Source organism: Streptomyces sp. TRM49041, from assembly GCF_008271805.1.
Lineage (GTDB): Bacteria > Actinomycetota > Actinomycetes > Streptomycetales > Streptomycetaceae > Streptomyces.
The window spans coordinates 115,343-172,016 of sequence record NZ_VSRY01000152.1; the positions used below are offsets into that span (position 1 = coordinate 115,343).

Genomic DNA, 56,674 nt, shown 5'->3' on the forward strand with positions numbered 1-56,674 from the left:
CTCGACAGCGCCCCCGTGCGCGGTACCGAGACCTGGGCGCGCGGGATGGGCTCCAGCCCCGGGGGCGTGGCCAACATGGCGATCGCGCTCGCCCGCCTCGGGCTGCGGACCTCGCTCGCCGCCGCCTTCGGCGACGACCACTACGGCGAGTACTGCTGGGACGCGCTCGAACAGGGCGAGGGCATCGACCTGTCCAGGTCGCGCACCGTGCCCGGCTGGCACTCGCCGGTGACCGTCTCCATGGCGTACGACAACGAGCGGGCGATGGTGTCGCACGGCCACGAGGCCCCGCCCCCGGAGGGCTCTCTCCCCGCCTGTCCGCCCCGCACGCGTGCCGCCGTCGCCTCCCTCGTACCCGGGCGTACGGAGGATTGGGTGGCCGAGGCGGCCCGGCAGTCCACGCGGATCTTCGCCGATGTCGGGTGGGACGAGACCGGCCGCTGGGACCTCGGCGCCCTGGCCGACCTGGAGCACTGCGAGGCGTTCCTCCCGAACGCGGAGGAGGCCATGCGCTACACCCGCACCAGCTGCCCCCGCGCCGCGGCCCGCGCCCTCGCCGACCGGGTGCCGCTCGCGGTCGTCACGCTCGGCGCGGACGGCGCGTACGCCGTGGACGGCGCGACCGGCGAGACCGCCGAGGTACCCGCCATCGCCGTCGCCGCGCTGGACCCCACGGGCGCCGGGGATGTGTTCGTGGCCGGGTTCCTGACCGGCACGCTCGCCGGGTGGCCGCTCGCCGACCGCCTGGCCTTCGCCGGACTGACCGCCGCGCTCTCGGTGCAGGAGTTCGGCGGGTCGCTCTCCGCACCCGGCTGGGTCGAGGTCGCCGCATGGTGGCAGTACGTGCAGAGCTGCTCCGACCAGGACCCGGCAGCCCTGCGCCGGTACGGATTCCTGGACGCCCTGCTGCCCGCCCCGACCCGGCCGTGGCCGCTCCGGCGTGCCGTGCCGACCATCGGGTTCCGCCGGTCCGCCTGAGGGGCGGTGGAAAAGCCTTCTGGGTTGTCATCCGTACGTCGTAGGCTGGACAGTCCAGAGGTTGTCGAGCGGCGAGAACCCTGCAACAGGAGGTATGCGCAGGCCACAGAGCCGGCCCATGACTCAGACACCCACAGACCAGGTACGAGCCCACTTCACCGTACCCGCGAAGCATCCGATGGTGACCGTGCTCGGCTCGGGTGACGCCCTGCTCCGCGTGATCGAGCGGGCTTTCCCCGGAGCCGACATCCACGTCCGGGGCAACGAGATCAGCGCGGTGGGCGAGGCGGCGGAAGTCGCCCTCATCCAGCGTCTCTTCGACGAGATGATGCTGGTGCTGCGCACCGGGCAGCCCATGACGGAGGACGCGGTGGAACGCTCGATCGCCATGCTCAAGGAGGAGACCGGGGGAGCGGCCGTCGAGACGCCGTCCGAGGTCCTCACCCAGAACATCCTCTCCAGCCGCGGGCGCACGATCCGTCCCAAGACCCTCAACCAGAAGCGGTACGTCGACGCGATCGACAAGCACACGATCGTCTTCGGCATCGGCCCCGCCGGTACCGGCAAGACGTATCTGGCCATGGCCAAGGCGGTCCAGGCCCTGCAGTCCAAGCAGGTCAACCGGATCATCCTGACCCGGCCGGCCGTCGAGGCGGGGGAGCGGCTCGGCTTCCTGCCGGGCACGCTCTACGAGAAGATCGACCCGTATCTGCGGCCGCTGTACGACGCGCTGCACGACATGCTCGACCCCGACTCGATCCCCCGCCTGATGGCGGCGGGCACGATCGAGGTCGCACCGCTGGCGTACATGCGAGGCCGGACGCTCAACGACGCGTTCATCATCCTTGACGAGGCGCAGAACACGAACCCCGAGCAGATGAAGATGTTCCTGACCCGGCTCGGCTTCGACTCGAAGATCGTCATCACCGGTGACGTGACGCAGGTCGACCTGCCGAACGGCACCAGGAGCGGTCTGCGCCAGGTGCAGGACATCCTGGACGGCGTCCCGGACGTCCACTTCTCGCGGCTCACGTCGCACGACGTCGTACGGCACAAGCTCGTCGGCCGTATTGTCGACGCGTACGAGAAGTACGACACCCAGAACGGGAAGTAGACAGAACAGCACCATGTCGATCGACGTCAACAACGAGTCCGGTACCGAGGTCGACGAGCAGGCGATCCTCGACGTCGCCCGCTACGCGCTCACGCGGATGCGCATCCACCCCCTCTCCGAGCTCTCGGTCATCGTGGTGGACGCCGAGGCGATGGAGCAGCTGCACATCCAGTGGATGGACCTGCCGGGCCCGACGGATGTCATGTCCTTCCCGATGGACGAGCTGCGCCCGCCGTCGAAGGACGACGAGGAGCCCCCGCAGGGGCTCCTCGGGGACATCGTGCTCTGTCCCGAGGTCGCCGAGAGGCAGGGCCGCGAGGCCCCGACGGAGCACTCCATGGACGAGGAGCTCCAGCTCCTCACCGTCCACGGAGTGCTGCACCTCCTCGGGTACGACCATGAGGAGCCCGACGAGAAGGCCGAGATGTTCGGACTCCAGGCGGCGATCGTCGACGGCTGGCGGGCGGAGAAGGGCCTCACCGGCCCGTCCCCCGCGCCGACCGTCTCATGACCGGCCAACTCGTCCTGGGCGCGGTCGCGCTGGTCGTCGTCGCGTGGCTCGCGGCGTGTGCGGAGGCGGGCATCGCCCGGGTCTCCAGCTTCCGCGCCGCCGAGGCGCTACGGTCCGGGCGGCGCGGCGCCGTCAGACTCGTCCAGGTCGCCTCCGACCCCACCCGGTACCTGAACGTGGCGCTGCTGGTGCGGGTCGCCTGCGAGATGGCCGCCGGGGTGCTCGTCACCTACGTCTGCCTGGAGGAGTTCGAGGAGACGTGGAGCGCCCTGGTCGTCGCGATCGGCGTGATGGTGCTCGTCTCGTACGTCGCCGTCGGCGTCTCGCCCCGCACCATCGGCCGCCAGCACCCGCTGAACACCGCCACGGCCGCCGCCTACGCACTGCTGCCGCTGGCCCGCGTCATGGGCCCCGTCCCCCAGCTGCTCATCCTCATCGGTAACGCGCTCACGCCCGGCAAGGGCTTCCGCAAGGGCCCGTTCGCCTCCGAGGCCGAGCTGCGCGCCATGGTCGACCTGGCCGAGCAGGAGTCCCTCATCGAGGACGAGGAGCGCCGTATGGTGCACTCCGTCTTCGAGCTGGGCGACACCCTGGTCCGCGAGGTGATGGTGCCGCGTACGGACCTGGTGTCGATCGAGCGGTTCAAGACCGTCCGGCAGGCGCTGACGCTGGCCCTCCGCTCCGGTTTCTCGCGCATCCCCGTGACCGGGGAGAACGAGGACGACGTCGTCGGCATCGTCTATCTGAAGGACCTGGTCCGCAAGACGCACATCAACCGGGAGGCGGAGGCCGACCTGGTCTCCACCGCCATGCGGGCCGCGACGTTCGTCCCGGACACCAAGAACGCCGGCGACCTGCTGCGTGAGATGCAGCAGGAGCGCAACCACTGCGCGGTCGTGATCGACGAGTACGGAGGCACGGCCGGCATCGTCACCATCGAGGACATCCTGGAGGAGATCGTCGGCGAGATCACCGACGAGTACGACCGGGAGCTGCCGCCCGTGGAGGAGCTCGGCGACGGCCGCTACCGGGTGACCGCCCGCCTCGACATCGGCGACCTGGGCGAACTCTTCGGGCTCGACGCGTACGACGACGAGGACGTCGAGACGGTCGGCGGACTCCTCGCCAAGGCGCTCGGCCGCGTGCCGATCGCGGGGGCGACGGCGGTGGTCGACCTGCCGGACGGGCGGGCACTGCGGCTGACGGCCGAGTCCCCGGCCGGCCGCCGCAACAAGATCGTCACGGTGCTCGCGGAGCCGGTACCCGTGAAGCCCGAGGACGAGGCGGCGTGAAGGCGATGAACCCCGAGCGGCTGAGGGCGTTCTGCCTGGAGTTCAACGCGGCGGTGGAGGACTTCCCGTTCGGCCCGGAGACCTCTGTCTTCAAGGTCGCCGGGAAGATGTTCGCCCTCAGCGCGCTCGACGGGCGCCCCCTGACGGTCAACCTCAAATGCGAGCCGGAGATCGCCGTCCGGCTGCGCGCCGAACACCCGGGACTGATCGTTCCCGGCTACCACATGAACAAGCGGCACTGGAACACCGTCACGGTCACCGGCCTCCCCGAGGCGCTGGTCCGCGAACTCGTCGAGGACTCCTACGACCTGGTGGTCGCCGGACTGCCCAAGGCGGAGCGGCTACGGCTGGACCGGCCGTAGAAAGCGCTGTCGACGTCACCGGGTATCCTCGGCGCGACCACTCAGGTCGGGGAGGGGGGAACTGAACTCCCCACGTTTCCTTTCTTCATGGGGAGTCGTACGTTCATGAGAATTCGTATGCGTCGTGGCGCGGCCGTCGCGCTCACCGTGTCCGCGCTGGTCTTCACCGCCGCCTGCGGTGGCTCGGCCGAGGACAAGTCCGCGGGCGCCAAGCAGAAGACCGGTGAGAGCGGCAGCGCCGAGCAGAAGCCCGAGGAGAAGCCGGCCGCGGGCCCGCTGACCGCGGCACAGATGAAGGCCGGCATCCTGGAGGTCTCCGACCTGCCGTCCGGCTGGAAGGTGAAGAGGGTCCCCGACTCCAACGACGTGGCGAAGGCGGACAAGGCCAAGTGCCAGCCGCTCGCCACGCTGCTGTCCGACAAGGTCGAGGGCGCGACGGAAGGCGCAGACGTCGAGTTCAGCAAGGGGGTGGGCTCCGGGGAGTCCGCCATGCTCGCCCAGCAGATCTTCACGTACGACGACACGGCCTCCGCCACGGACTTCCTGAAGAGCATCGCGACCGCCGTCGACGCATGCCCGACCTTCACGTTCACGCAGGACGGCGACAAGGTCGAGATGAAGGCGGAGAAGCTGACCGTCGCGCAGGTGGGCGAGGAGTCCGTCGGTCTGCGGCTGACCCTCGACATCCCGGAACTCAACGCGAAGGTGGAGTCCGACCTGCTGATCGCACGCCAGGCCACGGGTGTGATGCGGCTCGCCTACGTCCCGATGGCCGAGAAGCCGGACCACGCCCCCTTCGACGACCTGGCCAAGCGGGGCGGCGACAAGTTCGTCAAGGGCGCGCAGAGCTGACCCTCTGAACGCCCGGGGCGGCCGGGGGAGACCCCGGCCGCCGACCTATGCTCGGGTCATGACGCAGAGCACCGACCTCGCCCCCGAGGACCGCAAGATCATCACGCTGGCGCGCAGCGCCCGGGCCCGCAACGGCGTGCCGGAGGGCGCGGCGGTACGGGACGAGACCGGCCGTACATACGTCGCCGGGACCGTCGCCCTGGAGTCGCTGAAGCTCAGCGCCCTGCAGACCGCCGTGGCGATGGCCGTGGCCAGCGGCGCGAAGTCGCTGGAGGCGGCGGCGGTCGTCTCGGAGGCGGAGGCCGTCGGCGACGCGGACCGCGCCGCCGTCCGCGACCTGGGCGGAGCCGGCACACCGGTCCTGCTGGCGGGGCCTGACGCGGTGCTGCGCGCCACGGTACCTGCGGGCAGCTGACGGCCTCTTGAGGCCGCCTCGCCCCTGTGCGGTTCGTGGGGGTCCGTGGATCAGGGAGAATGGCCCCCATGAGCGTTCGTACACCTGAAACCGAAGCGACCCACCGGTCGGGCTTCGCCTGCTTCGTCGGCCGGCCCAACGCGGGCAAGTCCACCCTCACGAACGCTCTGGTCGGACAGAAGGTGGCCATCACCTCCAACCGTCCCCAGACCACCCGGCACACCGTGCGGGGCATCGTGCACCGGCCGGACGCGCAGCTCGTGCTGGTCGACACGCCGGGGCTGCACAAGCCGCGCACGCTGCTCGGCGAGCGGCTGAACGACGTCGTACGGACGACGTGGGCAGAGGTCGACGTGATCGGCTTCTGTCTGCCCGCCGACCAGAAGGTGGGGCCGGGTGACCGGTTCATCGCCAAGGAGCTGGCGGGGATCAAGAAGACCCCGAAGGTCGCGATCGTCACCAAGACGGACCTCGTCGACTCCAAGACGCTCGCCGAGCAGCTCATCGCGATCGACCAGCTCGGCAAGGAGCTGGGCCTGGAGTGGGCCGAGATCGTCCCGGTGTCGGCCGTGGGCGACAAGCAGGTGCAGCTGGTAGCCGACCTGCTGGTCCCGCTGCTTCCGGAGGGCCCGCCGCTCTATCCCGAGGGCGATCTGACGGACGAGCCCGAGCAGGTCATGGTGGCCGAGCTGATCCGCGAGGCCGCGCTCGAAGGCGTACGGGACGAGCTGCCGCACTCCATCGCGGTGGTCGTCGAGGAGATGCTGCCGCGCGAGGACCGCCCGGCGGACCGGCCGCTGCTGGACATCCACGCCAACGTCTACATCGAGCGCCCCAGCCAGAAGGGCATCATCATCGGCCCCAAGGGCAAGCGCCTGAAGGAGGTCGGCATCAAGTCCCGCAAGCACATCGAGGCCCTGCTGGGCACGCCGGTCTTCCTGGATCTCCATGTGAAGGTCGCCAAGGACTGGCAGCGCGACCCGAAGCAGCTGCGCAAGCTCGGGTTCTGAGGGCGGCGCGCCGAAGCCCCCTCACGCGCGCGCCGAAGCCCCCTCACGCGCGCGCCGAAGCCCCCTCACGCGCGCGCCGAAGCCCCCTCACGCGCCCTCCCGCAGCACCCGGGAGATCAGCTCCCGCTGCGCCGCAGTCAGGTGCGGTTCCGCGCAGTACGCCGTCCGGCCGTCGATCGTGATCTCGTAACTGAAGCCGTCCGGCACCCCCACCGGGGGTGCCACCCCGGCCTCGGCCAGGGCCGTCTCCGCCAGGCTGTGCCATGTGCCGGCGTCGGGCCGGGCGGAGGTGTCCACCTCCGCCCGGCGCTCGATGCCCGCGAAGCCGCCTGTGCGCCGCACCTCGATCCGCATGGACACCGTCTACCCCCTGGTCGGCACCCCCACCGTCGACCACGCCTTGAGCACCGCCTCGTCCTCCGCGCCGCCCTCGCCGTACCGCTCGCGCGCCGCCGCGACCGTCAGCCGGGCGAACGCGGCGAAGTCGGCTGTCTCCTTGAGTCTGCCGCCCGTCAGCACGTCGTACCAGATCTGTCCGGCGCGCTCCCAGGCGTGCCCGCCCAGCGCCGTGGCCAGCAGGTAGAAGGCGTGGTTGGGGATGCCCGAGTTGATGTGCACCCCGCCGTTGTCTCGGGCCGTCTCGACGTAGTCGTCCATCGTCGCCGGCTGCGGGTCCTTGCCGAGGACGTCGTCGTCGTACGCCGTCCCGGGCGCCTTCATGGAACGCAGCGCCGTGCCCTCCACCTGGTCCGACAGCAGTCCCGCGCCGATCAGCCAGTCGGCCTGCCCGGCGGTCTGGCGCAGGGCGTACTGCTTGACGAGCGACCCGAAGACGTCGGACATGGACTCGTTCAGCGCGCCTGGCTGGCTGAAGTACGCCAGGTTCGCCGCGTACTGCGTGACGCCGTGGGCCAGCTCGTGGCCGATCACGTCCACCGGGATCGTGAAGTCCAGGAAGATCTCGCCGTCCCCGTCGCCGAACACCATCCGCTCGCCGTTCCAGAAGGCGTTGCCGTAGTCCCGGTCGTAGTGGACGGTCGCGTCCAGCGGCAGCCCGCATCCGTCGACGGAGTCGTGGCCGTAGACGTCAAGGAAGAGGTCGAAGGTCGCGCCGAGGCCGGCGTAGGCGCGGTTGACGGTCGCGTCCCGGGTGGGCTCGTCGCCCTCGCCGCGGACCTTCTTGCCGGGCAGCCGGGTGGTCTGCTCTGCGTCGAAGACCGTACGGCGTGGCTCGCCCGTCGCCGCCGGCACGCCGCGGACGGCGGGACGGACGCCCGTGACCGTGGTCAGGCGGCGGGCGGTCCGGTTCGCCTCGTCCGCGACGAGGGTGCGGCGCGCCGCCTCGGCGATCGCGGGGTTCTCGGCCTGGGCCAGCCTGTCGAGGAGGTGGGGCGGGACGATCGTGCAGTACACGGAGGAAGGGCAGGAGAGTGCGGTCATGCTTCGCAATGTGGCACTGAGTCACCCCGGTGTCACTGGAAGCGACAGAGATTGATGAAAAGGAGTGATAGGTCACTGTTTGCCTGTTACCGGCGAGAATCCCGCATACTGATACGGCACCTCCGCCTCCGCTGTCACTGGGCTACGCTGCTTCGCATCATGCGTTTCGGGCTGCTTCTCCTTAGCTGCCGCGGCGAGGGCCTGTAGTCGTAGGCCGACCCCCTCCCCGCGGAGTCTGGTGCTGCTTCGAAAAGTCGGCCGTCCCGTTGTCGGACCCGAGGAGCCCTACGCAATGTCCCAGCCCGCCGCCCATCCCGTCGGCCGCCGCACCCCCGTGACCAACGCGACGCACCTGCAGAAGCCGTCCGGGATGCCCATCCACAAGTACGGCCCGTACGAGGCCGTCGACATCCCGGACCGCACCTGGCCCGACCGGCGGATCACCAAGGCGCCGCGGTGGCTGTCGACCGACCTGCGGGACGGTAACCAGGCGCTGATCGACCCGATGTCCCCGGCCCGCAAGCGCGAGATGTTCGACCTGCTGGTGCGCATGGGCTACAAGGAGATCGAGGTCGGCTTCCCGGCCTCCGGCGAGACGGACTTCGCGTTCGTCCGCTCGATCATCGAGGACGGCGCGATCCCCGAGGACGTGACGATCTCCGTACTGACCCAGGCCCGTGAGGACCTGATCGAGCGGACCGTCGAGTCGCTGCGCGGTGCGCGCCGGGCGACGGTGCACATGTACAACGCGACGGCGCCGGTCTTCCGCCGGGTGGTCTTCCGCGGCTCCAAGGACGACATCAAGCAGATCGCCGTGGACGGCACGCGTCTGGTGATGGAGTACGCGGACAAGATCCTGGGCGACGAGACGGTCTTCGGCTACCAGTACAGCCCGGAGATCTTCACGGACACGGAGCTGGACTTCGCGCTGGAGGTCTGCGAGGGCGTCATGGACGTCTGGCAGCCCGAGGAGGGCCGCGAGATCATCCTGAACCTGCCGGCGACGGTGGAGCGTTCGACGCCGTCCACGCACGCGGACCGGTTCGAGTGGATGTCGCGGAACCTGTCGCGGCGCGAGTTCGTGTGCCTGTCGGTCCATCCGCACAACGACCGGGGTACGGCGGTGGCGGCGGCCGAGCTGGCGGTCATGGCCGGTGCGGACCGTATCGAGGGCTGTCTGTTCGGGCAGGGTGAGCGCACGGGCAATGTCGACCTGGTCACGCTGGGTATGAACCTGTTCAGCCAGGGCGTGGACCCGCAGATCGACTTCTCGCAGATCGACGAGATCCGCCGTACGTCGGAGTACTGCAACCAGATGGAGGTCCACCCGCGGCACCCGTACGCGGGCGATCTGGTCTACACGGCGTTCTCGGGTTCGCACCAGGACGCGATCAAGAAGGGCTTCGACGCGCTGGAGGCGGACGCGGCGGCGCAGGGCAGGACGGTCGACGAGATCGAGTGGGCCGTGCCGTACCTGCCGATCGACCCCAAGGACGTGGGCCGTTCCTACGAGGCGGTCATCCGGGTCAACTCGCAGTCTGGCAAGGGCGGTATCGCGTACGTCCTGAAGAACGACCACAAGCTGGACCTGCCGCGGCGGATGCAGATCGAGTTCTCGAAGATCATCCAGGCGAAGACGGACGCCGAGGGCGGCGAGGTCACGCCGGGGGCGATCTGGTCGGTGTTCCAGGACGAGTACCTGCCCAACCCGGGCAACGCGTGGGGGCGTATCCAGCTGCGTTCCGGCCAGACCACCACCGACAAGGACGGCACTGACACGCTGACCGTCGAGGCGGTCGTGGACGGCGTCGACACCGTGCTGACCGGTTCGGGCAACGGTCCCATCTCCGCGTTCGTCGACGCGCTGGCCCGGGTCGGGGTGGACGCGCGCGTGCTGGACTACCAGGAGCACACGATGAGCGAGGGCGCTTCCGCGCAGGCCGCCTCGTACATCGAGTGCGCCATCGACGGCAAGGTGCTGTGGGGCATCGGCATCGACGCCAACACCACCCGCGCCTCGCTGAAGGCGGTCATCTCGGCGGTCAACCGCTCCGCGCGCTGACCCGCCTCCGCTCCGGCGGGCCCGATCCCCGCCCACCCGCTGTGGGCGGGGATCGGCCATGTCCGTGGCGTTCTCCCGATGGGGTGCTGACGCCACATCATGGATGTGGCTAACATCACGTCAACGTCGGCAAAGGTGGCCGAGGCGTCTGGAGGTGCGAGGTGCAGCCAGCACGGGGATCACGCGGATCACGTGGCCGGAAACTCCGCATTTGTTCCGTTCATACCTCGTGGCACACCGTCGGCGACGGCGAGTTCTTCTGCCCCAGCTGCGGCGGCGACCGCAATTACCGGCGTCGCACAGGCCGTCGCCGGTTCACTCTTCTCGGTGTTCCTCTGCTGTCGCGCGGCGCCGCCGGGCCCGTCGTCGAATGCGCCGCCTGCCGCGACCGGTTCGGTACCGACGTCCTCGACCACCCGACCACCGCCCGGTTCTCCGCGATGCTCCGCGACGCGGTGCACACCGTCGCCCTCGCCGTACTCGCCGCCGGCGGCACCTCGTCCCACACGGTCGTACGGACGGCTGTCTCCGCCGTACGGGCCGCCGGGTACGCCGACTGCACCGCCGACAGCCTCACCAGCCTCATCGAGGCGCTCGCCGCCGACACCGGCAGGTTCCTCACCGACGCCGACGGGCCCTGCGGCGCCGCCCTCGCCATCGAGCTGCACGAGGCGCTCGAACCGCTCGCGCCCCACCTGGCGCCGGCCGGGCGCGAGTCGATCCTCCTGCAGGGCGCCCGGATCGCCCTCGCCGACGGCGCGTACATCCCGGCCGAGCGTGAGGTGCTCACCACCGTGGGCAACGCCCTGCTGCTCCGGCCCGACGACACGGCCCGCCTCATGGAAGCGGCGCGCGCCCCGTTCTGAGCCCCCGGCTTCCGGGGTCCAGGACGGGGCACGCGCCGCTTCCGCGGTCGGCGGTCGGCCGCCGCCGGGGCGTCAGACCTCGACGCCGCTCGCCCGCAGCATCTCCTCGCGCTCCACGATCTTCACGCGCTCCCGGCCCTCGGCCTCGCCGCGCGCCCGCTCCGCGGCGTCCAGCCGGTACCAGCCGTCCCAGGTGGTGTACGCGACGCCCCTGCCCTCCAGGAACTCCACCACGGCGTCCTCGCCCGGCGCGTCCGGCGTGTGCAGCCGGCCCTCGCGGTGGTCCTCCAGCAGGTTGGCGACCGTCTCGTTCGCATCGCCCTTGGTGTGGCCGATCAGGCCGATCGGACCTCGCCGGATCCAGCCCGTCACATACGTCGACGGGACGTGCTCGCCGCCCTGCTGCACCACGCGGCCGCCCTCGTCCGGGACGGTGCCGGAGTCGGCGTCCCACGGCAGCTTGGGCAGCTCCTCGGAGAGGTAGCCGACCGCGCGGTAGACCGCCTGGACGTCCCAGGAGGTGAACTCGCCGGTGCCCTTCACATTGCCAGTGCCGTCCAGCTCCGTGCGCTCGGTGCGCAGGCCGACGACCTTGCCGTCCTCGCCGACGATCTCGGAGGGCGACTCGAAGAAGTGCAGGAACAGCTTGTGCGGGCGGTCGCCGACGTCGCGGATCGCCCAGTTCTCCAGGGTCTTGGCGACCATGTCGACCTGCTTGTTGGAGCGCCGGGCGTCGATCGAGCCCTGGTCGTAGTCGATGTCCTCGGGGTTGACGATGACCTCGATGCTCGGCGAGTGGTCCAGCTCGCGCAGCTCCATGGGGCTGAACTTCGCCTGCGCGGGGCCGCGCCGCCCGAAGACATGGATCTCCAGGGCCTTGTTGGCCTTCAGGCCCGCGTGCACATTCGGCGGGATCTCCGTCGGCAGCAGCTCGTCGGCGGTCTTCGCGAGGATGCGCGCCACGTCGAGAGCCACGTTGCCGACGCCCAGCACCGCGACCTTCTCGGCCTCCAGCGGCCAGGTGCGCGGCACGTCGGGGTGGCCGTCGTACCAGGAGACGAAGTCGGCGGCGCCGTACGAGCCTTCGAGCTCCACGCCCGGGATGTTCAGCGCCCGGTCGGCGTCCGCGCCCGTCGAGAAGATCACCGCGTCGTAGAAGGCGCGCAGGTCGTCCAGGGTGATGTCGGACGGGTAGTCGACGTTGCCGAAGAGGCGGATCTGCGGCTTGTCCAGCACCTGGTGGAGGGCCGTGACGATGCCCTTGATGCGCGGGTGGTCCGGGGCGACGCCGTACCGGATGAGCCCGAACGGCGCCGGCATTCGCTCGAACAGGTCGATGGAGACACCCGGGTCGGCGGCGGCCTCGGACTTCAGGAGCGCGTCGGCGGCGTAGATGCCGGCCGGGCCGGCACCGACGATCGCGACCCGCAGGGGGCGGGGCATGGCAGGTTCCCTTCGAAAGTCAGCACTTCTCGCTCCGCCAGCCTCACAAGTGCAGGGAAGGAGTGGTACCCAGTTCCGTTCTATGACCACATAAGTATGGCTTATGACTTTTCGGGGTCGGTTCCGGGGTGGGGAGCGGGGGTGGGAGCGGCGGCGCGGGCCGGTGCGGGCCCCCTCAACGCGCTGCCAGGACGAAGCCCAGGGTGATCAGCGCGGGCACGGTCTGTACGAAGACGATCTTCCGGCTGGCCGTCGCCGCGCCGTACACGCCCGCCACCGCCACGCAGACCAGGAAGAACACCTTCGCCTGGAAACCCACCGGGTCCGCGGCGACGGCGCCCCACACGAGGCCCGCCGCGAGGAAGCCGTTGTACAGCCCCTGGTTGGCGGCGAGCGCCTTCGTCTGCCGGGCGAACTCCTCCGTCGTGCCGAAGGAGGCGCGCGCCTTCGGGGTCGTCCACAGGAACATCTCCAGGACGAGGATGTAGAAGTGCAGCGCGGCGAGGAGGAGGACCAGGACGGTCGCTGTGGTCGACATCCCGCCAGCATGCCGCAACCGCTTTCCCGGGGCGGCACCGGCACCCCTGTCCCGTACGGGACAATGGGCCCATGAGCCTGTTCCGTGATGACGGCATCGTGCTGCGCACCCAGAAGCTGGGCGAGGCCGACCGCATCATCACCTTCCTCACCCGCGGACACGGGCGCGTGCGTGCCGTCGCGCGCGGGGTGCGGCGGACCAAGTCGAAGTTCGGCGCGCGGCTCGAACCCTTCTCGCACGTGGACGTCCAGTTCTTCGCCCGCGGCGGCGAACTCATCGGCCGCGGGCTGCCGCTGTGCACGCAGAGCGAGACCATCGCCCCGTACGGCAGCGGCATCGTCACCGACTACGACCGCTACACCGCCGGTACCGCCATGCTGGAGACCGCCGAGCGGTTCACCGACCACGAGGGGGAACCCGCCGTGCAGCAGTACCTGCTGCTCGTCGGCGCCCTGCGCACCCTCGCCCGCGGCGAGCACGCCCCCCGTCTCGTCCTGGACGCGTTCCTGTTGCGCTCGCTCGCCGTCAACGGCTACGCCCCGTCCTTCGTGGACTGCGCCCGCTGCGGCATCCACGGGCCGAACCGGTTCTTCTCGGTCGCGGCGGGCGGAGTCGTCTGCGGGGACTGCCGGGTGCCCGGCAGCGTCGTACCCTCGGCGGAGGCCGTCGGTCTGCTCAGCGCGCTGCTGACCGGCGACTGGGAGACGGCGGACGCGTGCGAACCGCGCCACGTCAGGGAGGGGAGCGGACTGGTGTCCGCCTATCTGCACTGGCACCTTGAGCGCGGGCTGCGCTCGCTCCGCTACGTGGAGAAGTAGAGAAGATCCAGAAGGTCTAGGAGAAGTGAGCCGCATGGCCATCGCACGACGCGGAATCCTCGGGCGCTCCAAGCGCGAGTACCAGGCCCCCGAGCCGCACCCGTCCGGCGCGCGCCCGCCGAGGATCCCCGGCGAGCTGGTGCCGAAGCATGTGGCGATCGTCATGGACGGCAACGGCCGCTGGGCCAAGGACCGCGGCCTGCCCCGCACCGAGGGCCACAAGGTCGGCGCCGAGCGTGTCCTCGACGTACTGCAGGGCGCCATCGAGATGGGCGTCGGGAGCGTCTCGCTGTACGCCTTCTCCACCGAGAACTGGCGGCGCTCGCCGGACGAGGTGCGCTTCCTGATGAACTTCAACCGGGACTTCATCCGCAAGACCCGGGACCAGCTCGACGCACTGGGCATCCGGGTGCGCTGGGTGGGCCGGATGCCCAAGCTGTGGAAGTCGGTGGCCCAGGAGCTCCAGATCGCCCAGGAACAGACGAAGGGCAACGACAGGCTCACGCTGTACTTCTGCATGAACTACGGCGGCCGTGCCGAGATCGCGGACGCCGCGCAGGCGCTGGCGGCGGACGTGAAGGCCGGGAAGCTCGACCCCTCGAAGGTCACGGAGAAGACCTTCGCGAAGTATCTGTACTACGCGGACATGCCGGACGTGGACCTGTTCCTGCGGCCGAGCGGCGAGCAGCGCACCTCCAACTACCTGCTCTGGCAGAGCGCGTACGCCGAGATGGTGTTCCAGGACGTGCTGTGGCCCGACTTCGACCGCCGCGACCTGTGGCGGGCCTGCCTGGAGTACGCGCAGCGCGACCGCCGCTTCGGCGGCGCCGTCCCCAACGAGGAGCTCCTCGCGATGGAGGCCGCGATGAAGGGCCGCCCCGAGGACGCGGCCGGCGCGACGGGCTGAGCGACGCCTTACGATCTTGGCCTGTCCGCGTCACAAGGAGGGGCCATGACGGCAGAGGTACGGGGCGACCGTGAGGTGGTGGAGCTGGTCCACCAGCCCACCGCCGAGGACGCGGCGGAGATGCTGCGGGCCCGGATGCGCCGTACCTCGGCGGGCCGCCGGCTGCGGTGGCTGCTGTGGCCGAGCGGGGTGGCCGGCGCGCTCCTCGCGGCGGCGCTGATCGCCGGTCCCGGCACCAGCCATCCCGCTGTGACGGCGGGACTCTGCGGGCTCAGCGGCGCGGCCTTCGGGCTGCTGTTCCTGTCGCCGCGCCTGCAGGCGCGCCAGATCCATCGGCTGGCCGAGCCGCACGGCGAGCACCATGCCGTGGTGGACGACTCCGGGGTGCGCTGGACGACGCAGGCGCAGGAGGTCTCCAGCACATGGCGGGCGCTGCCCCGGTACACGGAGACGCCCCGGCTGTTCGTGCTGTTCTCCGGCGACCGCGCCGGCCTCGGCGTGGCCTGCCTGCCGAAGCGCGCCCTCACCGGGCCCGGAGGCGTCGACCGGCTGCGCGCGATCCTCGACCGGAACACGAGGCGGATATGACGCCGCGCGGCTGCCTCGGCGCCCTGTTCTTCGCCCCCGCGCTGTGGCTGGCGCTGCTCAGCATCGGAGGCACCAATGACCTGGCCATGCTGGGAATGGACTGGAACAACGCACCGGTGGTCGTCGTCATGTGCGGGCTCGCCGTCGCGCTCGGCCTGGCCGGTTACGCGGCGCTGGGGTGGCGTTCCGTCGTCGGGGCCGGCATGGCGCTGCTCCTCGCGGGGGTCGTCGCCACGAGCCTGTACATCGTCGTGCCGATGCTGCACTGCTGGTCGTACGACACCGTCGCGGCGAACGACGACGGGTCGTACTACTGCCTCAACCGCGACATGAGCATCCGCTAGCCGCTCGGCGGTCCGCGCCGCCGCTGCCTCAGCCCTCGGCGGCCGCCGCGGCGGCGCACTCCGCGCAGGTGCCGAAGATCTCCACCGTGTGCGCGACGTTCACGAATCCGTGCTCCGCCGCGACCGCCTCGGCCCACTCCTCGACCGCCGGGCCCTCGACCTCCACGGCCTTGCCGCAGCCCCGGCACACCAGATGGTGATGGTGCTCACCGGTCGAGCAGCGGCGGTAGACCGCCTCGCCCTCGCTGGTGCGGAGCACATCCACCTCGCCCGCGTCAGCGAGCGACTGCAGCGTGCGGTAGACCGTCGTCAGGCCCACCGAGTCGCCGCGGTGCTTGAGCATGTCGTGCAGCTCCTGCGCACTGCGGAACTCGTCCACCTCGTTCAGCGCCGCCGACACGGCGGCGCGCTGCCGGGTCGACCGGCCGCGTACGCCGGATCCTGCAGTCGCCACAGGTGCCTCCTTGCCCTCGGCCCGCTCAGTCGTACGTCCGTACGTCGCTTACGTCGGGCCATTCTGCCAGGCTCCGCCGTGGAGTCCGGCAGCCGTGATTCCGTGCGCGGCCGGTTCAGACCCTGACGTCGTCCGCCGTGCCCTGGGCCGGCCGTGCGCCCCGTTCGTACACCTCCGTCGCCGCCTCGGCGGCCCGGGCGCGCCGCCGTGCCAGTGGCGCGGCCAGCGCGGTGAGCAGGACGAACACGGCGATGGCCAGCAGGACGATCGTCGCGCCGGGCGGCACGTCCTGGTAGTACGTCGTGATCGTGCCGCCCAGGGACACCGCCGTACCGATGAGCACCGCCACCGCGAACGTCGCGCGGAAGCTCCGCGTCAGCTGCTGGGCCGCCGCGACGGGCACCACCATCAGCGCGCTGATCAGGAGCAGCCCGACGACGCGCATGGCGACCGTCACGGTCACCGCCGCGGTCACGGCGACCAGCAGATTGAGGGCCCGCACCGGCAGGCCGGTGACGCGGGCGAACTCCTCGTCCTGGCTGATCGCGAACAGCTGGCGGCGCAGCCCCAGCGAGACGGCCACCACGAAGGCGGCCAGCACGCAGATCGCGGTCACGTCCTCCTCGGAGACCGTCGCCAGCGAGCCGAAGAGGTAGCTGACCAGGTTGGCGTTGGAGCCGGCCGACGAGAGGCTGGTCAGCATGACACCGCCGGCCATGCCCCCGTAGAAGAGCAGGGCGAGCGCGATGTCGCCGCGTGTGCGCCCGTACATGCGGATCAGCTCCATCAGCACGGCGCCCGCGACCGACACGAGCCCGGCCATCCACACCGGGTTCGTGGACATCAGGAAGCCGAGGCCGACACCCGTCATGGCGACATGGCCGATGCCGTCGCCCATCAGGGCCTGTCGCCGCTGCACCAGGTGGATGCCGACGGCGGGCGCGGTGATACCGACCAGAACGGCGGCGATGAGCGCCCGCTGCATGAACGCGGGTTCGAGGAAGTCCATGGTCAGGTCAGCAGTCCCGTGCGGAGCGGCTCGTCGGCCGCGTGCGGATGTACGTGGTCGTGGCCGGGCAGCGCGTGCTGCCCGACCGCCTCCGGGGGCGGCCCGTCGTGGACGACACAGCCGTCGCGCAGGACGACCGCGCGATCGATCAGCGGTTCCAGCGGGCCCAGTTCGTGGAGGACGAGCAGCACGGTCGTGCCGTTCGCGACCTGTTCGCGCAGGGTCGCGGCGAGCACCTCCTGGCTGGCCAGGTCGACGCCCGCCATCGGCTCGTCCATGATCACCAGCTCCGGCTCGGAGGCGAGGGCACGGGCGATCAGCACGCGCTGGTGCTGGCCGCCGGAGAGCGCCCAGACCGATTCCCCGGCCCGGTCGGCGAGCCCGACCAGCTCGATGGCCCGCTCCACGGCGGCCCGGTCGGCCTTGGACGGCCTTCGCAGTTTCGTACGGGACAGCCGGCCGGACGCGACGACCTCGCGGACCGTCGCGGGCACCCCGCTCGCCGCGGTGGTGCGCTGCGGTACGTACCCGACGCGCGCCCAGTCGCGGAAGCGGCGCAGTTCGGTGCCGAACAGGGATATCGCGCCGCCGGTGAGCGGCACCTGTCCGATCACCGAGCGGACCGCGGTCGACTTGCCCGACCCGTTGGCGCCGAGCAGGGCGACGACCTCACCGTGGTCGACGGTGAAGTCGATGCCGCGCAGCACGGGGCGGGAGCCGAGCGTGGCGGTGGCCTCCCGGACGGAGATGACGGGCTCGCTGCTCACCGGGCCTCCAGAGGAATCGATCACTTGGCGCCGAGGGCCTTCTGGAGCGCCGCCAGGTTGGACTCCATGACCTCGAAGTAGTCAGCGCCCTTGGACCGCTCGGTGATTCCCTCCAGCGGGTCCAGGACGTCCGTCCGCAGACCGGTGTCCTTGGCGAGCGTCTTCGCGGTCTTGTCGCTGGCCAGGGTCTCGAAGAAGACGGTGGTGACCTTCTCCTTCCTGGCGGTGTCCTGGAGTTCCTTGATCCGGGCGGGGCTGGGCTCCGACTCGGGGTCGAGCCCGGCGATGCCCTCCTGGTCCAGGCCGTACCGCTCGGCGAGGTAGCCGAACGCGGAGTGGGTGGTGATGAAGGTCTTGGTGGTGGTGTTCTTCAGGCCCTGCTGGAACTTGGTGTTCAGGGCGTCGAGCTTCTTCACCAGCTCGTCGGTGTTCTTCTCGTACGTGGCCGCGTTGTCCGGGTCGGCCTTGGCGAGGGAGTCGCCGACGCCCTTGGCGACCTCGGCGTACTTCACGGGGTCCAGCCAGATGTGCGGGTCGGCGCTGCCCGCCTCCGCCTCGTGCCCGTGCTCGTCGGCGTGGGGCTCCTCGGCGTGGGACTCCTCCGCGTGGGCTTCCTCGCCCTCGTGGCTGTCGTGGCCGTCGACCCCGGTGCCGTGCGTCTCAAGGGTGGTGAGCGTGGCCGCGTCGACCGTGTTCTTGACGCCCGCCTGCTTGATCGCGTCGTCCACGGCGGGCTGGATGCCCTTGAGGTAGAGGATGTAGTCGGCCTCGCCGAGATCGGCGATCTGCCGGGCCTTGAGCTCCAGGTCGTGCGGCTCGACACCGGGCTTGGTGAGCGTGGACACCGAGACCTTTTCGCCGCCGATCTGTTCGGCCAGGAACTGCATCGGGTAGAACGACGCCACAACGTCCAGTTTGCCGTTCTTGTCCTTCTCCGCGCTTTCGGAGGAGCCGCCGCAGGCGGAGAGGGTGACCAGGCCGAGGACCGCGGCGCCGGTGACGGCGGTGGTGGATATGCAGCGTCGTACGTTCATGACACTCATTTTCAACTTTGCTGGAAACCATTGTCAACAAGCGGACCAAGTGGCCTCCACCACCCACCGATTTGATCGAAGGGGTGCGCCCGCCGCTAACCTGAGTCATTCGCCCGCACGTCTCCCGACCACCACCCCTAATCGAGGCGCTTCGCGCCGCCCTCTGTTTCCTGCCCGTCTCCCGACCACCACCCCTAATCGAGGCGCTTCGCGCCACCCCCTGTCCCATTTCGTCGTCGTAATGAAGAGAGCACCGTGGCCGCCGACAAGATCGACACCATCGTCAGCCTGAGCAAGCGCCGTGGCTTCGTCTACCCCTGTAGTGAGATCTACGGCGGCCAGCGCGCCGCCTGGGACTACGGACCGCTCGGCGTCGAGCTGAAGGAGAACATCAAGCGCCAGTGGTGGCGCTACATGGTCACCTCGCGTGAGGACGTCGTCGGCATCGACTCGTCGGTGATCCTGGCCTCCGAGGTCTGGGAGGCCTCCGGCCACGTGGCGACCTTCACCGACCCGCTCACCGAGTGCACCTCCTGCCACAAGCGGTTCCGCGCGGACCACCTGGAGGAGGCGTACGAGGAGAAGCACGGCCGCCTCCCCGAGAACGGCCTCGCCGACCTCAACTGCCCCAACTGCGGCAACAAGGGCACCTTCACCGAGCCCAAGCAGTTCTCCGGCCTGCTCTCCACCCACCTCGGTCCGACGCAGGACTCCGGCTCCGTCGCTTACCTGCGCCCCGAGACCGCCCAGGGCATCTTCACCAACTTCGGCCAGGTGCAGCAGACCTCGCGCAAGAAGCCGCCGTTCGGCATCGCGCAGATGGGCAAGTCCTTCCGGAACGAGATCACTCCGGGCAACTTCATCTTCCGCACCCGTGAGTTCGAGCAGATGGAGATGGAGTTCTTCGTCAAGCCGGGCGAGGACGAGACGTGGCACGAGTACTGGATGGAGCAGCGCTGGAACTGGTACACGGACCTGGGTCTCCGTGAGGAGAACATGCGCTGGTTCGAGCACCCGAAGGAGAAGCTCTCCCACTACTCGAAGCGCACCGCCGACATCGAGTACCGCTTCCGCTTCGGCGGCAGCGAGTGGGGCGAGCTGGAGGGTGTCGCCAACCGCACCGACTACGACCTCTCGGCCCACGCCCAGGCGTCCGGCACCGACCTGTCGTACTTCGACCAGGAGGCCGGCGAGCGCTGGACGCCGTACGTGATCGAGCCGGCCGCCGGTGTCGGCCGCACGATGCTGGCCTTCCTCCTCGACGCGTACGTCGAGGACGAGGCGCCGAACGCCAAGGGCAAGATGGAGAGGCGCACCTCGCTGCGGCTCGACCACCGCCTCGCCCCGGTCAAGGTCGCGGTCCTGCCGCTCTCCCGCAACCCGGAGCTGTCCCCGAAGGCCAAGGGCCTCGCCGCGGACCTCCGCAAGAACTGGAACATCGAGTTCGACGACGCGGGCGCCATCGGCCGCCGCTACCGCCGCCAGGACGAGATCGGCACGCCGTACTGCGTGACGGTCGACTTCGACACCCTGGACGACAACGCGGTGACCGTGCGTGAGCGTGACTCGATGAAGCAGGAGCGCGTCTCCCTGGACCAGATCCAGGGCTACCTGGCGTCCCGTCTGATCGGCTGCTGACACCCGCCGAACGCGCGAAGCCCCCGTTTCCCCGCACGGAACCGGGGGCTTCGCTCTTGCCCGCTCGGGGTGTGCGGAAAATCCGGTGCCCGCGCGGCCCGAGCCCGCTACGGTCGTCGTCATGTCCTCCTTCCTCCCGATCTACGAGTGAGAGTGCGCCGGGCCTCGACGCCCGCAGCGCCCCACGAGACACATTCCGGATGACTTCTCACCCAGAGGGAGACCCCCATGGCCAAGAGCCGCAACAACCTGCTCGGCGTAGGCGGGCAGCGCAAGAAGCTGTCCCGCGACGGACGCCAGGGCTCCGTGCCGCCCCGCGACGGCGCCGGGCGCGCGGCGGACGCCGCGGAGGCCAGGCAGGAGCTGCTGCGCAAGATGCGTGAGCGGAACCGTGCGCCGGAGCAGCGGAGCTGATCCCGTTCACTGACGGAGTGGGCCCGGCCGCCGGCGAGGCGGCCGGGCCCACTCGCCGTACGGGACAATGGGGGGCATGACCGCGTTCAGCCCCCTGTCCATCGGCCCGCACACCGTGCGGCCGCCGGTGGTGCTCGCCCCCATGGCCGGTATCACCAACGCCCCGTTCCGCACCCTCTGCCGTGAGTTCTCCGGCGGCAAGGGGCTCTTCGTGAGCGAGATGATCACCACCCGGGCGCTGGTCGAACGCAACGAGAAGACCATGCAGCTCATCCACTTCGACGCGACCGAGACCCCGCGCTCGATCCAGCTGTACGGAGTGGACCCGGTAACCGTCGGCAAGGCCGTCCGTATGATCGTGGACGAGGACCTCGCCGACCACATCGACCTGAACTTCGGCTGCCCGGTCCCGAAGGTGACCCGCAAGGGCGGCGGCTCGGCTCTCCCGTACAAGCGGCCGCTGCTCCGGGCGATCCTGAACGAGGCGGTCAGCAACGCGGGCGGCCTGCCGGTCACGATGAAGATGCGCAAGGGCATCGACGACGACCACATCACCTACCTCGACGCCGGCCGCATCGCCGTCGACGAGGGCGTCACCGCCATCGCCCTGCACGGCCGCACCGCCGCCCAGCACTACGGCGGCACGGCGGACTGGGACGCCATCGCCCGTTTGAAGGAGCACGTCCCGGAGATCCCCGTGCTCGGCAACGGCGACATCTGGTCGGCGGACGACGCCCTGCGGATGATGCGCGAGACCGGCTGCGACGGCGTGGTCGTCGGCCGCGGCTGCCTCGGCCGCCCGTGGCTCTTCGGCGACCTCGTGGCCGCCTTCGAGGGCACGGGTACGGCGGCGACGCCCACGCTGCGGCAGGTCGCGGACGTGATGGTGCGCCACGCCCAGCTGCTGGGGGAGTGGATCGGCGATGAGTCGCGCGGAGTCATCGACTTCCGCAAACATGTGGCCTGGTACCTGAAGGGCTTCGCGGTCGGCTCCGAGATGCGCAAGCGACTGGCGGTCACCTCGTCCCTGGACGAGCTCCGCGCTCAGCTGAGCGAGCTCGACCTGGACCAGCCCTGGCCCGTCGGCGCGGACGGCCCACGCGGCCGCACGTCCGGCAACAACCGCGTCGTCCTCCCGGACGGCTGGCTCAAAGACCCGTACGACTGCGCGGCGGTCGGCGCGGAGGCCGAGCTGGACACCTCGGGCGGCTGAGCGTCCCCCCGGCGCCCCGTTCTCGCCTCGACTGCCGTGGTGCGAAACCGAGTTGCCCATCCGGCGCCTCGCCTAGGATGTGAGACTCGGGACACAGGTGGGGGACCAGGTGACAAGCGTCGTCTTCGTTCATGGCACGGGTGTGCGCGAGAAGGCCTACCGGGACTCGTGGGAGCGGGTCCGGCGGGGCCTTGCGCGGGTGAGACCGGACGTCCGGCTCATCCCCTGCTTCTGGGGCGAGCCCCTCGGCGCGCGCCTCGGCCTGGAGGGGGCCTCCTTTCCCGTAAGGGATCGGGACCGCGCGGCTCCGGGCGGTGACGCGGACGGGGCCGCGGACGACGGCCTGGCGCTCTGGGCCGCGCTCGACGCCGATCCGCTCGCCGAGATCCGAACGCTCGCCGAGTCGGCCGGTCCGACGGCGGGCGGTGGTTTCTTCCCGGGGCGGGTGGACCCGTGGGACGCCCTGGCAGCTCGGGTACGCGCCCTCTCCGGCGAGGACCTGCCCCAGGAGGGCGCCGACACCACCCGCCGGCTCGTCGAGGACCTCGCCGGGCACCTCACCGCCGCCGCCGGTACGGTCGCGGACGAGCTCTCCCTGCGGCTCTCCGGAACCGCCGGCACGGGCGACGCCGAGGCCCTGGCCGCCCGAGCCGTGCTGGCCCTCGCCGTCCGGCGCGCCGAAGAGGCCACCGACGCCGACGAGCCGCTGCCCTTCGACGGCGCCGACCGCGATCTGCTCGTGGGCGCCCTCACCGACCGGCTCGGCGGCAAGGACCGCGGCGCCCTGCGCTCCGCGGCCTCGTGGGCGGGAGCGCGCACCCTCGACCCGGTCTGGTGGACGGTGTCCGGCGGTGTCGGGCTCGTCGGCCGCCGCCGCACGACGGACGCGGTCGTCCCGGCCGGCGGCGACATCCTGCGGTACCAGGCCCGCGGTGAGGCGCTGCGCGCCAGGATCGCCGAGACCGTGGCGCTCACCCGGGAACAGGACCCGGGCCCCGTCGTCCTGCTCGCCCACAGCCTTGGCGGCATCGCCTGTGTCGACCTCCTTGCGCTGGGGCCGGTGCCAGGTGTCGAGCTGCTGGTGACCGTGGGGTCGCAAGCACCCTTTCTGTACGAGATCGACGCTCTGGCCGGACTGCGGCGCGGCGACGGGCTGCCCGGCCACTTCCCGCGCTGGACCAATCTGTACGACCGCCGCGACCTCCTCGGCTTCGTCGGCGAGCGGGTCTTCCCCGGCCGCGTCACCGACCTCCGGGTCGATCTGCGCCAGCCCTTCCCGCGCTCGCACACCGGATACTTCGCGCACGCCCCCCTGTACGACCGGTTGGCCGCGGAGCTGCCGTGATGTCCGGAGCCACCGACTGGTCCCGCGCCCATGCCGTGGTGGTGGCGATCGAGCAGTACGCGGGCGGCCGCGACTGGGAGCTGTCCGGGCCCGCGAACGACGCGGCGAGGCTGCTGCGCTGGTTCACCGACCGGGGCATGCCGCAGGAACAGATCCGGCTGCTCGCGTCGCCCCTCGAACGCAACGAGGGACTGCTCGCCCCGTTCCCCCGGGTCGACCGCCGCCCCGCCGACCGCGGCACCCTTCGCCGCGTCTTCCAGGACGAGCTGAGCGCTCTCGCCGGCGAATGGCTCTGGATCTACTGGGCGGGGCACGGCGTACAGGCTCAGGGCAACCGCTGGAGCCTCCTCTACCCGGAGTCCCGGACCGGCGACCCGCTGGGGCTCGACGCCGACAACCTGGTGTCGCTGCTGCGGACCGAGCACCTTCCGGTCCGCGACCTGCCACGGGCGACGGTGATCATCGACGCCTGCCGCACCGCCCTGCCGGCCCGGGACCACGCGCACTCCACGCCGCCCGACCTGCTGACCCACTCCCCGGAGACCAACCGCGACCGGCGCATCTTCGTGATGCGCGCCAGCCAGTCCGGTACGGCGGCCAAGAACAGGGACGGGTCGGGACTGTTCACCTCCCGCCTTCTGGACCGGCTGGAGGAGACCACCCGCCACGGGCTCCCCGTAGACCTCGACGACACCTGGTCGTCCCTGCGCGCCGACTTCGCCCGGCTGCACGCGACGGGCGCCGCCCGGCAGATCCCGACGGTCCACGTCGTGAACTGGGAGGAGAACGCGTACGAGTACATACCGCTGTCGCTCCCCGAGGATCCGGCCCAGCGGCGCGCCCGGGCTGAGCTGACCCTCGCCACCAAGGCGGTGCTCGAAGGCGTGGGAGCCTCCGCGCACCGAGTCGCCAAACGTCTGTGCGAGGAACTGGACGCCGTGCCGCCCGCGGCGGAGGGGGACGTTCATGTCGCCGACATGGTCGCCTGGGCGCTGACCAGCCCGCACGGCGTCCCCACACTGATCCATCTGCTCACCCTGGAGCGCGGCGAGATGATGGACCGGGACGAGATGCGGCGCGCCTCCCTGTCGCTCGCGCCCGACCGGTGGCTGCTGTGCAGCGAGTACCACGAGCTGCTCCGCCTCCTGACCGACGAATCCCCCACCGTCCACCAGCGGTTCGCCGAGGCGGCCCGGCAGGCCGTGCCCGGGATCGATCTTCCGGACGCCACCCCGGCCGTCGTCGTCGACGAACTGGAAGCCCGCCTGCTCGACCCCGGCCGACTCCCGCAGCTCCTGCGCGCCGTCGAACACACCGCGGCCGCTCTGCCCGGCCGGATCGCACCCGCCCTGCGGTCCTGGTCCCTGCGGTGCGCCGAGCGCATCGACATGAAGGCCGTACTGCTGGACCGGCGTGCGGAGGCCGAGGAACAGGCCGAGCGGGCGCCGGCCGGCGCCACCGACTCCGTACAGATCAGCGTCTCCTCCGGGTCCGGACCCGACGCGAAGCGCACCTACCAGGTCTGGACGCGGGGCAGGCACGGCACCGAACTGCTCGCTGTCGAGGACAGTCCCAGGGAACTCCCGGCCGTCATAAGGGAGGTGGACACCCTCCTGTCCCGGCACGCCACCGCCCGGCAGACCCTGGTCGAGTTCTTCCTCGCCCCGACGGACCTCGAACTGCAGGTCCACCGCTGGGAGATCGGCGCCGCGGGGCCGGTCGAGCGCTCGATCGGCACCGACTTCCCCGTGGTCGTACGCTGCGCCGAGCACCGGTCGTTCAACGAGCCCCTGTGGCGTGAGCGCTGGTCGAGGGTGGCGTCGGCGGGCACCGCCGATCTGCACTGGCTCCCCGGCCACCTGCGGAACACGCGACAGGTGTACGGAGAGTTGCAGGCGCGCGAGGAGGCACCCGGTGTGGTCGTCACGGCGCCCCCCGAAGCCAGGGCCGAGGTGTTCACCGCCTGCCTGTTCGGCGGCGTTCCGGTGATGCTCTGGAACGGCGGGGCCGAACAGCCGGTCGGCAGGGAACAGCTGGAAACCCTTGTGGCCGACCGCCTGTTGGAGGAACTGCCCGGGGAATTGCGTAGGCTGCGCTCGGCGTGCGATGCCGACGACGACCATCCGGGACGGCACCTCGCCCTGCTCTGGGACAACCCGGAACGGCCGCTGCCGCCGCGACTCGACCTGTCTGCACCTTGAGGGGAAACGAAAATGAACCAGGACTGGCGGCTCTTCCGCGGCGGCGCCGAACCGCACGAGGTCGAGGAGTGGCCCGCCGCACCACCGTGGCGGACCTTCGGCGCCGGCTCCGGCCGGAACGGCACCGAACGGGGCCGGGTGCGCCACGTCATCTCCGACGAGGACCGGGACACCGTCAACGCCGCCCTCCACCTCCACCGGCCCCTGCTCGTCACCGGCAAGCCCGGCACCGGCAAGTCCACACTCGCACGCGCCATCGCCCGGGAACTCGTCCTCGGCGAGGTGCTCCACTGGCCGGTCAACAGCCGCTCCACCCTTGCCGACGGCCTCTACCGCTACGACGCGGTGGGCAGGCTCCGCGACGCGTCCCTGAACAGCCGCGGCACCGACGAACCCGCGCCGGAACCCGGCATCGGCGACTACCTCCGGCTCGGCCCCCTCGGCACGGCCATGCTGCCGCGTCCCAAACCCCGGGTCCTGCTGATCGACGAACTCGACAAGGGCGACGTCGATCTGCCCAACGACCTGCTCACGGTCTTCGAGGAGGGCACCTACGAGATCCCGGAACTCGCCCGGCTCAAGGAGTCCCGCGTCCAGGTCCGCGTCGACGGCGCCGGGGACGAACGAGTGACCGTCGAGGACGGCCGCGTCACCTGCCAGGTGTTTCCCGTCGTCGTGATCACCAGCAACGGCGAGCGCGACTTCCCCCCGGCCTTCCTGCGCCGCTGTGTCCGCCTCGACCTCAAGCAGCCGGACGAGCGGCAGCTCAGGGAGATCGTCCGCATGCACCTCGGCGAACGCGTCGGCGCCCTGGCCGACGAACTGATCGAGGACTTCATCCAGCTGCGCGACTCCCAGGCCCACGACCTCGCCACCGACCAACTCCTGAACGCGGTCCACCTGCGGGCGTCCGGCATCTCCATGGACTTCCCGAGTCTGCGTGAGACCGTGCTGCGCTCACTGGACGAATCGGACGCGTGATGATCCAGCGGCTGTGCGGTCTGCTCGAGGACGCCGGAGTCGACCTCTCCACCGAGGAACTCCTCGACGTCCTCTGGCTCGCGGTCACCACCCGGCCTGACGGACGCGAGCCCGGCCGGGCCGCCGCCACGCCCGCGGCGACAACCGCCATGGACGAGCCGCCGGAGGAGACCGGCACGGACGGCGCCGCCGCCAAGACGGGCGCCCGGCACGGCGGTGCCACGGACGAGCCACGCCCACGGCGGGGAACAGACGAGTCCCGTGCTCTGTACGCCCCGGGCCGAACCGGCACCGGCGGCCGGGAGCACGCACGCGCCGTCGGGGTCCGAGGGGTACGCGCCATCCCCGCCGCGCGGCGACTGCACCGCTCCCTGCGCGTCCTCCGGCAGCCCGTCCCGTCCCGCACCTCGTATGTGCTCGACGAGACCGCCACCGCCGACTGGGTCGCCGACACCGCCCTGCCGGACGTCATCCTGCGTCCGGAGACCGAACGCTGGCTCGACGCCGTCCTCGTCGTCGACGACGGACCGTCGATGGTCCTCTGGCAGCAGTACGCGGCCGAGACCCGGACCCTGCTGGAGCGCCACGGCATCTTCCAGCGAGTCCGGACCTACGGACTGGACAGCGGTCACCCGGACCGGGCGGTGGTCAGGGCCCGCCCCTTCCGGCCCTCGTCGGCGCGCCGGCCCGCCCGCCGCCTGGGGGACCAGGTCCGGCCGACGGTGGTCCTGGTGCTGTCCGACGGGGTCGGCCCAGGCTGGCGCAGCGGCGCTGTCCACGCTCTGCTGCGCCGTTGGGCCGCGCACTCCCCGGTCGCGATCGTCCAGCCCCTGCCGGAACGGCTGTGGCCGTCCCCCGGCATGCCGGCCGAGCATCTGCTCGTCACCGCGGACCGGCCCGCCGCCCCCGGCCGGGCCCTGAAGGTGCGCCACCCCGTCCTGCCGCGCGAGCTCCTCTCGTACGAAGGGACCGCGATCCCCGTACTCGAACTGGAGGAGGGGCGCCTGGCGTCCTGGGCCCGGCTGATCCTCGACGGTGCGGCGAACGGACCGCTGCCCGTGGTGCTGCTGCCCGACTCCGGGCAGCCGGACGGTGTGGGCCCGCCTGTGGAGGCGGAGCGCGGCACCTGCGACCTCTCCGCCGACGACCACTTCCACCGGTTCCGCCAGTCGGCCTCGCCCGAGGGCCGGCAACTGGCCGGCGCTCTCGCCTCGGTACGGCCGCTGACCCTGCCCGTGATGCGGCTGGTCCACCAGGCGCACCAGCCGGGATCCGGACGGTTCCACCCGGCGCAGCTCGCGGAGGTGTTCCTCGGCGGACTCCTGCGCCGGGCGGAGGGGCGGGAGCGGCGCGGGCCCGACACCGCCGAGTACGAGTTCCTGCCCGGCGTCGCCGAGCTGCTCCTGGACACCGTGCGGACTTCGCACGCCCTGGACACCGCCGCCCGGGTCAGCGAGTTCCTGCTGACCCGCCGCGGGACCGGGCCCGAGTTCCGGGCCCGGCTCTCCGGCGGGGAGGGCGAGTCGACGGTCGGCTCCGAGGCGGGTCCGTTCGCCGCGGCCTCGCCCCAGCTGCTGCGGAGGCTGGGGCTGTCCCAGGAGCGGCCGAGGACCGGGACGCATCCGGAGCCCGACCCTATGGAGGCGTCCGACGTCGATGACGAGCATCTCGAAGACGGGGACCTCGATGTCTCGCTCGCGCACGTCTGGTCCCGGATGGCGGACTTCGTGCGCCGGCTGGCGGGCGACCCCGACAGCCCTGCCGTGGTGACCCAGGCGTGCGGACCGCTGATGCGATGGGTCGACCGGCCCGATCCCGGCAGGCAGCCGATCTACGACCTCGACGGCCTGGCTTCGGCGCTGACCGATGCCCGGCAGCATGCCGACGCGGCGGAATTCATCGCCCTGCTGCGCGAGGGCCTGGAGCCCTTCACCCAGGACGAACGGCTGGCGGCCCGCAGCGCACGCGGCCATCTGGCCATCGCACTGAGCACACTCGGGGAGACGGCGGAGGCGGTCGCCCATCTCCTGGCGATCATCGACGTCTCGGGCCGGGTGCACGGCCCCGAGCACGCCTACACCCTGAACGCCCGCAGACACCTCCACGATATGTACTGGCGCGCCGACCGGCTGGAGGACGGCGAGGCGGAGGGCCGTGTCCTGATCGGGACGCTGCGGCGGCTCCCGCCCTCCGACGACCTGCCCGACCTCTCGGACATCCAGCTCGTCCAGGGGTTCATCCTCATGGATCTCGGCCGCTTCCAGGAGGCACAGGCGGCGTTCGGCGCGGCCCACTCCGACAGCAGCGCCCGGCTGGGAGCCGCGGCCGACAGGGACAGGTCCTGGGAGGCACGGGGATGGCTGGCGAGTGCGCTGGTGCGCCAGGAGCGTCTCGAAGAGGCCGAGGCGGAGGCCCGGGACGTGCTTGCCCAGCTGGAGCGGACAGAGGGCGGGGCCCGGCCGGGGCTGGGCAAGCTGACGACGCTGGATGTACTCGCCGACGTGCTGGAAAGGAGCGGTCGCACCGACGAGCTCGTACAGGCCCGCAGAGCGGTGGTGGAAGCGTCCGAGTACGTCTACGGCCCTGACACGCGCCGCACCGTCGCGGCCCGTCGCAACTGGATCGCATCACTGCGCGACGCTGGAGAACGGAAGACGGCGCGGCGGGAGGCGGAGGCCCTGGCACAACTGGCCCGGAGCTCACTCGGTGAAAGGCACATCGAAACAGTCAAGGCCCAGGAGGAGTTCGTCCGCGCGTTGGCCGACGAGGGGGAGTACGAGGAGGCCGAGGCACGGCAACGGGCGGTGCTGGACCAGGTGAGGCGTGACCTCGGGGCCGAACACCCCGCCACGCTCTCCGTCCGTCACAACCTCGGCTGGCTCCTTCACGGCGCGGGACGGCCGGCCGAGGCGGAGGCCATTCTCGCCGAGGTGTTGCGGGACAGGACCCGCTTCCTCGGGGAGGAGCACGGTTCCACGCGGGTGACGTGGTGGTGCCGCGCGCTGGCGCTCGATGCCCTCGGCCGACGGGAGGAGGCCGAGTCGGCTCTGCGGGCCCTGCTCGACGTCGAGATCCGCACGCTGCGACCGCACAGCCTCTCCCTCGCACAGACCCGTCGGGCCCTGGGCGACGTGCTGCGGGACGCCGGGCGCCTGCAGGAGGCGGAGGAGCAGTACCGGCTTGTGCACGCGGCCAGGTGCGAGACGCTGGGGCGGGAGGCGCCGCCCACGCTCACCACCGCCCACACCATCGGGGCGCTGCTCAACGAGGCGGGCCGGTACGAGGAGGCGGCCGCTCTCCTTGAAGAGGTGGCCGCATCACGTGAGCGGGTTCTCGGCGGGAACTCCGCGCACACGCTGCGGTCCCGCGTCCGGCTGGGCGTCGCGCTGGACGGGCTCGGACGCCGTGCGGAGGCGGTGGATCTGTGGAGGGCGGTGCTCGCCGATGCCGTGCGGGAGCTGGGCGAGGACCATGAACGCGTGGTGGAGACCCGCAGGCTGCTGGGGGCGGCGGGGGCCGCCGAGACGTAGTCCGGATCGTGGGATCCAGGCGGGGGCGGGGCGTGATTCTCGCCACCTCTGATCGGGGGTGCGCTCAGATGAGCATGTTAAGTGCGGGTGCACTTCTCAAAGGATGGCACTGAGTGCCATCCTTTTTGTGTTTAAGTCTTGAAGGCAAGTGTGCGAGGTGTCCGCTCATCTGAGCGGTCCTTGGGGGCTTCTTGACCATGTCGATTCAAGGGGTGAACTTTCCGCCGTCCAGGCGGAAACCGTTGCGTAACTTTCGATCTGCTGGCGGACGGGTGGTTAAGGCCGCATGACGGGTAGGCGTACCTCCCAAGAAGCCTTCGATCTGGGTATGTTCCTCGCCGTCAGGGCAGCCACGTCGTCCTCGAGGAGTCGAGACCCGTGTCGGAAAACAAAGATCAGAAGTTCGTGTACGACTTCATCGAGGGCAACAAGGACCTCAAGGATCTCCTCGGTGGTAAGGGTGCCAACCTTGCCGAGATGACGAACCTTGGTCTCCCGGTGCCTCCCGGCTTCACGATCACCACCGAAGCGTGCAAGGTCTACCTGGAGAGCGGCGACGAGCCCGTCGAGCTCCGGGACGAGGTGAGTGCGCACCTCGACGCCCTCGAGCAGAAGATGGGCAAGAAGCTCGGCCAGGCCGACAACCCGCTTCTCGTCTCCGTCCGCTCGGGTGCCAAGTTCTCCATGCCGGGCATGATGGACACCGTCCTCAACATCGGTCTCTCCGACAAGTCCGTCGAGGGCCTCGCGAAGCAGGCCGGCGACGAGCGGTTCGCCTGGGACTCCTACCGGCGCCTCATCCAGATGTTCGGCAAGACCGTCCTCGGCGTCGACGGCGAGCTGTTCGAGGAGGCGCTCGACGAGGCGAAGAGCGCCAAGAAGGTCACGATCGACACCGACCTGGAGGCCGCCGACCTCAAGAAGCTCGTCAAGCTCTTCAAGAAGATCGTCAAGGCCGAGGCCGGGCGCGACTTCCCGCAGGACCCGCGCGAGCAGATGGACCTGGCCATAAAGGCAGTCTTCGACTCCTGGAACGGCGACCGCGCCAAGCTGTACCGCCGCCAGGAGCGCATCCCGCACGACCTCGGCACCGCCGTCAACGTCTGCTCGATGGTCTTCGGCAACCTCGGCCCGGACTCCGGCACCGGTGTCGCCTTCACCCGTGACCCCGCCTCCGGCCACCAGGGCGTCTACGGCGACTACCTGCAGAACGCCCAGGGTGAGGACGTCGTCGCCGGTATCCGCAACACCGTGCCGCTCGCCGACCTGGAGTCGATCGACAAGAAGTCGTACGACCAGCTCATGGGCATCATGGAGACGCTGGAGAACCACTACAAGGACCTGTGCGACATCGAGTTCACGATCGAGCGCGGCCAGCTGTGGATGCTTCAGACCCGGGTCGGCAAGCGGACGGCGGGGGCCGCGTTCCGGATCGCCACCCAGCTGGTCGACCAGGGGCTCATCGACGAGGCCGAGGCGCTGCAGCGCGTCAACGGCGCCCAGCTCGCCCAGCTGATGTTCCCGCGCTTCGACGACGCCGCGAAGGTCGAGCAGGTCGGCCGCGGCATCGCCGCCTCGCCGGGCGCCGCCGTCGGCAAGGCCGTCTTCGACTCGTACACCGCCGTCAAGTGGTCCCGCTCGGGTGAGAAGGTCATCCTGATCCGCCGCGAGACCAACCCGGACGATCTGGACGGCATGATCGCCGCCGAGGGCATCCTCACCTCGCGCGGAGGCAAGACCTCGCACGCCGCCGTCGTCGCCCGCGGCATGGGCAAGACCTGTGTCTGCGGCGCCGAGGAGCTGGAGGTCGACACCAAGCGCCGTCGTATGACCGTGCCCGGCGGCCAGGTCGTCGAGGAGGGCGACGTCGTCTCCATCGACGGCTCCACCGGCAAGGTGTACCTGGGCGAGGTGCCCGTCGTACCGTCCCCGGTCGTCGAGTACTTCGAGGGCCGGATGCACGCGGGCGCCGACGACGCCGACGAGCTCGTCCAGGCCGTCCACCGGATCATGGCGTACGCGGACCGCGTCCGCCGGCTGCGGGTGCGCGCCAACGCCGACAACGCCGAGGACGCCCTGCGCGCCCGCCGCTTCGGTGCCCAGGGCATCGGCCTGTGCCGCACCGAGCACATGTTCCTCGGCGACCGCCGCCAGTACGTCGAGCGGCTCATCCTGGCGGACACGGACTCCGAGCGCGAGGGGGCCCTTGAGCAGCTGCTGCCGCTCCAGAAGAACGACTTCGTGGAGCTGTTCGAGGCGATGGACGGGCTGCCGGTGACGGTGCGCCTCCTGGACCCGCCGCTGCACGAGTTCCTGCCCGACATCACCGAGCTGTCGGTCCGTGTCGCCCTCGCCGAGTCCCGCAAGGAGCCGCACGAGAACGAGCTGCGTCTCCTCCAGGCCGTCCACCGGCTGCACGAGCAGAACCCGATGCTGGGTCTGCGCGGTGTCCGGCTCGGCCTGGTCATCCCCGGTCTGTTCACCATGCAGGTGCGGGCCATCGCGGAGGCGGCCGCCCAGCGCATCGAGGCCAAGGGAGACCCGCGCGCCGAGATCATGATCCCGCTCGTCGGCACCGTGCAGGAGCTGGAGCTGGTCCGCGACGAGGCCGAGCAGGTCATCGCCGAGGTCCAGCAGCGGACCGGCGTCGAGCTGAAGCTCGCCCTGGGCACCATGATCGAGCTGCCGCGCGCCGCGGTGACCGCCGGGCAGATCGCCGAGGCCGCCGAGTTCTTCTCCTTCGGCACGAACGACCTCACGCAGACGGTGTGGGGCTTCTCCCGGGACGACGTGGAGGCCAGCTTCTTCACCGCGTACCTGGAGAAGGGCATCTTCGGGGTGTCGCCGTTCGAGACGATCGACAAGGACGGCGTCGGCTCTCTCGTCCGGAGCGCCGTGGAGGCCGGCCGGGCCACCCGCCCGGACATCAAGCTCGGCGTCTGCGGTGAGCACGGCGGTGACCCGGAGTCGGTGCACTTCTTCCACGAGGTGGGCCTGGACTACGTCTCCTGCTCGCCGTTCCGGATCCCGGTGGCCCGCCTGGAGGCCGGTCGCGCCGCCGCCCAGGCATCCGGCAGCGACAGCCGCTGACACCCGGTCCCGCCGCGGCACCGCGGCGGGACCCCACGGCACCGGAGCCGTCGCCTGTCACCCGACCCTCACCGATCGGCGGCGGCTCCGGGACGCAAGAGACGGGGCGGACACCTTGTGCGGAGGTGTCCGCCCCGTGCTGTTTCGTCCCCGCGGGAATTGTAGGTTCCTGTTGAATCAAGGTGAAGCAAGGCGGATTGAATTCTTCGCAAGTTGAAGAGCGGACTTTTTACCGAAGGTTGACATCCCGTCAATTCCGGCCCTTGTCAGAGCAAACAACGGGCGGAGCGCGGCCACCGGATCCCCACCCGCCGACCGCGCCCCATTACCCCTGCCAGACAGGAGAGCCGCAACCTTTCAGGCCCGCCGCCGGGCGTGAGAAGCCCCCCACGGTCTTCCGACACGCCACCTCGGTCCTGAAGGTTTCCTGTCCGACGGCGTACAGCTTTTCGTTTCCCGGCCTCCCCCCGCGACGCGTTTCAAGTGTGGCTGAAATGCCGTGGTAACAACCTGTGATGGCATGCATACTCATCGGTGGGGGGTGATTGCGGATGCAACAGGTGGGGGTTCAGTGCTTCGTATACATTTCACCGGCGCGGATCTCGCCGGGGTGCGGATGGCGGCCCGGCCCGACGTGCTGTGGGAAACGATTCTCAGCTTTCACCGTTTGCGCGACCGGCGCGGCGCCCTGGTCTACGGGGAATGGCGCTCCGAAACGCGGACGCGGTTGAACGGTGAAACGCGACTGCTGGGCGCGCTCGTCCCGGCCCGCGGATATTTCCCGGACTTCCTGACGCCACCGCAGGGCCTGCACGGCCTCGACACGGCGCTGGAAGCCGTACGTGCCACAACGCCCGCCCGGCTCCACACGGAGCTGGGCCTGCTGTCCGCCGAGCGCCCGGCGGCCGCCCCGCTGCCCTCCTGGACGGCGGCCCTCGCCGAAGGTCGCCCCGAGCCGCTCAGCCGCCTCCTCGGCGCCCTGCGCGGCTACCACGGCGCGGCCATCGAGCCGTACTGGACGTACATCCAGGCGCGCGTGGAGGCGGACCGGGCCGTGCGGGGACGGGCGCTGCTCGACGGCGGCGCCGAGGAACTGCTGGCCTCCCTGCCGCCGATGCTCCGCTGGCACGCACCCGTCCTGGAGGCCGACTACCCGGTCGACCGGGACGTACGGCTCGACGGGCGCGGGCTGCTGCTCCAGCCGTCCTACTTCTGCCGGGGCACCGCCGTGATGTACCGGGACCCGGGGCTGCCGCCGGTCCTCGTCTACCCGGTCACGCACACCGAGCCCCCGGCCGCCTCCGGGGAACCCGGCGGGGCGCCGCTCGGGAAGCTCGTCGGCCACACCCGGTCCGCCGTCCTCAAGGCCATCGGCCCCGGCGGCACGACCAGCGAACTGGCCCGCCGCGCCGGGGTCTCCCTCGCCTCGGCCAGCCAGCACGCGGGCGTCCTGCGCGAGGCCGGCCTCGTCGTCACGCTGCGCCAGGGCAGCTCCGTGCTGCACACCCTGACGCCACTGGGCGCCGCCCTGCTGCACGGCGGCGCCCAGCCGGTAAGGGAGCGGCAGCGCCGCTACGCCCGGAACGGCCCCGTCACCTCGTAGGTGATGCCGCCCGACGAGCTGCCCGTGGTGCCGCGCTGGCTGGAGAAGTACAGCCGCTTGCCGTCCGGCGAGAACGCCGGGCCGCAGATCTCGGAGCCGGACTGGTTCTCGATCCGCAGGAACCGCGCCACCACATCGTCCGGCGTGATGAGGCAGATCTCCATGTCGCCGCCGTCCTCGGCGACGTACAGGTCGCCGGAGGACGCGCCGGTGACGTTGTCGACGCCGGTCAGCGGGGCGCCGCCGCCCGACACCAGCGAGTCGTCGTACGCCAGCTCATAGGTGTTGCCGCTGAGGTTCAGCTGCCAGACGCGGTTGTCGCCCTTGGTGGTGAACCAGACGGTTCCGTCGGCGTAGTGGCAGCCCTCGCCGCCGTTGAACCGCTTCGCACCGGACACCTGCTTGCGGGTAGCGGTGGGGGAGCCGTCGGGGTCGGGCACGGTCGCCCAGGTGAAGCCGCCGGACGTGCCCGAGCCCGCCTTGAGGACCTGGAGGGTGCCGGACGACAGGTCGCCCCAGGTGTGCGGGACGAACCGGTAGAAGCAGCCGTCCGACGCGTCCTCCGTCAGGTAGACCACCTTGCGGACCGGGTCGGCGGCGGCCGCCTCGTGGTTGAACCTGCCCATGGCGGCACGGCGGACGGCGGGCTGCACCCCCCACGGGTCGGTCTCGTACACGTAGCCCGAGCTGACCTCCTCGCAGGAGAGCCAGGTGTTCCACGGAGTGGCGCCGCCCGCGCAGTTGCGGTTGGTGCCGGAGAGGATCCGGTACGCGCCGGTGACGGAGCCGGACGAGTCGAACCTGATCGCGCTCGCCCCGCCCGTGCTGGAGATCTCGGAGTTGGAGACGTAGATCCAGCCCGAGCCGTCGGCGAAGCAGGCGCCGCCGTCAGGGGCGTTGTGCCACTTGTAGGAGGTGGAGCCCACGTTCTGGCCGGAGCGGGCTATGACCCGGCTGGTGAAGCCGGCCGGGAGCCGGATCCCGTTGGCGTCCGCCGCGCCGAGCGCTCCGTACGGACCGGGGCCGGGCTGGGCCGGGGCCGCGTAGGCCGCGCCCTGCATCAGCGTGTAGCCGAAGGCCGCGGCCGTACCGCCCGCGACCGCTCCGCGCAGGAAACTACGACGTTCCACTTGATCACTCCAGAGGGGATCGTGACCGCCCCGCCGCACCGGTCGGCGACGGGGTCGCGCGCTGCTGGAACCTAGGAGGCGCGGATTGACGGTGCGTCAACGGCCGGTGAAGTGGAAGAGGAGTGCGGAGGTCGGCTGCTGTCGGCCCTCCAGGAGCGCCTTGAGCCTGTCCGGCCGCCCGTCGCCGGTGTCGGACAGACGGAGATCCGGCTGGTCGCTCCGGCGTGGCGGTGACCTTCGGGCTCGCGGACACCCGCCGGTCGCCGTCCGAGGACCGGCCACCTCGCCGGTGGCGTCCGCAGCGCGTCGCCCGACGGCTTCTCGGCGATCATCCGGCCGGCGGGCTCATGCCGCCGAGGCCAGGCCGGACGGGCCTGCCCCGCAACGCGGAGAATTTCTTCGGAGACGGCGATGAGTTCCGCCCGGGCCCCCGGTCTACCCCTGCGTAAGCGACCACACCGAAGCCACACCACATGGGGAGACCCGCCATGACCGCTCAGATGATCTTCGTGAACCTGCCCGTCAAGGACCTGGAGGCAGCCAAGGCGTTCTGGACGAAGCTCGGCTTCTCCTTCAATCCGCAGTTCACCGACGAGAACGCCGCCTGCCTGGTCTTCAGCGACACGATCTTCGCGATGCTCCTCACCGAGCCGTACTTCAAGAACTTCACGAAGAAGGAGATCGCCGACTCGTCCGCCACCACGGAGGCCATCGTCGCGCTGAGCGCCGAGAGCCGCGCCAAGGTCGACGAGCTGGCCGACGCCGCCCTGGCGTCCGGGGGCTCCCCGGCCAACGAGCCGCAGGAGTACGGCGACTTCATGTACAGCCGGTCCTTCCAGGACCCGGACCACCACATGTGGGAGGTCGTGTGGATGGACGTCGCCAAGATGCCGGAAGAGACCCAGAGCTGACCGGGGCGCCGTGAGGGCCGGGCGGATGTGTGCCCGCCCGGCCCCGGCCGCTCAGAGCCGTACGGCGCTCGGCCGGATACGGCGGCTCCGGCTCCGCCGGGTGGGCGGTCAGGCCGTACGGACCGGGTACACCGACACCGCGACCTCGTCGTCGTCCAGGCAGCGGCCGGTCTCCAGGTCGAAGCGCTGCTTCAGCAGCGGCGAAGCCACGTACGTCCGGCCGTTCGCCGAGCCGATCAGGCCCCGCGACAGGACCTGGGCCCCGGTGAACGGGTCGCGGTTGTCGATCGCGTACAGCCGCCCCGACCGGTCCCGGAAGAGCGCCGCCTGCCGGCCGTCCGGCAGCAGGGCCGCCATGCCCCTGCCCGGCACCAGCACGTCCGGGTCACAGACCGGCAGCCATTCGCCGTCGTCGCTTCCGTCGTGGGAGAGTTCCAGCTTCATCGGGCGGACACTCCTTCCAGGGTGAGAATCGTCAGGTCGGGCTTGATCTGGCCGCGCTCGGGCACGAACTGCACCGTCGGGTCGGGCGCGTCGGGGGCGTTCACGAAGGACACGAACCGCGCGAGCCGCTCGGGGTCTTCCAGCGTCTCGGCCCACTCGTCCCGGTAGTTCGCCACATGGCGGACCATCAGCTCGTCGAGCTCCTCGCCGATGCCCAGCGAGTCCTCGACGACGACCTCCCGTACGTGGTCGAGACCGATCCGCTCCACCCAGGGAGCCGTACGCTCCAGGCGCTCGGCGGTGCGGATGTAGTACATGAGGAACCGGTCGATCAGCTGGATCAGCCCGTCGTCCGACAGGTCCTTCGCCAGCAGGTCCGCGTGGCGCGGCGTCGCGCCGCCGTTGCCGCCGACGTACAGGTTCCAGCCGTTCGCCGTGGCGATGATGCCGAAGTCCTTCGACTGGGCCTCCGCGCACTCGCGCTGGCAGCCGGACACCGCCGACTTCAGCTTGTGCGGCGCCCGCAGCCCCCGGTAGCGCAGCTCCAGGTCGATGGCCATCCGTACCGAGTCCTGCACGCCGTACCGGCACCAGGTCTGCCCCACACAGGACTTCACGGTCCGCAGGGCCTTGCCGTACGCGTGCCCCGACTCGAAGCCCGCGTCCACCAGCCGCGCCCAGATCGCCGGCAGCTGCTCCACACGCGCGCCGAAAAGGTCGATCCGCTGACCGCCGGTGATCTTCGTGTAGAGCCCGTAGTCCCGTGCGACCTCGCCGATGACGATCAGCTTGTCCGGAGTGATCTCCCCGCCGGGGATACGCGGCACGATCGAGTACGAGCCGTTCCGCTGCATGTTGGCGAGGAAGTGGTCGTTGGTGTCCTGGAGCGCGGCCTGCTCACCGCCGAGGATGTAGCCGTTGGAGAGGGACGCCAGGATCGAGGCGACCACGGGCTTGCAGATCTCGCAGCCGTCGCCGCCGCGTGCCTCCTCGCGCCCGTACCGGTCGAGGAGCTCGGCGTACGAGGTGATCCGCAGCACCTGAACGATCTCGTACAGGTCCTGGCGTGTCTTGCCGAAGCAGCCGCACAGGCCGCCGTCTCCGCTCTTCGGCAGCAGCTGCTGGATGACCTTGACGCAGCTGCCGCAGCCCGTGCCGGCCTTGGTGCACTTCTTCACCTCGGGCAGCGTGGTGTGCTCGCAGATCGCGCCCTTGGAGACGTTGTGGCACGAGCAGATCACCGCGTCGTCCGGCAGCGACTCCGGGCCCAGCGCGACCGGCGCGCCCGCGCCCGCCGGCAGGACCAGCTGCTCGGGGGAGACCGGCGGCACCGACCCCGTCATCGGCCGCAGCATCCCGTACGCCTCGGCGTCACCGACGAGCACACCGCCCAGCAGCGCGCCCTCGGGGGAGACCACGAGCTTCTTGTAGACACCGGCCCGCGAGTCCGAGTAGACGACGTCCAGGCAGCCCTCGGCCGTGCCGTGCGCGTCACCGAACGACGCCACGTCCACACCGAGCAGCTTCAGCTTGGTGGAGGTGTCGGCGCCCGTGAACGACGACTCCTGCTCGGTGATCGCGTCCGCCGCCGTCAGCGCCATCTCGTAGCCCGGCGCCACCAGCCCGTACACCCTGCCGTCCGCCGCGAGGGCGCACTCGCCGATCGCGTAGACGGCCGGGTCGGACGTACGGCACTGCTCATCGACCGCGATACCGCCGCGCTCGCCGACCTTCAGGCCGCAGTCGCGGGCCAGCTGGTCGCGGGGGCGGACACCGGCCGAGAACACCACCAGGTCGGTGGCGAGCTCGGAGCCGTCGGACAGCTTCATCCCGGTGACGGCGCCGTCGTCGCCGACGGTGACCTCCTGAGTGCCGACGCCCGTGTGGACGGAGAGGCCCATGCCCTCGATGGTGCGCAGCAGGGCCGCGCCGCCGCCCTCGTCCACCTGCACCGGCATCAGCCGGGGCGCGAACTCCACGATGTGCGCGTCGAGGCCCAGGCCGTTGAGCGCGCCCGCCGCCTCCAGGCCGAGCAGGCCGCCGCCGACCACGGCGCCGGTCTTCGCGTCCTTGGCGTACTCCTCGATGGCGAGGAGGTCCTCGATCGTCCGGTAGACGAAGCAGCCCGTGGCGTCCTTGCCGGGGACCGGCGGCACGAACGGGTACGAGCCGGTGGCCAGGACCAGCGTGTCGTACGCGACCGTCCTCCCGGACCGGGCCGTGACCGTGCGGGCCTCGCGGTCCACCGCGACCGCCGGGTCGTCCGTGTAGAGCTCGATGCCGTGCTCCGCCATGAAGCCCTCCGGCACCATCGACAGGTCGTCGGGCGTCCGGCCGGAGAAGTACGAGGTCAGCTGGACCCGGTCGTAGGCGGGCCGGGGCTCCTCGCACAGGACGACCACGCGGGCCCGCTCGGTCACACCACGCTCGGCGAGGGCCTCCAGGAAGCGCTGGCCGACCATGCCGTGGCCGACGAGGACGATGGTGGGCGTGTTCGCAGCCCCGGGCGTGTTCGGCATGTCAGGAGCCTCCGTCATGAGTCAACAGGTGGAGCAGGGGCGCGTCCGGGAGGGCCTCGTCGCCCTCCCACGCCCGGGCGAGCGTGCCGACCGCGGCGAGGTCGCCCAGCAGGACGCCGCCGACGAGCCGGTCGCCCCGGACGACGACCTTCCGGTACGCGCTGCGCGTGGCGTCGGCCAGTTGCACGGTGTCGTCGCCCGGCTGGGGCACCGCCTCGCCGAACGCCGCGAGTTCCAGGGCGTCCAGGCTGAGCCGGGTCAGCGCCCGCGTGCCCCGGTAGGCGGCGGTGCCCCCGGTCAGCACGTCCGCCAGCGCGTCGGCCTGTTCCAGGGCGGCCCCGGCCAGGCCGTAGAGCCGGCCGTCGTGCTCGGCGCAGTCGCCGACAGCGTGGATGTACGGGTCGGAGGTTCGCAGCTGGTCGTCGACGACGATCCCGCGCCGCACGTCCAGGCCCGCCTCCAGGGCGAGACCGACGCGCGGCCGCACCCCGCAGGCCAGCACGACGAGGTCCGCGTCCAGGACGAACCCGTCGGCCAGTTCGACCGCCGTCACGGCACCGTCCGCGACCTTCAGACCGCGCACCCGGCACTCCGTGTGCACCTCCACGCCGAGGCCGGCCAGATGGCCGCGGAGCAGCTCCGAGGCGTCGGCGTCCAGCTGGCGCTCCATGAGGTGCTCGCCCTGCTGGGCCAGCATCACCTCGGCGCCCCTGGCCGCCAGCGCGCGCGCCGCCGACACGCCCAGCAGGCCGCCGCCGATCACCACGGCGCGGGCCCCGGGGCGTACCAGCGTGTCGAGCGCCAGGCAGTCGTCGAGCGTCCGGAACGCGTACACACCGGAGGGCAGCCGGTCGCCGTCGGCGCCGCCGGGCAGGGCGCTGCCGGGCAGGCCGCCGCCGGTGAGGCCGCGCAGCGGGGGCAGCACCGGGTTGGAACCGGTCGCCAGGACCAGCCGGTCGTATGCGACCCGGGTGCCGTCCGCGCAGCGCACCTCGCGGGCCTCCCGGTCGATGCCGGTGACGCGTACCCCGCGCCGCACCGGCTCGCCCCGGGGCGCGGGGAGGGCGATCACCTCGGGCCCGTACCGGCCGGCCAGGACGTCCGCGAGCAGCACCCGGTTGTACGGGGCGTGCGGCTCCTCGCCGAGCAGGGTGACGGGCAGCCGCTCGGCGAGGCGCGCCCCTGCCGTTCCGCCGCCTACCACCACGATCCGTGAACTCATGTCCAGCAGCGTGCGTCGTCGGTGTTACCCGGCGGGATCCCGTTTGTTTCACGCGGGGAAAGCTGACCTCAGCGGGAACGGGTCCGGGCGGTGAGGGGGAGCGGCCCTGGCCGGGGCCGGACCTCAGACGTACCTCAAGTCTTCAGTGATTCATGGACGCACCATCCATTCCGTTCATAGGGTCATGGGCATGCCGGACATCTCGCTGACCACGCTCGTTCTGCTCTGCCTGGCCGCGCTGCTGGCCGGCTGGATCGACGCCGTGGTGGGCGGCGGCGGGCTGCTGCTCCTGCCCGCGCTGCTGCTGGGCGTTCCACAGGTCCCGGCCGCGCAGTGCCTGGGTACGAACAAGGCGGTGGCCATCGTCGGCACGACCGGCGCGGCCGTCACATACGTCCGCAAGGCCCCGGTCCGGGTCGGGACGGCCGTACGGATCGGGCTCGCAGCGCTCGCCGGGTCGATGGGCGGGGCCTTCTTCGCGGCGGGGATCAGCAGTGACGTACTGCGGCCGGTGATCCTGGTCGTGCTGCTGGGCGTCGCGGCCTTCGTGCTCCTGCGCCCGTCTTTCGGCACCGGCCCGGCGCCGGAGGGCACCGTGCGGCGTGCCCGCGTGGTCGCGGCGATCGTGCTGGTGGGCGGAGGGATCGGGTTCTACGACGGGCTGTTCGGGCCGGGCACCGGCACGTTCCTGGTGCTGGCCCTCACGGCGGTGCTGCACCTGGACCTGGTGACCGCGTCGGCCACCGCCAAGGTCGTCAACGTGTGTACGAACGCGGGGGCGCTGGCGATGTTCGCCTACCAGGGGAACGTGCTGTGGCGGCTGGCCGCGCTGATGGCGGTGTTCAACCTGGTGGGCGGCACGCTGGGGGCGCGGATGGCGCTGCGGAAGGGCGCGGAGTTCGTCCGTGGGGTGCTGCTCGTGGTGGTGTTCTCGCTGGTCGCGAAGCTGGCCTTCGACCAGTGGGCGTGACGGGGCCGCGCGCCCGGACCGGCGCGGCGGCGAGGCGGGACCGCGTGGCGGGACCGCGTGGCGGGGCCGCGTGGCGGGGCCGCGTGGCGGGGCCCGTCAGCGCGCGCCGATGAGGTGGGCGTACGCGACGACGTTCCCCTGGTAGCCGGTCTTCGGTGAGAAGCCGCCGCCGCAGGTGATCACGCGCAGCTCCGCGCGGTCGGCCCGGCCGTACACCTTGTCGTCCGGGAACGCGTCGTTGTCGTACACCTCGACCGCGTCGACCGTGAACACGGCGGTCCGCCCGTCCTGCCGGTTCACCTCGATCCGGTCGCCCTTCCGCAGGGCGCCCAGCGCGTAGAACACGGCCGGGCCCTGGGCGTTGTCGACATGGCCCGCCATGATCGCCGTACCCCTGGAGCCCGGCGGGGTGCCGTCCTTGTACCAGCCGGCGACGTTGCGGTTCCCGGCGGGTGGTACGTCGAGGCTGCCGTCCGGGGCGAGGCCGAGCCGGATGACCGGGGCGTCGACGTCGATCCGGGGTATGCGGACGCGTATGGGCGCGGACGGCGCGAGCGGCTCGGCGGCCGCGGACGTGTGCCAGCCGGGCCCCGCGGCGAACGCCTCGGCGGCGGACGGGACCGGCGGGGTCACGTCCCCGGAGCCGCTCTGGACCAGCCACAGGCCGACGCATGCCGCGACGGCTATGCCCCAGCCCTTGCTGCGGGCCTGGGTCTCGGTGGGGCTGCTCATACGGGTCGTCCTCCGTACGTGCTCCGCCAAGGGGTCTCCCCGCCCGCGCCGCGGTCTCGGGGTCACGCGGCGGGGGCGGGGAGGTATGAGGGGGCGGGGGTGTCGTCCGGTGCCGGGGCGGGCGTACCGGCCTCAGCCGCCGTGGTTTCCGTTCGCCCGGCGGCGCAGCAGCCACGCCCCACCGCCCGCGGCCGCAGCGAGCACCGCCACGCCCGCGGCGATCCGGGTGGTGTCCGGGCCGACGCTGCCGCCGACTCCCGTCTTCACATGGCCCTGCGGGCGGTCGTGCGGCGGGTAGTGGGGGGTGGGCTGATGCTGGGTCGGGTGGCGGGTGGGGTCCTGGCCCTGTCCGACGACCAGGTCGCCGGTGGCCGTCTTGCCGTTGTCGCAGGCCACGCCGATGCTGTAGGTGCCCGGCTTGGTGTGCTTCGGCACCTTGAACTGTCCGGTCACGACCTTCTTGTCGGTGCCGGGCCGCAGCTTGAACTCGCCCGCGCCGAGTGCCTCCGCGTCGCCCACGCCGTGGCCGTTCGGCCCGCACGCCCAGGTGCTGACGGTGACGGTCGTGCCCGGTGCGGCGGTGGACGGGGACACCTCCAGCGCCTCGAAGTCACCGGCGTACGCCGCCGGCGCGACGAGGGCGCCGAGGCAGACGGCCGCGAGCGCGGTACCGGTCAACGAGCGGGCAGTGGTGCGCATGGGTTCCTCCGGGTCGCGCTACGAGCAGGTGTCCTGTCTCCGAGGTAAGGCGGCACTTTGGTCCGCCGCCTGCTGATGCCCCATCAGCTCCACTGCCGTCCGGCCGTATCTCCGCAGCTCAGGGCGGTGACGCGTGGTCGTCCCGGATGAATTCCGAACGGGTGAAGAGGTGCGCGGTTGACCTCAAGCTTGGTTGAGGTGTGAGTCTCCTCGGCATGGAACTCACCACGCCTGAGAAGCCCCTGACCCTCACCGTCGTCCTCGGCAGCAACCGCGAGGGCCGCTTCGCGCCCACCGTCGCCGACTGGTTCCTCTCCCTGGTCCGCGAGCGCACCGACTTCACCCTCGACGTGGTCGACCTGGCCCGGACGGACCTGCCGACCTCGCTCTCCTTCAACCCGGCCCCGGCCGTCCGTACCGAACTCGCCCAGGTCAGCCCCCGGCTGGCCGCGGCCGACGCGTTCGTCGTCCTCACCCCCGAGTACAACCACTCCTACCCGGCGTCCCTCAAGAACCTCATCGACTGGCACTACGGCGAGTGGCAGGCCAAGCCCGTCGGATTCGTCTCGTACGGCGGGGTCTCCGGCGGCCTGCGCGCGGTCGAGCACCTGCGCCAGGTCTTCGCCGAGCTGCACGCCGTCACCGTCCGCGACACGGTCTCCTTCCACAACGCGGGCGGCCTCTTCACCGACGACGGCACCCCCAAGGACCCGTCCGGCCCCGAGGCCGCCGCCAAGAAGCTGCTGGACCAGCTCGCCTGGTGGGCCGATGCCCTCCGCACCGCCCGCACCGCCCACCCCTACGCGGCCTGAGGGGCGCCCGCCGTGCTGCTACGACTCCTCGCCACCCTGTTCCTCCCGACGCTCGACGCCGGCCTCGTCGACAACGGCGTCCTGCGCGGCGACGAGGCAGCGGCGGCGGCATGACGGGAAGCCGGCGCCCGGCGGGGCCACCGGTGCGATGCTGGTGGGGAGCCGGGCGTCGTCGACCCAAGGAGTACGAGCGTGATCCAGGCCCTGACCGTACGGACCACCACCGACAGCGCCGCGAAGGCCGAGGCGCTGGCACGGGGCGGGGTGGAGGAGCGGCTCGCCGCGTGTGCGCAGGTTTCCGGGCCGGTGACCTCCGTCTACCGGTGGCAGGGCGCGGTCGAGACCGCGCGGGAGTGGCAGGTGCTCTTCAAGACGGCGGAGAGCCGGTACGACGCGCTGGAGGCGTACATCCGGGAGTACCACGACTACGACACACCGGAGATCATCGCGACAGCGGTGGTGCGGGGCAGCGCGGGCTATCTGGAGTGGGTCGCCCGGGAGATCGCATGAGTGAGCTGCCGATCTTCGTCTACGGGACGCTGCGGCCCGGCGCGTACAACCACGACCGGTTCCTGAAGGGCCGCACCGGCGCCGAGGAGCCCGCACGGCTGCCGGGTGCCCTGCTGCACGACGGGCCCGGCTATCCGTACGTCGCGCGCGGGGACGGCGAGGTCGTCGGTGACCTCGTGCACGCCGCCCCCGGCCGCTACCGCGAGCTGCTCTCCGTACTCGACCGGCTGGAGGACTTCCTCGGGCCCGGCCACCCGCTCAATGTGTACGAGCGGGAGGCCCGCGACGTCGTCCGGGTGCGGGACGGGAGCGCCGTGCGCGCGTGGGTGTACGTCGCCGCGCCCCGCACCGAGCTGGGCGCGCCCGTTCCGGGTGGGGACTGGCTCAGTCGCCGGCCGGTTCGAGGCGTACCGCGCACGTCTTGAACTCGGGCATCCGGGAGGTCGGGTCGAGGGCCGGGTTCGTGAGCGTGTTGGCGCGGCCCTCGCCCGGCCAGTGGAACGGCATGAAGACCGTGTCGGGGCGGATGGTGGCCGTGATCCGGGCGGGGGCCACGGCACGGCCGCGCCGCGACACCACCGCGACCGGCTCGCCCTCCGCCACGCCCACCCGCTCGGCGAGCCGCGGGTGCAGCTCCACGAACGGCCCCGGCGCGGCGGCGGTCAGTTCCGCGACACGCCGGGTCTGGGCACCCGACTGGTACTGGGCGACCACGCGGCCCGTCGTCAGCACGACCGGGTACTCGTCGTCCGGCTCCTCGGCCGCCGCGCGGTGCGTGACCGGCACGAAGCGGGCCAGGCCGTCAGGGGTGGCGAACCGGTCCAGGAAGAGGCGCGGCGTACCCGGGTGCTCCGGGTCCGGGCACGGCCAGAAGACGCCGTCCTCCTCCGTGATGCGCCGGTAGCTGATGCCCGAGTAGTCGGCGGCGCCGCCCGCCGAGGCGCGGCGCAGCTCGTCGAAGACCTCCTCCGGGTCGGTCGGGAAGCCCTTCTCCCAGCCGAGCAGCCCGGCCAGCGCGTTCATCACCTCAAGGTCGCTGCGTACTCCGTCGGGCGGGGTGATCGCCCGGCGGCGCAGCAGCACCCGGCCCTCCAGGTTGGTCATGGTGCCGGTCTCCTCCGCCCACTGCGTCACGGGCAGCACGACATCGGCGAGCGCGGCCGTCTCGGAGAGCACGACGTCGGCCACGGCCAGGAAGTCCAGGGACTTCAGCCGCTCCTCGATGTGCGCGGCGCGCGGCGCGGACACGACCGGGTTGGACGCCATGACGAGCAGCGCCTTCACGTCCTGGCCGAGCGCGTCGAGCAGTTCGTACGCGCTGCGCCCCGGGCCGGGCAGCGTGTCGGGGTCGACGCCCCACACGCCGGCCACATGGGTGCGGGCCTCGGGGTCGTCCAGCTTGCGGTAGCCGGGCAGCTGGTCGGCCTTCTGACCGTGCTCGCGCCCGCCCTGCCCGTTGCCCTGCCCGGTCAGGCAGCCGTACCCGGAGAGCGGGCGGCCGGCGCGGCCGGTGGCCAGGCACAGGTTGATCCAGGCGCCCACCGTGTCGGTGCCCTTCGACTGCTGCTCGGGGCCGCGCGCGGTGAGCACCATGCCGTTCTCCGCGTCGCAGAACATCCGCACCACCTCGCGCAGCTGCGGCACGGGCACGCCCGTGATGCGCTCGACGAGCGTCGGCCAGTGGGACATGGCGGCGGCACGGGCGTCGGCCCAGCCCGTCGTACGGCTCTCGACGAACTCCTCGTCCACGCGGCCCTCGGCGACCACGAGGTGGAGCAGCCCGAGCGCGAGCGCGAGGTCGGTGCCGGGGCGTGGCGCGATGTGCAGGTCGGCCTGCTCGGCGGTGCGGGTCCGGCGCGGATCGATGACGATCAGCCTGCCGCCGTTCTCCTTCAGCTCAGTGAGGTAGCGGAGCGCCGGCGGCATGGTCTCGGCCAGGTTCGAGCCGACCAGGATGACGCAGCCGGTCCGAGGGATGTCCTCCAGCGGGAACGGCAGCCCCCGGTCGACACCGAACGCCTTGATGCCCGCCGCCGCGGCGGACGACATGCAGAAGCGGCCGTTGTAGTCGATCTGCGAGGTGCCCAGGGCCAGCCGGGCGAACTTGCCGAGCGTGTACGCCTTCTCGTTGGTGAGCCCGCCGCCGCCGAACACACCGACCCCGTCGGGCCCGTACGACTCACGGGTGCGCCGCAGTCCGTCGGCGACGGCTCGCAGTGCCTCCTCCCAGGTGGCCGGTTCGAGCCCGCCTGTGGCGTGGCGTCGGATCAGCGGCCCGGTCAGCCGGACCTGGGAGGAGAGCACGGCGGGTGCGGTACGTCCCTTACCGCACAGGGCACCCCGGTTGACGGGGAAGTCCGTGCGCTCCACGACATCGACACCGCCGTCCTCGGCGGGCCGTAGGTTCATCCCGCACTGAAGGGCGCAGTACGGGCAGTGCGTGGAGGTGGTGGCGGCGGCGAGCATGCCATCGAGCGTGCGACGCGTGTGTTACACGCGGGCTCCCGCCGTATTACGCCGGAGGTACTTCGTGCTCCGGTTCCGTGTCCGGAAGGCGTGAGCCGGGCCCGGTCACCCGGCCGAGGCGAGCGCCTCGGTCACACCCGTCTCCTGGCGCCCCAGAAACGTCGGATCCGGCCGGAAAGCGGCGTCCACGGCGGCCTTGCCCGCGGCGGCCAGCTCCCGGACGCCGCCGTAGTACCAGACCGAGTCGTGCGGCTCGGCGACCCCGACACCGTACGACTCGACCCCCGCGGCCCGACAGAGGGCGACGGCCCGCCGGATGTGGAAGCCCTGGGTGACGAGGACCGCCCGGTCGACGCCGAAGATCTTCTTTGCCCGGACGCAGGAGTCCCAGGTGTCGAACCCGGCGTAGTCGCTGACGATCCGCGTGTCGGGCACGCCGCGCTCCACGAGGTACGCGCGCATGGCGTCGGGCTCGTCGTACTCGGCCCGGCTGTTGTCGCCGGTGACGAGGACGACCCGTACCCTGCCGTCGCGGAACAGCTCGGCGGCGGTGTCGAGCCGGTGCGCCAGGTAGGGGGTCGGGCGGCCCTTCCACAGCCCGGCACCGAAGACCACGGCGACGTCCCGGGCGGGCACGTCGGCGACGGTACGGAGGTGGCCGGCGGTGCTCGTGTGCAGCCAGGTCGCGGGGGCGAGCGCCAGCACGCAGGCCAGCATGACGCCCTGCACCAGCCGCCGCCGCCCCCGCCGGGTGCCGGGCACCAGCCTCCGTATCCCGCTCCTGACCCGCATCTGTGGACCCTCCCCTTGCCGTGCCTCTTGCCGTGCCGTTCGCCGCGCCATTCGCGTGCACTCCGCACACAGCGACGCATGCGGACGGGTGTGCGGTTCAGTGCGACGGCTGTGACGTACGGGACGGCCGGTCGCCCCCGAAGAGCAGCCCGGCCGGCGCGGCGCCCAGCACCCCGCAGAGGAGCTGGGCGACCGCGAGCGGGGCCGGACGGGCGCGGCCGAGCCGCTCCAGGCCCACGACCAGCAGGACGAGCCCGGCGGTGGCGACCGTCTCGCCGGGCAGGAGCCGGTCGTCGGCTACGAGCACGGTGACGACCTCGCCACCGCCCTGCGCCACGGCTTCCGCACCGCGGGCCCGCTCCGGGTCTGGCTCGCCGAAGGCTGACACCGCTCCCGGCCCGCCGGTGAGCCCACTCCAAAGCCCTTGTCACCACCACGCAACACCCCGGCAACCTGCGCGGGCCAGGATCGACACACGATCCCCACCCCGCCCCCGACCGAACGCGCAGGCCGCCCATGAGCTCACCCCACCGGCCACCCGCCCTGGTCGCCGTCGCCCACGGCAGCCGTGACCCGCGGGCCCTGCCCACCGTGTCCGCACTGCTCGACCGGGTCCGCGAACTGCGCCCCGGGCTGCCCGTACGGCTCGGCCACATCGAACTGAACGAGCCGCTGCTCACCGACACCCTGGACGGCCTGCCCGACGGCGGGGACGCCGTCCTCGTACCGCTGCTCTTCGGCCGCGGATACCACGTCAAGCACGACGTGCCGCAGGCCGCGGCGGCCGCCGCCCCCCGGATACGGGCCCGGGTCGCCGCGCCGCTCGGCACGCATCCGCTCCTCGTCGAAGCGCTGTACGACCGGCTCACCGAGGCCGGCTGGCGCACCGGCGCCCGCGCGGCCCGCACCGCCGGAGTCGTACTGGCCGCCGCCGGGTCCCGCGACCCCGACTCCGCCGCGGGCACCCGGCGCCTCGCCGCGCTGCTCAGCGAGCGCCTCGGCGGCATCCCCGTCGTCCCCGCCTACGCCTCCGCCGCGTCCCCGACCGTCCCCGAGGCCGTCCAGGCCCTCACCGCCCGCGGCCGCACCCGGATCGCCGTGGCCTCCTGCTTCACCGCCCCCGGGCTCTTCGCCACCCGCAGCGCCGCCGCCGCGCCCTGGATCGCCGCCGAGCCCATCGGCCCGCACCCCGCACTCGCCCGGCTCGTCCTGCACCGCTACGACCAGGCCCTCGCCCGCGCCGCCGCGCCCGCACCACGCGCGTACGCCTCCGTCTGACGCACCGCAGGCTTCACTGTCACCCCGTGCGGTTACCTTCGGTGCATGAACGGCATGGAAGGTACGACCCACGCATCCGACGCGTACGACGAGGCCGACGGCGGGGCCTACGACGAGGCCGCGACCGAGCGCTGGGCCACCGAGCCCGACAAACGCCCGGGCCGCACCGCCTTCCAGCGCGACCGCGCGCGCGTCCTGCACTCCTCCGCGCTGCGCCGCCTCGCCGGCAAGACCCAGGTCGTCACGCCCGGCACATTCCCCCAGGCTCTCGGCTTCGCTCGAGCAGCGGGGACCCTCATCCCGGCCTGGGACGCCAGCCCCCGCACGCGGCTCACCCACTCCCTCGAATGCGCCCAGGTGGGCCGCGAGCTGGGCGCCGCCCTCGGCTGCGACCCCGACCTCGTCGAAGCCGCCTGCCTCTCCCACGACATGGGCCACCCGCCCTTCGGGCACAACGGCGAGCAGGCCCTCAACGAGTTCGCCAAGGACTGCGGCGGCTTCGAGGGCAACGCCCAGTCGCTCCGCCTCCTCACCCGGATCGAGCCCAAGCGGTTCATCCCCGACCCCGTCGGCGGCGACCTGGTCAGCGTCGGCCTCAACCTCACCCGCGCCGCCCTCGACGCCGCCACCAAGTACCCGTGGCCGCGCGGCGCCCACCCCACCGCCCCGCACTCCACGAAGTTCGGCGTGTACGAGGACGACCTGCCGGTCTTCGACTGGGCCCGCCGGGGCGCTCCCGCCGGCCGCACCTGCTTCGAGGCGCAGGTCATGGACTGGTCAGACGACGTCGCGTACTCCGTGCACGACTTCGAGGACGGCCTCCACGCCGGTCACATCGATCCCAACCTCCTCCTCGCCGAGCCCGAGCGCGCCGAGATCTGGCGCGTCGCCGTCGGCCGCTACGTACCCGACGACACCGATCCGCAGGAGCTCGCCGACGCCCTCGACCGGCTCATCGACCAGGACTGGTGGCCGCACGGCTACGACGGCACCGCCCTCGCCCAGGCCCGGCTGAAGGACGCCACCAGCCAGCTCATCGGCCGCTTCTGCCTCGCCGCCGAGGGCGCCACCCGTGAGGCGTACGGATCCGGCCGCCTCACCCGCTACGGCGCCCGGCTCGTCGTACCCCGCGAGGCCCGCAACGAGTGCGCGGTCCTCAAAGCCGTCGCCGACCGGTACGTCATGCAGCGCGCCGAACAGGAGGCTCTCCGCGCCGACCAGCGCATCGTCATCGCCGAGCTCGCCGAGGCGCTCCTGCACCGCGCCCCCGACGGCCTCGACCCGCAGTTCCGCGCCCTGTTCGACGCCGCGCCCGACGACCGGGCCCGCAAGCGGGTGGTCGTCGACCAGATCGCGTCGTTCACCGACGCCTCCGCGCGCGCCCTGCATGCCCGCCTCACGGCACCCCGCGCCAGGTAGTGCCTCTTCCCGCACCCGTCCTCCGTGCGGGACCCTCCCTAGGGCGCCACGGCCGCCGGAGCGGTCTTGCGGCGTAGCGTGGACTTGGACGTACTGGGCATTCCGGGTAGGAGGCGACAAGTGGTCGACGCAGATGAGACCTTCGTCATCGTGGGCGGGGGACTGGCCGGGGCCAAGGCGGCGGAGACGCTCCGCTCCGAGGGATTCTCCGGCCGCGTGATCCTCGTCGGTGACGAACGCGACCACCCCTACGAACGGCCACCGCTGTCCAAGGGCTACCTCTCCGGCAAGGAGGAACGCGACAGCGTCTTCGTCCACGAGCCCGCCTGGTACGCGCAGGCCGACATCGAACTGCACCTCGGGCAGCCCGTCACCGGCATCGACCGCGCCCACCGGACGGTCCGGCTCGGAGACGGGACCACCATCCACTACGACAAGCTGCTCATCGCCACCGGCGCCGAGCCGCGCCGCCTCGACGTCCCGGGCACCGGCCTCGCCGGCGTCCACCACCTGCGCCGCCTCTGCCACGCCGACCGGCTCCAGGGCGTCCTCGCCGCCCTCGGCCGCGACAACGGCCACCTGATCATCGCGGGCGCCGGCTGGATCGGCCTCGAGGTCGCCGCCGCGGCCCGCGGATACGGCGCCGAGGTCACCGTCGTCGAACCGGCGCCCACCCCGCTCCACCAGGTCATCGGCCCCGAGCTGGGCCAGCTCTTCACCGACCTGCACGCCGAGCACGGCGTCCGCTTCCGGTTCGGCACCCGCCTCTCCGAGATCGTCGGCCAGGACGGCATGGTCCTGGCCGCCCGCACCGAGGACGGCGACGAGCATCCGGCGCACGCCGTGCTCGCCGCGATCGGCGCCGTCCCGCGCACCGCGCTCGCCGAGACCGCCGGGCTCGCCCTCGTCGACCGCGCCCACGGCGGTGGCATCGCCGTCGACGCGTCGCTGCGCACCTCGGACCCCGACATCTACGCGGCGGGCGACGTGGCCGCCATGCACCACCCGCTCCTGGGCCTCCGGCTGCGCGTCGAGCACTGGGCCAACGCCCTGAACGGCGGCCCGGCCGCGGCCCGCGCCATGCTGGGCCAGGACGTGTCGTACGACCGGATCCCGTACTTCTTCTCCGACCAGTACGACCTGGGTATGGAGTACTCCGGCTGGGCGCCCCCCGGCTCGTACGACCAGGTGGTGCTGCGCGGGGACGTCGCGAAGCGCCAGTTCCTCGCGTTCTGGCTGAAGGAGCGGCGGGTCCTGGCCGGGATGAACGTGAACGTGTGGGACGTCACAGCACCCATCCAGGACCTTGTCCGGGCGGGCGCGGCGGGCACCGGCGTGGACCCGGACGCGCTCGCGGACCCGGGGACGCCCCTGACGTCACTGCTGCCGCACGATTAGGGGGCACCGACCCCCGTAGAATCTCCGCGTGGCAGGCAGGATCAACGATGACGACGTGAAGGCGGTACGGGACGCCGTCCCGATCGATGCCGTCGTGTCCGAGTACCTCCAGCTGCGCAACGCCGGCGGCGGCAACCTCAAGGGCCTCTGCCCCTTCCACGACGAGAAGTCCCCGTCCTTCCAGGTAAGTCCGAGCAAGGGTCTCTTCCACTGCTTCGGCTGCCAGGAGGGCGGGGACACCATCGCCTTCGTGATGAAGATCGACCACCTCACCTTCTCGGAGACGGTCGAGCGGCTCGCCGCGCGCGCCGGCATCACCCTCCGGTACGAGGAGGGCGGCTACAACCCCACGCACCAGCGCGGCGAGCGCATCCGCCTGATCGAGGCGCACAAGGCGGCCGCCCAGTACTTCACCGAGCAACTCGACGGCGCCGAGGCCGAGATCGGGCGCAGGTTCCTCGCCGAGCGGGGCTTCGACCAGGCCGCCGCGCAGCATTTCGGCGTCGGCTACAGCCCCGCCGGATGGGACCACCTCACCCGCTATCTGCGCGGGAAGGGCTTCTCCGACAAGGAGCTCATCGTCTCCGGTCTCGCCCAGGAGAGTCGCGGCGGCAGACCCATCGACCGGTTCCGCGGCCGCCTGATGTGGCCCATCCGCGACGTCGGCGGCGATGTCGTCGGCTTCGGCGCGCGCAAGCTCCGGGACGACGACAACGGGCCCAAGTACCTCAACACACCGGAGACCCCGGTCTACCGCAAGTCCCAGGTCCTGTACGGCATCGACCTCGCCAAGAAGGATATCGCCAAGTCGAGCCGGGCGGTCGTGGTCGAGGGCTACACGGACGTCATGGCCTGCCACCTCGCCGGGGTGACCACCGCCATCGCCACCTGCGGCACGGCGTTCGGCGGCGAGCACATCAAGATCCTCCGCCGGCTGCTGATGGACAACGGCTCCGCCCGCGTGATCTTCACGTTCGACGGCGACGCGGCCGGCCAGAAAGCGGCGCTCCGGGCCTTCGAGGACGACCAGAAGTTCGCCGCCGAGACGTACATCGCGATCGCCCCGGACGGCATGGACCCGTGCGACCTGCGTCTCGTCAAGGGTGACGAGGCCGTCCAGGAACTCGTCGAGCCGCGCACCCCGCTGTTCGAGTTCGCGCTGCGCCAGGTCGTGAACCGGTACGACCTGGAGACACCGGCGGGCCGCGCCGCCGCACTCGACGAGGCCGCGCCGATCGTCGCCCGTATCAAGAACGTCGCCTCCCAGCACGAGGTCGCGGTGGAGCTGGCCGGCATGCTCGGCATCCTCGACACCCAGTTCGTCGTGAAGCGCGTCGCCCAGCTGGCCCGCTGGGCACGGGACCGGGGCGCGGGGAACGGCGGCCCGGGCGGCCGGGCCCCGGCGCCCTCGCGTGCCCCCGCACCGGACCCGCAGCGCGGCCCTGCACCGTTCACGGGCCCGGCGCTGAACCTCCGCAGCCCGGCGCACCGCACGGAACGGGAGCTGCTGAAGCTGGCCCTCCAGTACCCGGCGCTGGTGTCCCCGGCGTTCGACGCGTACGGCGCCGACGAGTTCACCGCCCCGCCGTACGCCGCCGTGCGCCGGACCATCGCCGAGGCGGGCGGCGCCGCCCAGGGCCTCGACAGCGCCCCCGAGTACCTGGCCCGGGTCCGCGAGGCCGCCCCGGACGACACGGTCCGCGCCCTGGTCACCGAACTGGCCGTCGAGGCGGTGCTCTCCCGCGTGGTCGACGAGACGTACGCGGGCGAACAACTGGTCCAGGTCCGCCTCCGCGCGGTCGACCGCCGCATCCGAGACGTCCAGGGCACCCTCACCCGCCTGGGCGGCCACGGCGACCCCCGGCAACTCACCACGGTCCAGAACGAACTGTGGGTCCTCCAGCAGTACGCCCAGTCGCTCCGCAACCAGGGCGCGGCCGCCCTGTGATTCCCGGGGGACGCCCCCGGCCCCCCGGCGCGGCCCCGTAACCGCGCCGTCACGCACCGGTCTCAAAAAGTGGGCGCACGACCCTCGTGGCGGTGATGTGTCGTACCCCACACTGGGGGCGGTCGTGAGTCCGGGACGGCGCATCGCGGGACAGGCCCGCCACCGTCCCGCTGCCGCACGCCCCCGAACCGGCAGCGATCACCTGGAGGTCGCCCCCGTGCAGACCCAGACCCTGAGCGATGTCGTCCCTGTGCAGGGCCAACCGCCGAACCGCCCAGAAGCGCTGCCGGACGGCGTACCCGACGGCGGACCCGACGGCGTAATACCCCACGTGCCGGAACCCCCGCCCGAACCTCCCGTACGCCACGCGCCCGGCAAGGGCGGCAGCGGGCCCTCCTCGGACCTGTTCCGCCAGTATCTGCGCGAGATCGGCCGCATCCCGCTCCTCTCCGCCGCCGAGGAGGTCGAGCTCGCCCGCCGTGTCGAGGCCGGGCTCTTCGCCGAGGAGAAGCTCGCCCGCACTCCCGACCTGGACTCCCAGCTGGCGCTCGACCTCGACACGCTCGTCGTCATGGGCCGTATGGCCAAGCGCCGCCTCATCGAGGCGAACCTGCGCCTCGTCGTCTCCGTCGCCAAGCGGTACGTCGGCCGCGGCCTGACCATGCTGGACCTCGTCCAGGAGGGCAACCTCGGCCTGATCCGGGCGGTCGAGAAGTTCGACTACGCGCGCGGCTACAAGTTCTCGACATACGCCACCTGGTGGATCCGCCAGGCGATGTCCCGGGCCCTCGCCGACCAGGCCCGGACCATCCGCGTCCCCGTCCATGTCGTCGAGCTGATCAACCGGGTCGTACGGGTCCAGCGGCGGCTGCTCCAGGAGCAGGGCCAGGAGCCCACCACCGAGGAGGTCGCCGCGTACCTGGGCCTGTCCCCCGAACGGATCGGTGAGGTGCTGCGGCTGGCCCAGGAGCCGGTCTCCCTGCACGCGCCGGTCGGCGAGGAGGACGAGGTGGCCCTCGGCGACCTCATCGAGGACGGCGACGCCGCGTCCCCCGTGGAGTCCGCCGCGTTCCTGCTCCTCCGCGAGCACCTGGAGGCGGTGCTCTCCACGCTCGGCGAGCGCGAGCGGAAGGTCGTCCAGCTCCGCTACGGTCTGGCCGACGGCAGGCCCCGCACCCTGGAGGAGATCGGACGTCTCTTCGGCGTGACGCGTGAACGCATCCGCCAGATCGAGTCCAAGACCCTCGGCAAGCTGCGGGACCACGCCTTCGCGGACCAGCTGCGCGGCTATCTGGACTGAGGACCTACCGCTCGGCCCCCCGCTCCTCGCCGTCCCGCTTTCGGAGGGCGGTGCCGAAGGTGACACCGAACGCGGTGCCGATGCCCGCCCCCAGGGCGATGCCCACCGCCAGATTGTCGAGCACCGTGCCGAACACGATCCCGATGACCACGCCGAACAGCATGCCCAGGGCGATGCCCTGTCCACCGCCGCCCGACGCGCCCCCCGGCGCGCCGCCTTCCGGGTCCCCCGCGGTCCCGTCGCCCGCCGTGTTCTCCGTCATGCCGTTCCCCGTTCCCCGTTCCCCGTTCGCCTGGTTCCACTGTACGGTCAGTCGACCTCGGCCACCGCTTCCGCGAACTGCGCCGCGTACAAGCGCGCGTACGCGCCCTCCGCCGCCAGCAGCTCCCCGTGCGTGCCCTGTTCGACGATGGAACCCTGCTCCATCACCAAGATCACATCGGCGTCTCGGATCGTGGAGAGCCGGTGCGCGATCACAAAGCTGGTCCGCCCGTGGGCGAGCCGCGCCATCGCCTTCTGGATCAGCACCTCCGTGCGGGTGTCCACGGAACTGGTCGCCTCGTCCAGAACCAGGATCACCGGGTCCGACAGGAACGCCCGCGCGATGGTGATCAGCTGCTTCTCGCCCGCGCTGACGCCCGCGCCCTCGTCGTCGATGACCGTGTCGTAGCCGTCGGGCAGCGTGCGGATGAACCGGTCGGCGTGCGCGGCCCGCGCGGCCTCCTCGATCTCGGCACGCGTCACCTCGCGCCCGGCGTCCGCGCCGTACGCGATGTTCTCCGCGATCGTCCCGCCGAACAGCCAGGTGTCCTGCAGGACCATGCCGATCGAGGACCGCAGCTCTTCCCGTGACATCCGCGCCGCGTCGACCCCGTCGAGCACGATCCGGCCTCCCGTCACCTCGTAGAACCGCATCAGCAGATTCACCAGGGTGGTCTTCCCGGCGCCCGTCGGCCCGACGATCGCGACCGTCTGGCCCGGCTCCACCGTCAGCGACAGGTCCTCGATGAGCGGTTTGTCCGGCTCGTAGCGGAAGGAGACCTTCTCCAGCGTCACCGCGCCGCGCAGCTGCTCCGGCCGCTCCAGCGCCGGGGACTCCGGCTGCTCCTCCGCGTCCAGCAGCTCGAAGATCCGCTCGGCGGACGCGACGCCGGACTGCACCAGGTTCGCCATCGACGCGACCTGCGTCAGCGGCATCGAGAACTGCCGCGAGTACTGGATGAACGCCTGGACGTCACCGATCGACAGCGTCCCGGACGCCACGCGCAGCCCGCCGACCACCGCCACCAGCACGTAGTTCAGGTT

General features: G+C 71.6%; 52 protein-coding genes (2 of these 52 cut by a window edge). 33 read left to right on the forward strand and 19 right to left on the reverse strand.

Going from position 1 to position 56,674, the window contains the following annotated elements; all coding sequences use genetic code 11:
• From FVS66_RS23550 to era, 8 genes are all read left to right on the forward strand, one after another.
• Positions 1–978, forward strand: the 3' portion of a protein-coding gene (locus FVS66_RS23550) for a PfkB family carbohydrate kinase (RefSeq protein WP_149183421.1). It extends 126 nt beyond the left edge of the window; 978 of the gene's 1,104 nt are visible here — the last part of the coding sequence; the start codon falls outside the window, past its left edge; its stop codon occupies positions 976–978.
• Between the two features lie 118 nt (positions 979–1,096).
• Positions 1,097–2,092 carry a PhoH family protein gene (locus tag FVS66_RS23555; RefSeq protein WP_149183184.1) on the forward strand — a complete coding sequence of 332 codons (996 nt, stop codon included), beginning with the start codon at positions 1,097–1,099 and terminating at the stop codon, positions 2,090–2,092.
• A gap of 13 nt (positions 2,093–2,105) precedes the next feature.
• Entirely contained in the window at positions 2,106–2,603 is a 498-nt protein-coding gene (ybeY, locus tag FVS66_RS23560; protein WP_149183185.1) for an rRNA maturation RNase YbeY, read from the forward strand.
• Positions 2,600–3,895 (forward strand): hemolysin family protein, encoded by a 1,296-nt coding sequence (locus tag FVS66_RS23565; RefSeq protein ID WP_149183186.1) that lies wholly within the window; start codon positions 2,600–2,602, stop codon positions 3,893–3,895. The genes ybeY and FVS66_RS23565 overlap by 4 nt, the downstream gene beginning before the upstream one ends.
• 5 nt (positions 3,896–3,900) lie before the next feature.
• Positions 3,901–4,257, forward strand: a complete 357-nt coding sequence (locus FVS66_RS23570; protein WP_149183422.1) for an MmcQ/YjbR family DNA-binding protein — start codon at positions 3,901–3,903, stop codon at positions 4,255–4,257.
• A 105-nt stretch (positions 4,258–4,362) separates the two neighbouring features.
• Complete coding sequence (locus tag FVS66_RS23575; protein ID WP_149183187.1) at positions 4,363–5,109, forward strand: hypothetical protein; 747 nt, start codon at positions 4,363–4,365, stop codon at positions 5,107–5,109.
• A gap of 58 nt (positions 5,110–5,167) precedes the next feature.
• The gene (locus tag FVS66_RS23580; RefSeq protein WP_149183188.1) at positions 5,168–5,524 is read left to right on the forward strand and encodes a cytidine deaminase; all 357 of its coding nucleotides are present in this window, start codon (positions 5,168–5,170) and stop codon (positions 5,522–5,524) included.
• Positions 5,525–5,583: 59 nt separating this feature from the next.
• Complete coding sequence (gene era / locus FVS66_RS23585; protein ID WP_149183189.1) at positions 5,584–6,534, forward strand: GTPase Era; 951 nt, start codon at positions 5,584–5,586, stop codon at positions 6,532–6,534.
• An 87-nt stretch (positions 6,535–6,621) separates the two neighbouring features.
• On the opposite strand, the gene FVS66_RS23590 is transcribed toward era, so the two are convergent.
• The gene (locus tag FVS66_RS23590) at positions 6,622–6,888 is read right to left on the reverse strand and encodes a protealysin inhibitor emfourin (protein WP_187645663.1); all 267 of its coding nucleotides are present in this window, start codon (positions 6,886–6,888) and stop codon (positions 6,622–6,624) included.
• Between the two features lie 9 nt (positions 6,889–6,897).
• Complete coding sequence (locus tag FVS66_RS23595; RefSeq protein WP_149183190.1) at positions 6,898–7,974, reverse strand: M4 family metallopeptidase; 1,077 nt, start codon at positions 7,972–7,974, stop codon at positions 6,898–6,900.
• Between the two features lie 292 nt (positions 7,975–8,266).
• Between FVS66_RS23595 and leuA the strand changes: the two genes are divergently transcribed.
• Together leuA and FVS66_RS23605 are read left to right on the forward strand one after the other, a co-directional pair.
• On the forward strand, positions 8,267–10,036 hold the full coding sequence (gene leuA, locus FVS66_RS23600) for a 2-isopropylmalate synthase (RefSeq protein WP_149183191.1): 1,770 nt from the start codon (positions 8,267–8,269) through the stop codon (positions 10,034–10,036).
• Between the two features lie 161 nt (positions 10,037–10,197).
• The gene (locus tag FVS66_RS23605; RefSeq protein ID WP_149183192.1) at positions 10,198–10,902 is read left to right on the forward strand and encodes a TerB family tellurite resistance protein; all 705 of its coding nucleotides are present in this window, start codon (positions 10,198–10,200) and stop codon (positions 10,900–10,902) included.
• A 72-nt stretch (positions 10,903–10,974) separates the two neighbouring features.
• Here the strand turns inward: FVS66_RS23605 and FVS66_RS23610 are convergent, their stop codons facing one another.
• Both FVS66_RS23610 and FVS66_RS23615 read right to left on the reverse strand, forming a co-directional pair.
• Positions 10,975–12,345, reverse strand: coding sequence for an FAD-dependent oxidoreductase (locus FVS66_RS23610; RefSeq protein WP_149183193.1), 1,371 nt, complete (start codon positions 12,343–12,345; stop codon positions 10,975–10,977).
• Positions 12,346–12,520: 175 nt separating this feature from the next.
• Complete coding sequence (locus tag FVS66_RS23615; protein WP_149183194.1) at positions 12,521–12,883, reverse strand: DUF1304 domain-containing protein; 363 nt, start codon at positions 12,881–12,883, stop codon at positions 12,521–12,523.
• Between the two features lie 71 nt (positions 12,884–12,954).
• Between FVS66_RS23615 and recO the strand changes: the two genes are divergently transcribed.
• The 4 genes from recO to FVS66_RS23635 are packed head-to-tail and all read left to right on the forward strand — an operon-like array spanning position 12,955 to position 15,540.
• The gene (recO, locus tag FVS66_RS23620) at positions 12,955–13,701 is read left to right on the forward strand and encodes a DNA repair protein RecO (RefSeq protein ID WP_149183195.1); all 747 of its coding nucleotides are present in this window, start codon (positions 12,955–12,957) and stop codon (positions 13,699–13,701) included.
• Between the two features lie 40 nt (positions 13,702–13,741).
• Positions 13,742–14,608 (forward strand): isoprenyl transferase, encoded by an 867-nt coding sequence (locus tag FVS66_RS23625; RefSeq protein ID WP_149183424.1) that lies wholly within the window; start codon positions 13,742–13,744, stop codon positions 14,606–14,608.
• 45 nt (positions 14,609–14,653) lie between these two features.
• Complete coding sequence (locus FVS66_RS23630; protein WP_149183196.1) at positions 14,654–15,196, forward strand: YcxB family protein; 543 nt, start codon at positions 14,654–14,656, stop codon at positions 15,194–15,196.
• Positions 15,193–15,540: a DUF4175 domain-containing protein gene (locus FVS66_RS23635; protein WP_149183197.1), complete on the forward strand. Its 348-nt coding sequence runs from the start codon at positions 15,193–15,195 to the stop codon at positions 15,538–15,540. Before FVS66_RS23630 ends, FVS66_RS23635 begins: the two co-directional genes overlap by 4 nt.
• Positions 15,541–15,568: 28 nt before the next feature.
• Here the strand turns inward: FVS66_RS23635 and FVS66_RS23640 are convergent, their stop codons facing one another.
• The 4 genes from FVS66_RS23640 to FVS66_RS23655 form a co-directional block, all read right to left on the reverse strand.
• On the reverse strand, positions 15,569–15,994 hold the full coding sequence (locus tag FVS66_RS23640) for a transcriptional repressor (RefSeq protein ID WP_149183198.1): 426 nt from the start codon (positions 15,992–15,994) through the stop codon (positions 15,569–15,571).
• Positions 15,995–16,109: 115 nt separating this feature from the next.
• A complete protein-coding gene (locus FVS66_RS23645) occupies positions 16,110–17,003 on the reverse strand; it encodes a metal ABC transporter permease (protein WP_149183199.1) in 894 nt (297 codons plus the stop codon).
• A gap of 2 nt (positions 17,004–17,005) precedes the next feature.
• Positions 17,006–17,794, reverse strand: a complete 789-nt coding sequence (locus FVS66_RS23650; RefSeq protein ID WP_399226141.1) for a metal ABC transporter ATP-binding protein — start codon at positions 17,792–17,794, stop codon at positions 17,006–17,008.
• The gene (locus FVS66_RS23655) at positions 17,791–18,804 is read right to left on the reverse strand and encodes a metal ABC transporter substrate-binding protein (RefSeq protein WP_149183200.1); all 1,014 of its coding nucleotides are present in this window, start codon (positions 18,802–18,804) and stop codon (positions 17,791–17,793) included. The genes FVS66_RS23650 and FVS66_RS23655 overlap by 4 nt, the downstream gene beginning before the upstream one ends.
• Positions 18,805–19,059: 255 nt before the next feature.
• Here FVS66_RS23655 and FVS66_RS23660 point away from each other — a divergent pair, with 255 nt between their 5' ends.
• The 9 genes from FVS66_RS23660 (at position 19,060) to FVS66_RS23700 (ending at position 34,819) form a co-directional block, all read left to right on the forward strand.
• Complete coding sequence (locus tag FVS66_RS23660; protein WP_149183201.1) at positions 19,060–20,442, forward strand: glycine--tRNA ligase; 1,383 nt, start codon at positions 19,060–19,062, stop codon at positions 20,440–20,442.
• A 228-nt stretch (positions 20,443–20,670) separates the two neighbouring features.
• Entirely contained in the window at positions 20,671–20,856 is a 186-nt protein-coding gene (locus FVS66_RS23665; RefSeq protein WP_149183202.1) for a DUF6243 family protein, read from the forward strand.
• Positions 20,857–20,932: 76 nt separating this feature from the next.
• Positions 20,933–22,069, forward strand: coding sequence for a tRNA dihydrouridine synthase DusB (dusB, locus tag FVS66_RS23670; RefSeq protein WP_149183203.1), 1,137 nt, complete (start codon positions 20,933–20,935; stop codon positions 22,067–22,069).
• 109 nt (positions 22,070–22,178) lie between these two features.
• Complete coding sequence (locus FVS66_RS23675) at positions 22,179–23,414, forward strand: hypothetical protein (protein WP_149183204.1); 1,236 nt, start codon at positions 22,179–22,181, stop codon at positions 23,412–23,414.
• Positions 23,414–25,615, forward strand: a complete 2,202-nt coding sequence (locus tag FVS66_RS23680; protein ID WP_149183205.1) for a caspase family protein — start codon at positions 23,414–23,416, stop codon at positions 25,613–25,615. Before FVS66_RS23675 ends, FVS66_RS23680 begins: the two co-directional genes overlap by 1 nt.
• A gap of 12 nt (positions 25,616–25,627) precedes the next feature.
• Positions 25,628–26,596, forward strand: coding sequence for a MoxR family ATPase (locus tag FVS66_RS23685; protein ID WP_149183206.1), 969 nt, complete (start codon positions 25,628–25,630; stop codon positions 26,594–26,596).
• The gene (locus tag FVS66_RS23690; RefSeq protein ID WP_262387181.1) at positions 26,596–30,126 is read left to right on the forward strand and encodes a tetratricopeptide repeat protein; all 3,531 of its coding nucleotides are present in this window, start codon (positions 26,596–26,598) and stop codon (positions 30,124–30,126) included. Before FVS66_RS23685 ends, FVS66_RS23690 begins: the two co-directional genes overlap by 1 nt.
• Positions 30,127–30,504: 378 nt before the next feature.
• On the forward strand, positions 30,505–33,216 hold the full coding sequence (ppdK, locus tag FVS66_RS23695; protein ID WP_149183208.1) for a pyruvate, phosphate dikinase: 2,712 nt from the start codon (positions 30,505–30,507) through the stop codon (positions 33,214–33,216).
• 571 nt (positions 33,217–33,787) lie between these two features.
• The gene (locus FVS66_RS23700) at positions 33,788–34,819 is read left to right on the forward strand and encodes a winged helix-turn-helix domain-containing protein (RefSeq protein WP_187645664.1); all 1,032 of its coding nucleotides are present in this window, start codon (positions 33,788–33,790) and stop codon (positions 34,817–34,819) included.
• On the opposite strand, the gene FVS66_RS23705 is transcribed toward FVS66_RS23700, so the two are convergent.
• Positions 34,789–35,949 carry an alkaline phosphatase PhoX gene (locus FVS66_RS23705; RefSeq protein WP_149183209.1) on the reverse strand — a complete coding sequence of 387 codons (1,161 nt, stop codon included), beginning with the start codon at positions 35,947–35,949 and terminating at the stop codon, positions 34,789–34,791. The two genes, FVS66_RS23700 and FVS66_RS23705, sit on opposite strands and share 31 nt — an antisense overlap.
• A 488-nt stretch (positions 35,950–36,437) precedes the next feature.
• Between FVS66_RS23705 and FVS66_RS23710 the strand changes: the two genes are divergently transcribed.
• Positions 36,438–36,860, forward strand: a complete 423-nt coding sequence (locus FVS66_RS23710; RefSeq protein WP_262387166.1) for a VOC family protein — start codon at positions 36,438–36,440, stop codon at positions 36,858–36,860.
• A 108-nt stretch (positions 36,861–36,968) separates the two neighbouring features.
• Here FVS66_RS23710 and nirD read toward each other — a convergent pair whose 3' ends face one another.
• From nirD to FVS66_RS23725, 3 genes are read right to left on the reverse strand one after another with little or no spacing between them, the layout of a single operon-like run.
• A complete protein-coding gene (gene nirD / locus FVS66_RS23715) occupies positions 36,969–37,304 on the reverse strand; it encodes a nitrite reductase small subunit NirD (protein WP_149183211.1) in 336 nt (111 codons plus the stop codon).
• Positions 37,301–39,823, reverse strand: a complete 2,523-nt coding sequence (nirB, locus tag FVS66_RS23720; protein ID WP_149183212.1) for a nitrite reductase large subunit NirB — start codon at positions 39,821–39,823, stop codon at positions 37,301–37,303. The genes nirD and nirB overlap by 4 nt, the downstream gene beginning before the upstream one ends.
• Before the next feature lies 1 nt (position 39,824).
• Complete coding sequence (locus FVS66_RS23725; RefSeq protein ID WP_187645665.1) at positions 39,825–41,045, reverse strand: FAD-dependent oxidoreductase; 1,221 nt, start codon at positions 41,043–41,045, stop codon at positions 39,825–39,827.
• 190 nt (positions 41,046–41,235) lie between these two features.
• Here FVS66_RS23725 and FVS66_RS23730 point away from each other — a divergent pair, with 190 nt between their 5' ends.
• Positions 41,236–42,015, forward strand: coding sequence for a TSUP family transporter (locus FVS66_RS23730; RefSeq protein ID WP_149183214.1), 780 nt, complete (start codon positions 41,236–41,238; stop codon positions 42,013–42,015).
• Between the two features lie 96 nt (positions 42,016–42,111).
• On the opposite strand, the gene FVS66_RS23735 is transcribed toward FVS66_RS23730, so the two are convergent.
• A complete protein-coding gene (locus tag FVS66_RS23735) occupies positions 42,112–42,747 on the reverse strand; it encodes a class F sortase (protein ID WP_149183215.1) in 636 nt (211 codons plus the stop codon).
• A 132-nt stretch (positions 42,748–42,879) separates the two neighbouring features.
• Positions 42,880–43,446, reverse strand: coding sequence for a hypothetical protein (locus FVS66_RS23740; protein ID WP_149183216.1), 567 nt, complete (start codon positions 43,444–43,446; stop codon positions 42,880–42,882).
• A 215-nt stretch (positions 43,447–43,661) separates the two neighbouring features.
• Between FVS66_RS23740 and FVS66_RS23745 the strand changes: the two genes are divergently transcribed.
• The 3 genes from FVS66_RS23745 (at position 43,662) to FVS66_RS23755 (ending at position 45,193) form a co-directional block, all read left to right on the forward strand.
• On the forward strand, positions 43,662–44,258 hold the full coding sequence (locus FVS66_RS23745) for an NAD(P)H-dependent oxidoreductase (protein WP_149183217.1): 597 nt from the start codon (positions 43,662–43,664) through the stop codon (positions 44,256–44,258).
• A 192-nt stretch (positions 44,259–44,450) separates the two neighbouring features.
• Complete coding sequence (gene cutA / locus FVS66_RS23750; protein WP_149183218.1) at positions 44,451–44,768, forward strand: divalent-cation tolerance protein CutA; 318 nt, start codon at positions 44,451–44,453, stop codon at positions 44,766–44,768.
• Complete coding sequence (locus tag FVS66_RS23755; protein ID WP_149183219.1) at positions 44,765–45,193, forward strand: gamma-glutamylcyclotransferase family protein; 429 nt, start codon at positions 44,765–44,767, stop codon at positions 45,191–45,193. Before cutA ends, FVS66_RS23755 begins: the two co-directional genes overlap by 4 nt.
• On the opposite strand, the gene FVS66_RS23760 is transcribed toward FVS66_RS23755, so the two are convergent.
• The 3 genes from FVS66_RS23760 to FVS66_RS36215 form a co-directional block, all read right to left on the reverse strand.
• Entirely contained in the window at positions 45,153–47,234 is a 2,082-nt protein-coding gene (locus tag FVS66_RS23760) for a molybdopterin oxidoreductase family protein (protein ID WP_149183220.1), read from the reverse strand. The genes FVS66_RS23755 and FVS66_RS23760 overlap by 41 nt on opposite strands.
• Before the next feature lie 105 nt (positions 47,235–47,339).
• Positions 47,340–48,026 carry a vancomycin high temperature exclusion protein gene (locus tag FVS66_RS23765; protein ID WP_262387167.1) on the reverse strand — a complete coding sequence of 229 codons (687 nt, stop codon included), beginning with the start codon at positions 48,024–48,026 and terminating at the stop codon, positions 47,340–47,342.
• A 97-nt stretch (positions 48,027–48,123) separates the two neighbouring features.
• Entirely contained in the window at positions 48,124–48,414 is a 291-nt protein-coding gene (locus tag FVS66_RS36215) for a hypothetical protein (RefSeq protein ID WP_262387168.1), read from the reverse strand.
• Between the two features lie 128 nt (positions 48,415–48,542).
• On the opposite strand from FVS66_RS36215, the gene FVS66_RS23775 reads away from it, so the two are divergent.
• From FVS66_RS23775 to FVS66_RS23795, 5 genes are all read left to right on the forward strand, one after another.
• Positions 48,543–49,304 carry a sirohydrochlorin chelatase gene (locus tag FVS66_RS23775; RefSeq protein ID WP_149183222.1) on the forward strand — a complete coding sequence of 254 codons (762 nt, stop codon included), beginning with the start codon at positions 48,543–48,545 and terminating at the stop codon, positions 49,302–49,304.
• Positions 49,305–49,349: 45 nt separating this feature from the next.
• On the forward strand, positions 49,350–50,723 hold the full coding sequence (locus tag FVS66_RS23780; RefSeq protein ID WP_399226150.1) for a deoxyguanosinetriphosphate triphosphohydrolase: 1,374 nt from the start codon (positions 49,350–49,352) through the stop codon (positions 50,721–50,723).
• A gap of 120 nt (positions 50,724–50,843) precedes the next feature.
• Positions 50,844–52,121: an FAD-dependent oxidoreductase gene (locus FVS66_RS23785; protein WP_149183223.1), complete on the forward strand. Its 1,278-nt coding sequence runs from the start codon at positions 50,844–50,846 to the stop codon at positions 52,119–52,121.
• Positions 52,122–52,149: 28 nt separating this feature from the next.
• The gene (gene dnaG, locus FVS66_RS23790) at positions 52,150–54,069 is read left to right on the forward strand and encodes a DNA primase (protein ID WP_149183224.1); all 1,920 of its coding nucleotides are present in this window, start codon (positions 52,150–52,152) and stop codon (positions 54,067–54,069) included.
• 142 nt (positions 54,070–54,211) lie between these two features.
• Complete coding sequence (locus tag FVS66_RS23795) at positions 54,212–55,369, forward strand: RNA polymerase sigma factor (RefSeq protein ID WP_316248212.1); 1,158 nt, start codon at positions 54,212–54,214, stop codon at positions 55,367–55,369.
• A 4-nt stretch (positions 55,370–55,373) separates the two neighbouring features.
• On the opposite strand, the gene FVS66_RS23800 is transcribed toward FVS66_RS23795, so the two are convergent.
• Complete coding sequence (locus tag FVS66_RS23800) at positions 55,374–55,631, reverse strand: hypothetical protein (RefSeq protein WP_149183225.1); 258 nt, start codon at positions 55,629–55,631, stop codon at positions 55,374–55,376.
• A 47-nt stretch (positions 55,632–55,678) separates the two neighbouring features.
• On the reverse strand, positions 55,679–56,674 hold the 3' portion of the coding sequence (locus FVS66_RS23805; RefSeq protein ID WP_149183226.1) for an ABC transporter ATP-binding protein. The gene runs 936 nt beyond the window's last position; the window shows 996 of its 1,932 coding nt (coding positions 937–1,932); the start codon falls outside the window, past its right edge; it ends in the stop codon at positions 55,679–55,681.

What these genes read in the sequence shown, in the direction of transcription:
- FVS66_RS23555 (WP_149183184.1), top strand. Translation starts at nt 1,097, where the DNA reads ATGACTCAGACACCCACAGACCAGGTACGAGCCCACTTCACCGTACCC.
- ybeY (WP_149183185.1), top strand. Translation starts at nt 2,106, where the DNA reads ATGTCGATCGACGTCAACAACGAGTCCGGTACCGAGGTCGACGAGCAG.
- FVS66_RS23565 (WP_149183186.1), top strand. Translation starts at nt 2,600, where the DNA reads ATGACCGGCCAACTCGTCCTGGGCGCGGTCGCGCTGGTCGTCGTCGCG.
- FVS66_RS23570 (WP_149183422.1), top strand. Translation starts at nt 3,901, where the DNA reads ATGAACCCCGAGCGGCTGAGGGCGTTCTGCCTGGAGTTCAACGCGGCG.
- FVS66_RS23575 (WP_149183187.1), top strand. Translation starts at nt 4,363, where the DNA reads ATGAGAATTCGTATGCGTCGTGGCGCGGCCGTCGCGCTCACCGTGTCC.
- FVS66_RS23580 (WP_149183188.1), top strand. Translation starts at nt 5,168, where the DNA reads ATGACGCAGAGCACCGACCTCGCCCCCGAGGACCGCAAGATCATCACG.
- era (WP_149183189.1), top strand. Translation starts at nt 5,584, where the DNA reads ATGGCCCCCATGAGCGTTCGTACACCTGAAACCGAAGCGACCCACCGG.
- FVS66_RS23590 (WP_187645663.1), bottom strand. Translation starts at nt 6,888, where the DNA reads ATGCGGATCGAGGTGCGGCGCACAGGCGGCTTCGCGGGCATCGAGCGC.
- FVS66_RS23595 (WP_149183190.1), bottom strand. Translation starts at nt 7,974, where the DNA reads ATGACCGCACTCTCCTGCCCTTCCTCCGTGTACTGCACGATCGTCCCG.
- leuA (WP_149183191.1), top strand. Translation starts at nt 8,267, where the DNA reads ATGTCCCAGCCCGCCGCCCATCCCGTCGGCCGCCGCACCCCCGTGACC.
- FVS66_RS23610 (WP_149183193.1), bottom strand. Translation starts at nt 12,345, where the DNA reads ATGCCCCGCCCCCTGCGGGTCGCGATCGTCGGTGCCGGCCCGGCCGGC.
- FVS66_RS23615 (WP_149183194.1), bottom strand. Translation starts at nt 12,883, where the DNA reads ATGTCGACCACAGCGACCGTCCTGGTCCTCCTCCTCGCCGCGCTGCAC.
- recO (WP_149183195.1), top strand. Translation starts at nt 12,955, where the DNA reads ATGAGCCTGTTCCGTGATGACGGCATCGTGCTGCGCACCCAGAAGCTG.
- FVS66_RS23630 (WP_149183196.1), top strand. Translation starts at nt 14,654, where the DNA reads ATGACGGCAGAGGTACGGGGCGACCGTGAGGTGGTGGAGCTGGTCCAC.
- FVS66_RS23635 (WP_149183197.1), top strand. Translation starts at nt 15,193, where the DNA reads ATGACGCCGCGCGGCTGCCTCGGCGCCCTGTTCTTCGCCCCCGCGCTG.
- FVS66_RS23645 (WP_149183199.1), bottom strand. Translation starts at nt 17,003, where the DNA reads ATGGACTTCCTCGAACCCGCGTTCATGCAGCGGGCGCTCATCGCCGCC.
- FVS66_RS23655 (WP_149183200.1), bottom strand. Translation starts at nt 18,804, where the DNA reads ATGAACGTACGACGCTGCATATCCACCACCGCCGTCACCGGCGCCGCG.
- FVS66_RS23665 (WP_149183202.1), top strand. Translation starts at nt 20,671, where the DNA reads ATGGCCAAGAGCCGCAACAACCTGCTCGGCGTAGGCGGGCAGCGCAAG.
- dusB (WP_149183203.1), top strand. Translation starts at nt 20,933, where the DNA reads ATGACCGCGTTCAGCCCCCTGTCCATCGGCCCGCACACCGTGCGGCCG.
- FVS66_RS23680 (WP_149183205.1), top strand. Translation starts at nt 23,414, where the DNA reads ATGTCCGGAGCCACCGACTGGTCCCGCGCCCATGCCGTGGTGGTGGCG.
- FVS66_RS23685 (WP_149183206.1), top strand. Translation starts at nt 25,628, where the DNA reads ATGAACCAGGACTGGCGGCTCTTCCGCGGCGGCGCCGAACCGCACGAG.
- FVS66_RS23690 (WP_262387181.1), top strand. Translation starts at nt 26,596, where the DNA reads ATGATCCAGCGGCTGTGCGGTCTGCTCGAGGACGCCGGAGTCGACCTC.
- FVS66_RS23710 (WP_262387166.1), top strand. Translation starts at nt 36,438, where the DNA reads ATGACCGCTCAGATGATCTTCGTGAACCTGCCCGTCAAGGACCTGGAG.
- nirD (WP_149183211.1), bottom strand. Translation starts at nt 37,304, where the DNA reads ATGAAGCTGGAACTCTCCCACGACGGAAGCGACGACGGCGAATGGCTG.
- nirB (WP_149183212.1), bottom strand. Translation starts at nt 39,823, where the DNA reads ATGCCGAACACGCCCGGGGCTGCGAACACGCCCACCATCGTCCTCGTC.
- FVS66_RS23725 (WP_187645665.1), bottom strand. Translation starts at nt 41,045, where the DNA reads ATGAGTTCACGGATCGTGGTGGTAGGCGGCGGAACGGCAGGGGCGCGC.
- FVS66_RS23730 (WP_149183214.1), top strand. Translation starts at nt 41,236, where the DNA reads ATGCCGGACATCTCGCTGACCACGCTCGTTCTGCTCTGCCTGGCCGCG.
- FVS66_RS23735 (WP_149183215.1), bottom strand. Translation starts at nt 42,747, where the DNA reads ATGAGCAGCCCCACCGAGACCCAGGCCCGCAGCAAGGGCTGGGGCATA.
- FVS66_RS23740 (WP_149183216.1), bottom strand. Translation starts at nt 43,446, where the DNA reads ATGCGCACCACTGCCCGCTCGTTGACCGGTACCGCGCTCGCGGCCGTC.
- FVS66_RS23745 (WP_149183217.1), top strand. Translation starts at nt 43,662, where the DNA reads ATGGAACTCACCACGCCTGAGAAGCCCCTGACCCTCACCGTCGTCCTC.
- FVS66_RS23755 (WP_149183219.1), top strand. Translation starts at nt 44,765, where the DNA reads ATGAGTGAGCTGCCGATCTTCGTCTACGGGACGCTGCGGCCCGGCGCG.
- FVS66_RS23760 (WP_149183220.1), bottom strand. Translation starts at nt 47,234, where the DNA reads ATGCTCGCCGCCGCCACCACCTCCACGCACTGCCCGTACTGCGCCCTT.
- FVS66_RS23765 (WP_262387167.1), bottom strand. Translation starts at nt 48,026, where the DNA reads ATGCGGGTCAGGAGCGGGATACGGAGGCTGGTGCCCGGCACCCGGCGG.
- FVS66_RS23775 (WP_149183222.1), top strand. Translation starts at nt 48,543, where the DNA reads ATGAGCTCACCCCACCGGCCACCCGCCCTGGTCGCCGTCGCCCACGGC.
- FVS66_RS23780 (WP_399226150.1), top strand. Translation starts at nt 49,350, where the DNA reads ATGAACGGCATGGAAGGTACGACCCACGCATCCGACGCGTACGACGAG.
- FVS66_RS23800 (WP_149183225.1), bottom strand. Translation starts at nt 55,631, where the DNA reads ATGACGGAGAACACGGCGGGCGACGGGACCGCGGGGGACCCGGAAGGC.